32 protein-coding genes and 1 tRNA gene (1 of these 33 running past the window's edge) are annotated in these 41,452 nt (G+C 39.7%); 4 read left to right on the top strand and 29 right to left on the bottom strand.

Annotated elements, in window-relative coordinates; translation table 11 throughout:
* From AN393_RS06810 to AN393_RS06820, 3 genes are all read left to right on the top strand, one after another.
* On the top strand, positions 1-587 hold the final stretch of the coding sequence (locus AN393_RS06810; protein ID WP_055015987.1) for a citrate synthase. Its footprint begins 700 nt before the window's first position; 587 of the gene's 1,287 nt are visible here — the last part of the coding sequence; the start codon falls outside the window, past its left edge; it ends in the stop codon at positions 585-587.
* A 110-nt stretch (positions 588-697) separates the two neighbouring features.
* Complete coding sequence (locus AN393_RS06815) at positions 698-1,924, top strand: aminotransferase class V-fold PLP-dependent enzyme (protein ID WP_055017681.1); 1,227 nt, start codon at positions 698-700, stop codon at positions 1,922-1,924.
* A gap of 13 nt (positions 1,925-1,937) precedes the next feature.
* Positions 1,938-2,354 carry a SufE family protein gene (locus AN393_RS06820; RefSeq protein ID WP_055017682.1) on the top strand — a complete coding sequence of 139 codons (417 nt, stop codon included), beginning with the start codon at positions 1,938-1,940 and terminating at the stop codon, positions 2,352-2,354.
* A 1-nt stretch (position 2,355) separates the two neighbouring features.
* Here AN393_RS06820 and tcdA read toward each other — a convergent pair whose 3' ends face one another.
* From tcdA to AN393_RS06855, 7 genes are read right to left on the bottom strand one after another with little or no spacing between them, the layout of a single operon-like run.
* The gene (gene tcdA, locus AN393_RS06825; RefSeq protein WP_055017683.1) at positions 2,356-3,159 is read right to left on the bottom strand and encodes a tRNA cyclic N6-threonylcarbamoyladenosine(37) synthase TcdA; all 804 of its coding nucleotides are present in this window, start codon (positions 3,157-3,159) and stop codon (positions 2,356-2,358) included.
* The gene (locus AN393_RS06830; protein WP_055017684.1) at positions 3,160-3,831 is read right to left on the bottom strand and encodes a TIGR01621 family pseudouridine synthase; all 672 of its coding nucleotides are present in this window, start codon (positions 3,829-3,831) and stop codon (positions 3,160-3,162) included. It lies immediately after the preceding gene.
* Positions 3,832-3,833: 2 nt separating this feature from the next.
* Positions 3,834-4,595, bottom strand: coding sequence for a 3-deoxy-manno-octulosonate cytidylyltransferase (gene kdsB / locus AN393_RS06835; protein ID WP_055017685.1), 762 nt, complete (start codon positions 4,593-4,595; stop codon positions 3,834-3,836).
* The gene (locus AN393_RS06840) at positions 4,583-4,780 is read right to left on the bottom strand and encodes a Trm112 family protein (RefSeq protein ID WP_055015993.1); all 198 of its coding nucleotides are present in this window, start codon (positions 4,778-4,780) and stop codon (positions 4,583-4,585) included. Before AN393_RS06840 ends, kdsB begins: the two co-directional genes overlap by 13 nt.
* Positions 4,770-5,750, bottom strand: coding sequence for a tetraacyldisaccharide 4'-kinase (gene lpxK, locus AN393_RS06845; protein ID WP_055017686.1), 981 nt, complete (start codon positions 5,748-5,750; stop codon positions 4,770-4,772). The genes AN393_RS06840 and lpxK overlap by 11 nt, the downstream gene beginning before the upstream one ends.
* Positions 5,747-7,492 (bottom strand): lipid A export permease/ATP-binding protein MsbA, encoded by a 1,746-nt coding sequence (gene msbA, locus AN393_RS06850; protein WP_055017687.1) that lies wholly within the window; start codon positions 7,490-7,492, stop codon positions 5,747-5,749. The genes lpxK and msbA overlap by 4 nt, the downstream gene beginning before the upstream one ends.
* A gap of 60 nt (positions 7,493-7,552) precedes the next feature.
* A complete protein-coding gene (locus AN393_RS06855; RefSeq protein ID WP_055017688.1) occupies positions 7,553-9,817 on the bottom strand; it encodes a DNA internalization-related competence protein ComEC/Rec2 in 2,265 nt (754 codons plus the stop codon).
* On the opposite strand from AN393_RS06855, the gene AN393_RS06860 reads away from it, so the two are divergent.
* Entirely contained in the window at positions 9,797-10,303 is a 507-nt protein-coding gene (locus AN393_RS06860; protein ID WP_055016018.1) for a DUF2062 domain-containing protein, read from the top strand. The two genes, AN393_RS06855 and AN393_RS06860, sit on opposite strands and share 21 nt — an antisense overlap.
* 57 nt (positions 10,304-10,360) lie before the next feature.
* On the opposite strand, the gene AN393_RS06865 is transcribed toward AN393_RS06860, so the two are convergent.
* The 22 genes from AN393_RS06865 to AN393_RS06970 all read right to left on the bottom strand — a co-directional run bounded on the left by AN393_RS06865 (position 10,361) and on the right by AN393_RS06970 (position 41,312).
* On the bottom strand, positions 10,361-12,097 hold the full coding sequence (locus tag AN393_RS06865) for a DUF3466 family protein (protein WP_055015997.1): 1,737 nt from the start codon (positions 12,095-12,097) through the stop codon (positions 10,361-10,363).
* A gap of 11 nt (positions 12,098-12,108) precedes the next feature.
* The gene (locus AN393_RS06870) at positions 12,109-14,019 is read right to left on the bottom strand and encodes an ABC transporter ATP-binding protein (protein ID WP_055017689.1); all 1,911 of its coding nucleotides are present in this window, start codon (positions 14,017-14,019) and stop codon (positions 12,109-12,111) included.
* Positions 14,020-14,032: 13 nt separating this feature from the next.
* Positions 14,033-14,269, bottom strand: a complete 237-nt coding sequence (locus tag AN393_RS06875; protein WP_055015999.1) for a glutaredoxin family protein — start codon at positions 14,267-14,269, stop codon at positions 14,033-14,035.
* A complete protein-coding gene (rlmKL, locus tag AN393_RS06880; protein ID WP_055016000.1) occupies positions 14,262-16,379 on the bottom strand; it encodes a bifunctional 23S rRNA (guanine(2069)-N(7))-methyltransferase RlmK/23S rRNA (guanine(2445)-N(2))-methyltransferase RlmL in 2,118 nt (705 codons plus the stop codon). Before rlmKL ends, AN393_RS06875 begins: the two co-directional genes overlap by 8 nt.
* Positions 16,380-16,468: 89 nt before the next feature.
* Positions 16,469-16,999 carry a cell division protein ZapC gene (locus AN393_RS06885; protein ID WP_055016001.1) on the bottom strand — a complete coding sequence of 177 codons (531 nt, stop codon included), beginning with the start codon at positions 16,997-16,999 and terminating at the stop codon, positions 16,469-16,471.
* A gap of 130 nt (positions 17,000-17,129) precedes the next feature.
* Positions 17,130-18,140 (bottom strand): quinone-dependent dihydroorotate dehydrogenase, encoded by a 1,011-nt coding sequence (gene pyrD, locus AN393_RS06890; RefSeq protein ID WP_055017690.1) that lies wholly within the window; start codon positions 18,138-18,140, stop codon positions 17,130-17,132.
* 117 nt (positions 18,141-18,257) lie between these two features.
* Positions 18,258-23,099, bottom strand: a complete 4,842-nt coding sequence (locus tag AN393_RS06895; protein ID WP_055017691.1) for an NAD-glutamate dehydrogenase — start codon at positions 23,097-23,099, stop codon at positions 18,258-18,260.
* A 213-nt stretch (positions 23,100-23,312) separates the two neighbouring features.
* Positions 23,313-25,634 (bottom strand): RND family transporter, encoded by a 2,322-nt coding sequence (locus AN393_RS06900; RefSeq protein WP_055016004.1) that lies wholly within the window; start codon positions 25,632-25,634, stop codon positions 23,313-23,315.
* Complete coding sequence (locus AN393_RS06905; RefSeq protein WP_055017692.1) at positions 25,634-26,629, bottom strand: YCF48-related protein; 996 nt, start codon at positions 26,627-26,629, stop codon at positions 25,634-25,636. Before AN393_RS06905 ends, AN393_RS06900 begins: the two co-directional genes overlap by 1 nt.
* Before the next feature lie 127 nt (positions 26,630-26,756).
* Entirely contained in the window at positions 26,757-28,121 is a 1,365-nt protein-coding gene (locus tag AN393_RS06910; RefSeq protein WP_055016006.1) for a DUF1329 domain-containing protein, read from the bottom strand.
* Positions 28,122-28,134: 13 nt separating this feature from the next.
* Complete coding sequence (locus tag AN393_RS06915; protein ID WP_055017693.1) at positions 28,135-30,228, bottom strand: DUF1302 domain-containing protein; 2,094 nt, start codon at positions 30,226-30,228, stop codon at positions 28,135-28,137.
* 250 nt (positions 30,229-30,478) lie between these two features.
* A complete protein-coding gene (locus AN393_RS06920) occupies positions 30,479-30,700 on the bottom strand; it encodes a DUF2835 domain-containing protein (RefSeq protein ID WP_055017694.1) in 222 nt (73 codons plus the stop codon).
* Entirely contained in the window at positions 30,701-33,295 is a 2,595-nt protein-coding gene (gene pepN / locus AN393_RS06925) for an aminopeptidase N (protein ID WP_055017695.1), read from the bottom strand.
* Between the two features lie 43 nt (positions 33,296-33,338).
* The gene (nhaC, locus tag AN393_RS06930) at positions 33,339-34,799 is read right to left on the bottom strand and encodes a Na+/H+ antiporter NhaC (RefSeq protein WP_171037636.1); all 1,461 of its coding nucleotides are present in this window, start codon (positions 34,797-34,799) and stop codon (positions 33,339-33,341) included.
* A 183-nt stretch (positions 34,800-34,982) separates the two neighbouring features.
* Positions 34,983-37,007: a carboxy terminal-processing peptidase gene (gene prc, locus AN393_RS06935; RefSeq protein ID WP_055017696.1), complete on the bottom strand. Its 2,025-nt coding sequence runs from the start codon at positions 37,005-37,007 to the stop codon at positions 34,983-34,985.
* Positions 37,008-37,033: 26 nt separating this feature from the next.
* Complete coding sequence (gene proQ, locus AN393_RS06940; protein ID WP_055016012.1) at positions 37,034-37,672, bottom strand: RNA chaperone ProQ; 639 nt, start codon at positions 37,670-37,672, stop codon at positions 37,034-37,036.
* Between the two features lie 15 nt (positions 37,673-37,687).
* Positions 37,688-37,966: a hypothetical protein gene (locus AN393_RS06945; RefSeq protein ID WP_055017697.1), complete on the bottom strand. Its 279-nt coding sequence runs from the start codon at positions 37,964-37,966 to the stop codon at positions 37,688-37,690.
* On the bottom strand, positions 37,966-38,424 hold the full coding sequence (locus AN393_RS06950; RefSeq protein WP_055016014.1) for a GAF domain-containing protein: 459 nt from the start codon (positions 38,422-38,424) through the stop codon (positions 37,966-37,968). Before AN393_RS06950 ends, AN393_RS06945 begins: the two co-directional genes overlap by 1 nt.
* 128 nt (positions 38,425-38,552) lie before the next feature.
* Complete coding sequence (locus AN393_RS06955; RefSeq protein WP_055016015.1) at positions 38,553-38,933, bottom strand: hypothetical protein; 381 nt, start codon at positions 38,931-38,933, stop codon at positions 38,553-38,555.
* Positions 38,934-39,246: 313 nt separating this feature from the next.
* Complete coding sequence (locus AN393_RS06960) at positions 39,247-40,074, bottom strand: CPBP family intramembrane glutamic endopeptidase (RefSeq protein WP_055016016.1); 828 nt, start codon at positions 40,072-40,074, stop codon at positions 39,247-39,249.
* A 118-nt stretch (positions 40,075-40,192) separates the two neighbouring features.
* Positions 40,193-41,038, bottom strand: a complete 846-nt coding sequence (locus tag AN393_RS06965; RefSeq protein WP_055017698.1) for a LytTR family DNA-binding domain-containing protein — start codon at positions 41,036-41,038, stop codon at positions 40,193-40,195.
* Between the two features lie 183 nt (positions 41,039-41,221).
* Positions 41,222-41,312: transfer RNA gene (locus AN393_RS06970), tRNA-Ser, on the bottom strand.
* Positions 41,313-41,452: the final 140 nt, after the last annotated feature.

Genomic DNA, 41,452 nt, shown 5'->3' on the forward strand with positions numbered 1-41,452 from the left:
CTTCAACGTCAACAGTACGTTTAGCGGGTTCTTCAGGCGCTAACCCATATGCTTGTATTGCTGCTGGTATCGCGTCTCTTTGGGGTCCTGCTCACGGCGGTGCTAACGAAGCATGTTTAAACATGTTAGAAGAAATTGGCTCTGTTGATCGTATTGATGAGTACGTTGCAAAAGCAAAAGATAAGTCTGACCCGTTCCGTCTTATGGGCTTTGGCCACCGTGTTTACAAAAACTTCGACCCACGCGCTACGGTAATGCGTCAAACATGTCATGAAGTTTTAGCAGAGCTTAACATTCAAGATCCACTTCTTGATATCGCTATGAAGCTTGAACAAATTGCCCTTGAAGACCCATACTTTGTAGAGAAGAAACTTTACCCTAACGTTGACTTCTACTCAGGTATTATCTTAAAAGCGATTGGTATTCCAACAAGCATGTTCACTGTAATTTTTGCTATGGCACGTACAGTTGGTTGGATCACTCACTGGGATGAGATGCTATCTCAACCTGGCCATAAGATCAGCCGCCCTCGTCAAATGTATACTGGTTACACGCAACGTGACTTCGTATCAACTGACAAGCGCTAAACTTAGTTAGTTAAAAAAGGCCGCTTTTGCGGCCTTTTTTGTGCGCTTTGCTTGTCAATTTTATGAAACCGATTACAATTCCTGCCTAAATTTATAGATGTTGAATAGCCATGCCTTCTCAAGAGTTTGATATAACAAAAATCCGCAATGACTTCCCTACTTTAAACCAAACCCTTAATGGCAACCCTTTAGTTTATTTAGACTCTGGCGCAACGTCGCAAAAGCCACAAAGCGTGATTGATGCAACCACTCGTTTTTATAATTTAAGCAACGCAAACGTTCACAGAGGCCGTCACACCTTAAGCGAGCGCGCTACTGAGCAGTATGAAGCAGCAAGATTAAAAATAGCAGATTACTTTAACGTAAAGGCTAATGAAATAGTCTGGACAAAAGGTGCAACAGAGGCACTAAATTTACTTGCTCATGGCCTACAAAATCAAATTACTCACGAAGATACGGTATTAATTACGCCACTTGAGCACCATGCTAATATCGTTCCTTGGCAGGTATTAACGCAAAATACGGGGGCAACGCTATCTGTACTCCCCCTTGAGCAAAACGCGACGTTTAATATAGCGCGCTGCATAGACTTTATCACACACACTAAAGCAAAGGTGCTATGTATCAGCCAGGCCTCTAACACATTAGGTAATATTACCAATTTAGCTCCACTAATAGCTGCAGCGAAAGCAGTCGGCACGTTAGTTGTTGTCGATGGCGCACAAGGAGCTATGCATTTACGCCCTAATTTAAAACAGCTCGGGTGCGATTTTTATGTTTTCTCAGCGCATAAAATGCTTGGCCCTACGGGTGTTGGGGGCTTATATGGACGCTATGAATTACTCAATGCGCTTACCCCGTACCAAACGGGTGGTGAGATGATTGATACCGTTACCCTTGAAAAAAGCACCTATCGAGACGCTCCTGCAAAATTTGAGACTGGCACCCCAAACATAGCCGGAGTAATTGGCTTTAGTGCAGCAATTGATTATTTATCAGCCCTAAACATACAACAATTGCAGCGCTATGAGCAGACAATTTTTAATTATGCAGCGACACAGCTAAGCAAAATTGATGGGGTTACTATCTATAGTGACTTAAACAATAATATTGGTACCCTTAGTTTCAATTATAAAACTGAACACCCTTACGATTTGGCAACTTTGCTTGACGGATTTGGCGTTGCAGTGCGTAGCGGTCACCATTGTACGCAACCATTAATGCATCATTTAGGGGTAACAGGCACTGTTAGAGCAAGCTTAGCATTTTACAATACTCATCAAGATGTTGATAATTTCATCCATGCCTTGAAAGAATCGATTGATTTATTAGACTAATTTAGGATAACTCATGACAAATACGTTTAACAGCGTAATTAAAACTATACAACATGCGCAATCTTGGCAGCAAAAATATCGCGAAATAATGCTTTTGGGCAAAACACTTCCCGCTTTAGCGGATGTACTTAAAACCGATGACGCACTTGTTCCTGGGTGTGAGAGCAAAGTGTGGATGTTTATGGAGTTTGACGATAGCGAGAATCGTTTAGTGGTTATTGGCGATTCAGACACCCGCATTGTAAAAGGCTTATTAGCGATTATTTTAGCGCTTTATAATGGCTTAACACCTGAAGAAGTCGTGAATATTAATGCGTATGACGAATTTGAAAAGTTAGGCTTGATTAAACACCTTAGTGCATCTCGTGGGAACGGAATAAAAGCCATGGTAGAAGCAATTCAAAGCATGGCAGCAAACAAGCTCAATTAAACTATTGAGCTTGTTGTAAACGCTGTTTTTTATCTAAATATTTACGTACCGCTTTAGCCGCTACAAAAAAGCCAAAACTTCCTGTGATCATAGTGACCGAGCCAAACCCGTTATTACAATCCATATTCATTGTACCATCGGTATTTTGTTTAGCATGGCATACACTGCCATCACTGCCTGGGTAAACTAGTTGCTCAGTTGAGTACACACAATCAATATTAAATTTGCGTTTTGGGTTGTTACTAAAATTATATTGTTTGCGTAAAATATAACGCACTTTAGCAAGTAGCGGATCTTGCGTGGTTTTAGCCACATCGCCAAATGTTATTTGGCTAGGATCAGTTTGCCCGCCCGCGCCGCCTGTAGTAATAATAGGCATTTTATTACGCTTACAATGAGCAATAAGCGCTGCTTTTTCCTTAACTGCATCAATACAGTCAATAACGTAATCAAAACCTTGAATATGCTCACGAATATTTTCAAGAGTAATAAAGTCATCTATCACAGTTACTTTACACTCTGGGTTTATCAGTTCGCAGCGACTTTTCATTGCATCTACTTTGGCTTGGCCAATACTGCCGCTAAGCGCATGAATTTGCCTATTTACGTTCGTCGCGCAAATATCATCTAAGTCAATTAAAGTGATCTTACCCACGCCTGTACGTGCTAAAGCTTCGGCGGTCCAACTTCCTACACCGCCTATTCCCACTACACAAAAATGGGCTTGTTGTAGCCAATCAAATTGTTGGTTACCGTATAGGCGTTTAATTCCGCCAAAACGAATATCTGTTACTTGTTCGCTCATTTACCAATCCAGTTCCCACGGCGATTGCCATGCTTGAAATTCTTGCTGATTAATTAATTGCTGGTACTCATCACCCGTAGCAGGCAGCAAAGTGCAATTAATTTGCTCCCCATGCCATACAAAACTTAACGCATAGGCATGAAGATACGCTCTCTCAGCTGCGCTACCGCTATAGAGTGAATCGCCTAAAATTGGCGCCCCTAAACTTTTTAATGCCACTCTAAGTTGGTGAGTTTTACCCGAATATGGCTTTAATATATACGCCCTAAACCCCGGCTTATAACTAAAAGAATAAAAGCGGGTAATGGCTGGGTTTTGCATGGTCGGTAAAAGCTTAAACATGCCCCTACGAGACTTAGCCATATCACCTTTTATCCACCCTTGCTTTTTTTTAGGTTTAGTATTGCTTATTGCTAAATAAAACTTGTTTATTGCATGCTCAGTAAAAAGAGACGTAAATTTAGCAGCGGCTTCTTTATTGCGACTAAGAATAATAAGGCCAGAGGTCACTTTATCAAGGCGGTGAACAGCAAATAATTTTTCGCCCGTTTGCTGCTCAGCTAACACCACAAACCCTTTTTCACTTTCTGAGTGAAAATTAAGCCCCGCTGGTTTTTCAAATATGTAAAAATCAGCGTGGCTAAACACTATGGGTAATTCTCTTTTTACCATTATTAAGCTTGCTTAGCTTTTAGGTAGGCAATCACTTTTTCTAGATCCTCGGGCGTATCAACCCCAGCATGTGGCGTTACTTTAGCCTGCTCAATTTTGATAGCGTAACCATGGTATAACACCCTAAGTTGCTCTAGCGACTCAAGTACTTCAAGCGGCGATACACTTAGCTCAATATACTGCTTAATGAAGCCCGCGCGATAAGCATATATACCCACATGACGTTGAAAAGGCGTTATATCTAACACACTGTCGTTATTTAACATTGCGCTTCTGTCAAACGGAATACTGGCACGTGAAAAGTACAACGCATTTTTATTAATATCACTAACTACTTTCACTGCATTAGGATTAAATACTTCATCTTGTTCTTCAATGGCTACACTTAATGTTGCCATTGGCGCGCTCGAATTATTAAGTAAAGTGGCAACTTGAGATACGTTTTCGCTTGCAAGTAATGGCTCATCACCTTGTACATTTACCACCACGGTTTCAGCATCTAGCTTAAGTAAGTCAACCACCTCGGCCAAGCGTTCAGTACCCGATTGATGATCTTCTCTCGTCATGAGCACATCATTTGTGAACGATTTAACAGCATCAAACACTTTTTGATGATCGGTTGCAATAACCACTTTACTTGCACCTGACATACACGCTTTTTCATACACATGTTGAATCATAGGCTTACCGCAAATGTCGGCTAATGGTTTGCCAGGTAAACGGGTAGACGCGTAACGTGCAGGTATTACAACTACGAATTCCACTTATCAACCTCATCTTGAGATAGCTCACGTGCTTCATTTTCTAAAAGTACTGGTATATCGTCGCGTACAGGGTATGCAAGTTTGGCTGCGGTGCTGATAAGCTCTGCATTGTCTTTATCAAAACGAAGCTTTCCTTTACACACAGGGCAAGCAATTATTTCAAGTAATTTTGTATCAAAGGCCATTGAGGATCCCTTTTTGTTTTAATAATAAATCTAATTTATGTATAACAGCATCTGTAGGTTTTGCATTAACAGGTAGGTAGTACCAATTATCTTTTGCAAAGTCTCTACATTTTACCGCATCTTTTTCTGTCATTAATACGTTGTCGTCATTAAATTGAGTAAAATCAGCCAAGCTATAAGCATAGTGATCTCTAAAATGATGCGTTGAAAGCAGCTGAATATTTTGATCTTCTAGTGTATTTTCAAAACGCTTCGGGTTACCAATAGCACTAACCGCATGGCCTTGTTCAATTGTTTTGTTCACTGGAGTATTGTCAGCAACGTGCCTAAGCCCACTCGTTTTTAAAACGTAGCTATGTGGTGCGCCCCCACCATTTTCAATCACTAAATCAACGCTATTTAATCTGTGTTTTGTTTCACGTAATGGTCCTGCGGGCATAACAAAGCCATTGCCAAACTGCCTTTGGCTATCAACAATACAACACTCTATATCGCGCGCCATTTTATAATGTTGCATACCATCATCAGAAATAATGACATCCACACAAAATTGCTGCTCTAATAATGTAATATTGGCTTCTCTATCCGGCCCAACAACTAGAGGACACTTTAAACGATTAAATAAAAGTATTGGCTCATCACCGGCTTGCGCACTTGTTACACCGCGCTCTACCACCAGCGGGTAGCTTTTTACTTTACCGCCGTAGCCACGGCTAATAATACCCACTTTTAGGCCTTGCTCTGACAAGTATTCGTACAGCCATAATACAAATGGGGTTTTGCCATTTCCACCTACACTTATATTGCCCACCACAATCACTTTAGATTTAGCTTTAAAAGGTTTAGCAATACCACATTGATAAAACCCTTTTCTAATACTGGCAATTAACCAAAAAAGTGCAGCTAACGGCAATAAAAGTAGTGTTATAAAACCAAATGGTTTATACCAGCTTTGCTCGATTTTACTCACCCGTGTTCACCAAATTGCATTTTGCAAAGCGCAGAATACGTGCCGTCTTTGGCAAGTAAACTTTGGTGATCACCACTTTCAATCACCCGACCGCCGTCGATAACGTATATTTTGTCGCTGTTTTCAATTGTTGATAAACGATGCGCAATAACAATCGACGTTTTATCTTGCATTAACGTGTCTAGTGCGTGCTGAATGAGCTTTTCTGACTCGGTGTCTAGTGCTGATGTTGCTTCATCTAAAATTAAAATAGGCGCATCTTTTAATATAGCACGCGCAATTGCTATACGTTGACGTTGACCACCAGAGAGCATCACCCCGTTTTCACCAACCATGGTATTGAGCTGTTCAGGTAAATCTTTAACAAATTCCCATACGTGGGCTTGTTTGACCACCTCTTCTAACTGCTGCGGTGTTATTTTACGGGTTAGTCCATAACAAATATTGTTGGCTATTGTGTCATTAAATAACACCACTTGCTGAGATACCAAAGCAAACTGGCGGCGTAAATCTGCCAGTTTATATTTATCAAGCGCAACGCCGTCGAGTAAAATTTCACTGGGTGCTTCTAAGTCATAATAACGTGGTAATAAATTAGAAATAGTTGACTTACCCGAGCCTGAACGCCCTACAAGCGCGATGCTTTCACCGGCCTTTATACTTATTGATAGGTTATTTAAAACAGCTTCATCTTTAGTGGGGTATTTAAAGGTCACATTTTTAACCTCAATTTCACCCTTCACTTTATCTACGCTGTAAGTACCTTTATCTTTTTCTATTTCTTCATCTAAAACTAAAAAAATACTTTGCGCTGCAGAAATACCACGCTGCATATCACTGTTCACGTTTGCTAATTGTTTAAGCGGACGTAAAAGCATCATCATAGATGAAATAAGTACAACAAAATCGCCGGAGCTTATCGTATCTATCATTGAAGGCATAGAAACAACCCATAAAATAACAGCCATTGCACTGGCCGCTAGTACTTGAATGACCGACACGCTTAACGCTTTAGTGGCATCCATTTTTATACGTTGCTGGCGATTATGATTATTGATTTTTGAAAACTGGTCGATTTCCTGTTGTTGGCCACCAAACCCATGTATAACCTTATGGCCACTTAACATTTGCTCAGAGCTTCGGGTAACCTGGCCCATGGCCGACTGTATGTTCTTCGAAATATGGCGAAAACGTTTAGATACAAACGTAACAATAATTGCCACTAAAGGAATGATCACTAAAAATATCAGTGAAAGCTTCCAGCTGGTATAAAACATAACGCCAAGTAAAAAAACCACAAAAGCGCCTTCACGTACTACAATTAGTAATGCTTTAGTAATTGCTTGCTGAACTTGTTCTGTGTCAAAGGTGATTTTTGAAATTAAATCACCTGTAGAGTTTTTATCATGAAACGACACAGGCAAATGTAATATGTGTTCAAATAACTGCTGGCGTAAAGCGCGTACTACTTGCGAGCCTACATAGCTTAAGCAATAAGAAGACATAAAATTAAACAGGCCACGCCCTATAACTAACGCAATAACTACAAAAGGAGCATAAGCTAACACTTCGTTATTTCGTTGATTTAAGCCTTCATCAATAAAAGGTTTCATTAATTGAATAAATAAAGCATCCATACCTGAGTAGCCGATCATTCCAATAATAGCAACGAAGGCAACGCTTTTATAATCACCGACGTAAGAAATCAACCGCTTATAGATTTGTGTAGTACTTTGACTCATATTACTCTCGTTATACAATTTCAGCCCTTATTGTATCCTTCAAACAGCCAAAACTAAACGTCAATCTTCTATAAACCAATAACTTTCGTGTTTGCGAGCCGTTGTCACTTCAAAGCCATCTTTATATATACTCACAGTAATTTGCCCATCACGTGCAGTCACATATTGTTTAGCATTTATTGCTTTGTAGCGTGAAACTACACTTTCACTGGGAAATTGCCACTGTCCTTCAAAGGCTGTTGAATGAATAACGGTGTGCGGATTAACATGGTCGATAAATTCCATGCTAGAAGACGTATCACTACCGTGATGAGGGCTTAAAACCACATCGGCTTGCAATGAATGAGTTTTAATAAGACTCAGCTCACGCGCTTTAGAAATGTCACCTGTTAATAGCATCGTAAGTTGTGGCGATTTAACTAATAACACACAGGAGTTATCGTTTTCATTATCATATTTATCACTCGAAAAACTACTGATATGCAAGTCATTAAAGTTATAGTCCAAAGAGTTACATCGCGTGGTAATGCCATGTGGATGAAACCGTTTAAAGCTATCACCAAACCCTGCTTTAATAAAATGAGCAGCCCCTCCTGCATGGTCATTATCTTGATGGCTTATTATGGAATCACTAACAGTTAAATTGTGGGCTTTTAAATACGGAATTAACACACTGTATGTACGGCTAAATCGGTTGAAGTAGCTAGGCCCAAAGTCATAAACCAATGCTTGATTATCTTTTTCTAGTAATGTCATTAGCCCGTGCCCCACATCAAACACATGTAACTGCCAAAGCGGTTTAGGTAAAAACATGTAATCAACCAATGCGACACACAAGGGAATAATTGCCAAGCGTTTAAACGGGCTAAACCACGCTATTAAAATAAATATATAAGCCGCAATTAAATACAGCGTGCGTGGTTTCGCTATATCTAACCACCTGTATTGCCAAGGTATAGCATCCATATAATCAAGTAAAATGCGCAGCATATTATCGAACAACACTATAACCGGCGTTATATCTACCACCGTGCTAATAATCGTAATTAGCAGCAAACATGGCATAATTACTACGCTCAATAATGGAATGGCTACTAGGTTAATAATAAGCCCTACAATACTCACACCACTAAAATAAATAAGGGTAATAGGCATAAGCGCAATAAACAAAGCAACCTGAATAATACACAGCGCCAATAGTACGCTAAGCCAATTATATTTCGTTTTAGGAAGTCGTTTTATAACTAGATAAATAATTGCAACAGCAATAAAAGAAAAATATAACCCGGGGTTTAAAACATTAAAGGGGTTAATAAGTAATACCGCGACTAGGGCATATAATATGCTTCGCCATCTTAATGGCTGTTTAGCCACAAAGTACAGCACCCAAGCGCATGTTAACATTATAAAAGCGCGAGTGGCTGAGAGTAAAAAATCACTTAAATACACATAAATAAATGCAGCTAACCAACCGGTAAAACTATAAAAAAATGTTAAGTTGATGGACTGTGCTACTCTAACTTTCAAAATGTATACTGTGTACTTACATAATAAATAAAAACAGCTGAATATAAGCCCTATATGTAACCCTGAAATTGCTAATAAATGGCTCAAGCCTAAGCTTTGCATCGTTTGCTTATTTTCAAAGGACATAAGAGACTTGTCACCACTTAATAGCGCATAATAAAGCCAATTAAGTGATGTTTTTTGAAATGTGCGTTTTAAAAATTCTCTATACTTAATAATTATTGAAGGAGAAGCCCCATGCAAAATACTGAGTTGTTTATTCAGTACCTTCCCTTTGAATAGTATGCGTTTTTTAAATGCATGCACGTTGTTATCAAACACGTTGATATTTTTTATTGTTCTAAATTCTTTCAACGCTATTGCTGCATCAAAGGTATCACCGTGCTTAATAAGTTGCTCAGAATCGACACTTAACATCGCTTTTGGCGCTTTAAATTTATGTATTTCATCCCCATTAAGCTTTAATAACGTTGCTTTTATATACTGGGGTTGCTTTGCTGAGATGACTTCATCGACATAGATTGTGGCTGGATAAGCGTAGTTATTTTCAACATTTGGCAACTTATAGCTATAAAACAGGTAAAAGTGCACAACAATGCAGCAAATAGCTAAAATAAACCCTAACAAAACATTTAAAAACGGCTTAAAATAGGCGCTCGCAATAAGGACAGATATTGTGATGACTGTAAACTCAAGGGTTTGATAATAAAATACGGTTGAAATACAGCCAATTACAAATCCAAGACTAATCCACACTGAAGTAAATGGTTGCTTGAAATGCCTAAGAAAACGATTCAACGATTTTTACCTGATCCTAATAAAATTAGGCATCATAAAACACTTAGAATATTCGGCCGCCTATTACAAGACGCCAATCTATGGCATTTGAACAGACGCTCTGCAAGAGGCGCATTTGCAGTAGGTTTATTTTTTGCGTTCATCCCTGTTCCTTTTCAGATGGTTTTAGCAGCCGCAGCAGCCATTGTTTTTAGAGTAAACTTACCTATTTCTGTTGCATTAGTATGGCTTACCAATCCACTAACAATGCCGCCAATTTTTTATGGCTCATACCTTGTAGGTACGCTCGTTTTAAACCAACCAGAGCAGCATTTTGCATTTGAAGCCAGTTGGGCATGGTTTTTAGAAAGTCTTTCTACCATAGGCCCTGCATTTTTAATTGGCTCATTGGTTTGCGCTTCTATCGCTTCTGTTATTGCTTATTTTAGTATTGATATTATTTGGCGCCGCTCTGTGCGAAAAGCATGGCTTGCGCGTAATCAGTAAATTATAGACGAAAAAAAACCAACTTTTATAAGTTGGTTTTTTATCAACAGACTTAAGCTAAAATCTAAATACTCTTCGCAAGCCAACAAGCGGTAACAACAGTAGTGTATACCACGGGAAGCTTGCAGAGCTTCTTTCATAAAGCTCTTTTTCAATAGCGGCACAGTCTTCTACTTCGCCATCAATAGGTGTAAGTTTTACTGCAACAGCAACACTCTCGTACTCAATATTACCTTCAATATCGGTTTCTACATTACCAAAGGTATCGCGCTTTTCAACGGTTTTAGTAGCTACACCAAAGATTTCATTATCTTCATTAATAACCTTGGCTTCTGCCATCGTGTAGGCGTAGTCTGTTTCACCATCTGCTTCGTAACAAGGGAGCAAATCGTTTAGGTTGGTAATTTTATCGTCACCAATTTTATAGATAAACGCTTCTTTACGGCGGCTGTTTTCAGATGTACCCACTTCGCCTTCACCAACAACATATCCTTGGTTATTAATGTCATTGCCATAAGCACTTGAGCTATTAAAGTAACCAGTAGGGAAAACGGTATTGCCCGTACTTATATCATGATAGAAAAACTGATCACGAAGTGTGGTTTCAATACGCTTTGAAGCATAACCAACAATTATATCGTTGTCGTTTACTGCAAGTGCTTTACCCGAAAGCCAATCGTCTTCTTGGTCTATAAAATTAAACACGTCACCATTTTTAAAATACACAGGCATTGTTAAAATCGTGTCGTCGTTTTTATAGTAGCGAGCGTTAGACGAGCCTACAATTGTGCCATTGTTATTAAGTGCAAGCGCAGTGCTTGTAAAGGCAAAATCGTCATCATCTTCTGGTGTTAAGGCCAAGCCCAGTATTTCAGTAGAAGTGATATTAAATGCTTCATCAAGCTCCCACTTTACCGCACGCTCATCAAATACGCCTGTAGTAACACTCGAATTTAATAATTGTACACATGTAGAGGTTGGTTCGTCTTCGTTATCACAGTTATCTTCAATATTATCAAGACGATCTTCAGGAATACCTGTAGAAACATAGCCAACTACCGTATAGCCGTCGTTTGTTTTTATAATATCGTTAGCGCGGCTAGTACCGCCGTAATCGTCAAAATCAGGAACTAGCTCAACCTTTTGCGTGCCATCTTCAGAAATAACAATACCGCGTTCTATAAAGTCATGAGTAAACCATGTTTCTTCTTCATCTTCACCATCTGGGGTAAATGAAACTTTATCGTATGGTGCTGCACTCCAGCCAACACTCACGCCATCTTCGCTTACCGCGTTATAAAAGTTACTAATAGAACGTGTTAAACCATCGTAATCAACCGACTCTTCGTCAAATAAAACTTGCTCAGTAACATTGCCATCGTCAAATTTAATACCCACTACCGCACTTAGTTTTTGGTATTCAAAATCAGTGGGTCTGCCAGCTAAAAAGCTGACCATAAATGAATGTGCATCGGCGTTATTAAAAACAGCATCGTTATTTTCTATATCATCAAGTGTAAACGTGATTTCTTTATCACTTAATTCAAAATTGTACTCTTCACTGTCGTATGCATTTTCAATCACGCTTTCGGTAAAGTCGATATAGCTTATATCGATTGGTAAATTATACAATCCGTTGGCAGTACCAATAATGTGCCCGCTTTCGCTTACGTCAGTTACGTAAGAATGTTTAGCGCCGTCAAGAGTACCTAGTTCTGTTAATTCATAGGTTGCACTTAATGCAGATGTACTCAATGTCGCTAAAATACTGGCAGCGAGTAATTTATATTTCATTTTAATCCTTACTACTGATTCTGTAATTCTTCAAGTTCTTCCCAGCGCTCAAACGCGGCTTCAAGGTCAGACTCAAGTTTTGCTAAATGGTTCAATGCATTAGTGGTAACGTCACTATCTTGTTTGAAAAAGTCAGGATCGCTCACTACAGCTTGCTGCGCTTCTACAGCGGCTTCAAGTTGTTCCATTTTATTGGGTAGCTGCTCTAATTCAAGTTTTAATTTGTAAGAAAGCTTAGTACTTTTGTTTTCAGGTTTTTTAACAGAAACAGGCGCAGGTTTTACGTCTTTTTTTGGTGCTTGATGCTGTTTTTCTTGCTCGGCTAAATAACTTAAATAAGCTTGGTAATCGGTATACCCCCCCACCATATCAGTTATTTTACCATCCCCTTCAAACGCCCATACACTGCTACATGTATTATCAATAAACTCACGGTCATGGCTTACTATAAGCACAGTTCCTTGATACTGATTAATAATTTCTTCGAGTAACTCTAATGTTTCAATATCCAAATCATTGGTTGGCTCATCGAGTACTAAAATATTGGATGGTTTTAAAAATAATTTCGCGAGTAAAAGCCTATTTTTTTCACCACCAGAGAGTGCTTTTACAGGTGTACGCGCACGTGCCGGGGGAAATAAAAAGTCTTGCAAGTAACCAAGTACATGACGAGAGCGCCCGCCCATCATTACCTCTTGTTTACCCTCGGCAACGTTATCTTGAACAGTAGCCTCTTCATCAAGCTTTTGTCTGTATTGGTCAAAGTAAGCAAATTCAAGGTTCACCCCTTGCTTAACATGCCCACTATCAGCTTCTAACTCACCAAACAGCAGCTTGAGTAGTGTTGTTTTACCAATACCATTTGGGCCCACTAAACCAATGCGATCTCCCCGCATAACAAGGGTAGAGAAATCATCAGCAATCACTTTATCTTTAAATGCATGATTCAAGTGCTTTGCTTCAAATACTAACTTGCCTGATCTGTCTGCCGTTTCAATATTAAAATCAGTTTTACCTACTTGCTCTACACGGGCTTTGCGTTCAACACGTAGCTGTTTTAGTTCACGTACACGGCCTTCGTTGCGTGTACGACGCGCTTTAACCCCTTGACGGATCCATGCTTCTTCTTCAGCTAAACGCTTATCAAAAAGCGCATTTTGTGTTTCTTCTACTTTTAAATCGTGCGCTTTTTGTTCAAGGTAGGTTGCATAATCACCAGGGTAAGATATAAGTTTACCGCGGTCTAAATCTAAAATACGCGTTGCAACAGCACGAATGAACGCACGGTCATGGGATATAAATACAATACCGCCTTTAAACTCTTTTAAAAACTGCTCTAACCATTTAACGCTGTCTACATCTAAATGGTTAGTTGGCTCATCGAGCAACAGTAAATCAGGCTCGCTGACTAATGCCCGAGCTAAAGCAACTTTACGCAACCACCCACCCGATAATGATTCTAACTTAGCATCTGGGCTAAGCTCTAAACGCGTTAATACTAGTTGAATTCGCGAATCAAAGCGCCAACCGTCACACGCTTCTAATTCGTTAGATAATCGCTCAAGTTTATTTAGTAATTTGTCGGTACAATCAGTTTGTAGTTGCGTGCTCACATGATGATAATCAATTAATAAATTGGCTATATCAGGCATGCCTTGCGCTACGTAATCAAATACTGAGCCGTTTGCCCCTTTAGGTGGATCTTGCTCTAAACGAGAGATTTTAATGCCACCTAATTGGTTAATTTCGCCATCATCTAAAATTACTTGGCCATCAAGTACTTTTAAAAGTGTTGATTTACCTGCGCCGTTTCGCCCTACAATACAGACGCGCTCGCCACTTTCAATAACCGCATCGGCATTATCTAATAATGGGTGGGTGCCATAAGCTAACTGCGCTTTTTGTATTCTTATTAAATCCATAAATACTGCTCTTTTATTCTTGCGCTAAAAATTCATGCACTGTTTGTGCATCAAACGGCCAATACAAAAGTTGGCCAGTTTTGCTTTCAAATACAGGAATACTTAACTGAAAACGCGCTAATAATTGCTCATCAGTCATAATATCGGTTAATTGAAGTGTGTTTTTATTACCTAAAACTGATAATAAAACCTGCTCCGCTTGCTCACATAAGTGACAGCCATCAGTGTGGTACAAAACAAAACTAGCCATGGGTAATCAACCAGCTGTTGTGTATTTTTTTATTCCGTTTGAAGTCAGGTGATAACGTTTTGTCTGAAATATTTTCAGCTTTTAACCCCAAGCCCATTAAACCTACTTCATCCATTACAAAACCACGTTTGTTATTAGAAAAAATTAATGTACCCGACGGGCTCAAGATTTTTTTAACCCAAGTAAGTAATTTAATATGATCGGTTTGCACATCAAACGCATCTTTCATTCGTTTAGAATTAGAAAACGTTGGAGGATCTAAAAATATTAAATCGTATTGGCCTTGAGCGTATTCTAGCCATTTTAAACAATCAGCCTGCTCAAAACGGTAACGGGTATTGCTAATATCATTTAACGCAAAGTTATCTTGGGCCCACTTGAGGTAGGTTTTTGATAAATCAACAGTGGTAATTGCTTTTGCACCACCGAGTGCCGCGTGCACAGAGGCTGTACCTGTGTAGGCGAATAAGTTTAAAAAGCGTTTGTCTTTTGCATTTTGCTGAATATAACGACGCGCTAAACGATGGTCTAAAAATAGCCCTGTATCGAGGTAATCAAACAAGTTTACTTTAAACTTAGCGCCAAACTCTTCCACCACCATAGTACGGTTTTGTTTAGCCATTGGGGTATACTGCTCTTCCCCTTTTTGTTTTTTACGCACTTTAACGGCTATGTTTTCAGGCGCAATGTTTAGCTGCTGTGCAGTTAAGCTAATCACATCTTGAAGACGCTTTTCTGATGTTTTTTCATCAATTTCTTTCGGCGCTGCGTATTCAAAAATAACAGCAGAGTCGCCATAAATATCAACCGCTACGTTGTACTCAGGAATATCAGCATCATAAACGCGATAAGCTTGTACTTCGTTTTGTTTAAGCCAATTTTTGAGGCTCTGCTTATTCTTTTTTAGACGATTAGCAAACGACATTGAGCCTTCAAAATTAAGCGCCGGTTTGTCGTCACTTGTCAGGCTTACTTGTTTATCATCTAACTGATATAAATTTAGTTCTACATCTAATGGGCCATTTTTAAATTTATAACGCTTTTGTTTAACCAGTTTTAACAGCTTAAATAGGCTTTCATCCATGCCTAGTAACGCAAGCTTCCAATGATTAAAGTGCTTTTTAAAACCCACTCCCATGCTGCGGTGTAAATTTACCAGCTCGGCCATAGAACCAATACGCTCACCGTACGGTAAGTTAGAAATTACCACGCCAGGTAATTTAGCGACAGAGGTAAGCTTAGTCGCATCACTTTGCTTAAACTTAATAACATTACCCAGCTCTGCTCGCTCAGCATTGGCAATGGCTTTATCAAGAACTTGCGCATCGTAATCATGGCCAATTAACCACAATTTAGGATCGGTAATTTGTGCAATTAATTCCTCACGCAGTTGTTTAAATTTAGCCGCTCTAAAACTGGGTAGACGCTCAAACGCAAACCCTTCTCTAAATAAACCAGGTGCTTCGTTACGCGCCATGCCCGCCGCTTCTATTAAAATAGTGCCGGCACCACAACATGGATCAAATAAAGGTTGATTTACATTTTCAAGCCAACCACTGCGTTTAATAATCGCTGCCGCTAAATGCTCTTTAATTGGGGCTTTACCTTGGCCTTGGCGATAACCACGCTCAGATAAACGAGGACCCGAGTAATCAATATACAGAGCAACACCATGACGGTTTAAACGCGCAACAACACGCACGTTGGCATCTTGCTTATCCACATTTGGGCGCTGTTCGTATAAATCATTAAAATAGTCAACAATTGCATCTTTAATTACCAAGCCTGAGAACTGGGTATTTTTTAAAGCGTCGTTGGTACCAGTAAAATCAACAGCAAATGTTTGTGTTGGTCCAAACCATTCTTGCCATGGCTGAAATCGAGCAAATTTATACAGGCTATCTTTATCATTAACGCCTTCTTTTTCTTCAATAAGCATCAGCACACGTGTTGCATAACGAGTTGATAGACAAACCTTTTGCGCCAATGTTGAATCTGCCTCAAAGCGAACAGAACCCACAGTTTGTTTAGACACGGCAGCGCCTAGTTCTGTTAGTTCATCAACAAGTAAATTTTCGATTCCGATAGAAGTAAGTGCGATAAATTGCAAAGTAATAACCCTTAATAGCTAATTGCGCAGGATTATAACATAGGTTGGCTGACAAACACTTGATAAACGCAGCTCGATTTATAAATTTGCTAAGCTGATTTACTCTGGTATTGCTCAAGTAATAGAGGGTGAACGCGGTTGTTTAAAACGCGGATAACTTCAAATTGCTCAAGAGACAAATTATCATCAAGTTTGAATGTTTCATTAAGGTTTAGGCAAATTGACGCATCAGGGCAATGTTCAACAATTAAAAACTCACCAGTTTGTGCTTTTGAGGTAAGTTTAACGATGGCTTCTGTACTTGGCTGGGTGCCAGTGTACTCTTCAAAAAACCAACTTTTAGCCAGTACCGGTTTTAAGTGAAATTTTACAGCAGTGGCATTGAGCGCAATTTGGCAAATTTGTGCAGGCTTATACAGCTCAAAACCATCTAAGTAATTGTATACTTGCTCATAAAAAGCAGCATCTTCTAAGCTAAAACGCGGGTTTTCAAATACACAGTCGGTGAGCTGTCTTAATTTATACGGTGTGCATAATTGCATATCGTCATTTAAATCAAGTAGTAAGCGGTTTTTATTTGCACATGCAATCCACTGCCATTGTTTTGTTGCTTGTAACATTTGCCTCCTCCTTGTTTAAAAATTTATTTTTAATTAAGACATTAATATTAGATTATAACGGCTTTTGACCATTTTTAAAACATTTGTTTAGAACATTTATTGAACGATCAAAAGCTTACATAACTGATCCTTATAAGGAATCAACGATCGATTTTACCAATTGTGGCCCTTTGTAGATGAACCCAGTATAAACCTGCACTAAATTTGCCCCAGCATTTAACTTTTCTTGAGCGGATTGCGCATCATCAATACCGCCTACACCAATGATGGGTAATTTACCTTGTGTTAAACGTTTCAGTTCGCTAATTACCTGCGTAGAGCGCGCTCTTACAGGGCTGCCAGATAAACCACCGGCCTCATCGGCGTATTGCTGACCCATTACTGCACTGCGTTCAAGCGTAGTATTTGTGGCAATAACACCATCAATTTTATTATTTAAAAGTGACTCGCTTACCTGCTCAATTTGTATTTCATCAAGATCTGGCGCTATTTTAACCAGCATAGGTACTTGCTTATTATGTTTGGCAATTAAATCGAGCTGCTCATTTTTTAAACTTTGCAATAGATCATCAAGTGCAGCGCCATATTGTAAATCACGCAGACCTGGCGTATTAGGAGAGGATATATTGACAGTAATATACGAAGCATGCTCAAACACTTTACGCATACAATGAATGTAGTCGTCTTTGCCTTGCTCATTTGGAGTATCTTTATTTTTACCAATATTAATACCTAAAATACCGGTGTATTTGGCATTTTTTACGTTATTAACTAAATTATCAACCCCTTTGTTATTAAAGCCCATTCGGTTAATAATGGCATTTGACTGAGGTAACCTAAAAATACGCGGCTTATCATTGCCTGCTTGCGGGCGCGGGGTAACTGTGCCGACTTCTACAAAACCAAAACCCATTTGGCTAAAGGCATCAATACATTCAGCGTTTTTATCTAAACCTGCAGCTAAACCTACAGGGTTTTTAAACTCAAGGCCTAAAAAGTTGACTGGTTTATCTTGTAATTGTTGAGACCAAGCTGCGTTTAAAGGGGTGTGAGCAAAACGGCGTAAGTTATTAAGTGCAAACTCATGTGCCCATTCAGCATCTCGGGTGAACATAAAACGGCGGGCTAGATCGTAAAACATGAATTGTTCCTCTTAAAATTACAGACAAAAAAATACCTCAGACTAGGCTGAGGTATTGTATAACAATTTTAACAATTAACTGATTATTTACTGAATAAATAACCCATTAAAGCTAAATTATTTTCCTGAAGTATCACAGTTGTGGCTTAACAACATCAATTCGCGCAGTGCAACTGAGAACTTAGCAAAGTCATGGCTTTGTGACGTTTTAAACTCAGCTAACATTTGCTTCCAACGCTGTAACAATAGATCTTGGCTTGCCATCCACTGGTCAATTTGATTATCAACATCGTTTTCGTCACCTTCAAAGCTGTTTAGCACAACATGAGAAAGTGTACGTTGTTGCCAATCAAGCTCTTCACGGTACGACGCTCGAGCTAGTGCTTGCCAATGGTTAGAGACAGGCTGATTAGTAATTTGGTCTAAGAACCAGTGTAAGCCCATACGCGAGCCAAGTTTAAAGTAGGTATTAGATACCATCGCCACGCTGCGGCCAGAATTATGCGCTATTTCAGCAATATCCATAACAGAAAACAGGCTAGAAAGGTCAATAATACGCTTAGCGATTTGCTTAGGCACACCTTTCTCTGCTAGCTCGTTAGCCTTACCCGCAAGGCATTCATGCTCTTTATCTTGCATGTACGTATTTAAGTTTTCGCTTAAATCTTTAAACGTGGGTGCAAAGAACTCGATTGCTTGTTCAATTGTTTGTGATTTATTACGATGACGTAAGAACCAGCGTGTTGCACGGCGAACAGTACGACGTAGTTGGTACAACATTTCTGTTTGAACTGCAGCTGGGATTTTATTATCTAGCGCGCTGATTGATGACCAGGTTTCACGCATTTCAAAAATCTCACTCGCAATTGAATAACACATTGCGATTTCCGCTTCGTTAGCACCGGTCTCTTCGTTCATGCGTACCATGAAGTTTAAGCCCATATCATTAACGATATTGTTCGCCAGTTTTGTCGCAATGATTTCTTTACGCAGTGGGTGATTATCCATCGCGTCGTTAAATTTTTCACGCAGTGGACGCGGGAAAGACTTAACTAGTAGCTGACGGTAATAAGGGTTTTCAGTAATTTCATCTGTTACTAACGACTCTTTAAGCACCATTTTTGCGTACGAAACTAATACTGAAAGCTCTGGACGTGTTAGATCTTTTCCTGCTGCCGCGCGCTCTGCCAGCTCTTCATCAGTTGGTAAAAACTCAATGGCACGGTTTAGGTTACCTTCTTTTTCAAGGGCATGAATAAAGCGGATCTTTTCTTTAAGCGTTGATGCACCTTTAGACTGTGTAATCGACAATGTATGTGTTTGACGGTAACAATCTTTAAGTACAAGCTCAGACACTTCGTCGGTCATAGAGTAAAGTAATTCATCACGTTGTTTACGTGTTAAATCACCTTCTGAAACTAAGCCGTTAAGTAAAATTTTAATATTTACTTCGTTATCTGAACACGCAACACCGCCTACGTTATCAATAAAGTCGGTATTTACACGCCCGCCTTTGGCTGCAAACTCGATACGCCCTAATTGGGTTGCACCTAAGTTACCACCCTCACCTAAAATTTTAGCGCCAAGGTCTTTACCGTTTATGCGCAGCGCATCGTTTGCCCGATCGCCTACATCAGCGTCTGTTTCGTGGCTATTTTTAATGTAAGTACCAATACCACCGTTCCACAGTAAATCAAATTCCATCATTAATGAGGCTTTGATTAACTCGTTCGGTGTCATGCTTGCTTTTTTAGTGCCCAACATTTTTTTCATTTCTGGGCTTAAAGAAATCGACTTAGCTGCGCGCGAGAAAATCCCACCACCCGCTGAAATCAGATCTTTATTGTAATCTTCCCACGATGAACGAGGCAGGTTAAACAAGCGCTCACGTTCTGGGTAAGACGTTGCTGCATCTGGTGTTGGGTCTACAAATATATGCATGTGGTTAAACGCAACTTGCAAGCGAATGTGCTTAGACAATAGCATGCCGTTACCAAATACATCGCCGGCCATATCACCAATCGCAACCACAGTGAAGTCAGTAGTTTGACAGTCAATATCCATTTCACGGAAGTGACGTTTAACAGACTCCCATGCACCTTTTGCTGTTATGCCCATTTTCTTGTGGTCATAACCTACTGAACCACCTGATGCAAACGCATCACCTAGCCAGAAGTTGTATTCGTTAGCAATACCATTAGCAATATCAGAGAAGGTAGCTGTGCCTTTATCGGCTGCAACTACTAGGTATGGGTCGTCTTCATCGTGACGAGTTACATTAGCTGGCGGTACAATTTCACCTCGCTCAATGTTATCGGTAATGTCTAATAAACCACGGATGAAAATTTTGTAACACTCTTGACCTTCTTTAATAAAAGCTTCGCGCTCACTTGGTAGTTGCTTACATACAAAGCCACCTTTAGAACCTACAGGAACAATTACAGTGTTCTTAACTTGTTGCGCTTTTACTAAGCCCAGTACCTCAGTACGGAAATCTTCACGACGGTCTGACCAACGAAGACCACCACGCGCAACTTTACCACCACGTAAATGCACCCCTTCTACACGCGGAGAGTATACAAAAATCTCAAATGCTGGCAGCGGAAGCGGCATATCAGGAATTAAGCTAGGCTGTACTTTAAACGACACGTAAGATTTAAACTGACCTGTTTCATCTTTTTGGAAGTAGTTTGTACGCAGTGTTGCCACAATCATATCTACATATAAACGTATAATACGGTCATCATCAAGGTTCGCTACGTTTTCAAGCTCTAAGTAAATTTGTGCACTTAATTTCTCAAGTGTTTTAGGGCTTGCAGGGCTTTTAACCGAGAATTTTTTAGCAAATAAGTTAACTATTTGCGCAGCAATATGCGGGTAGTTTGCAAACGTGCTCTCAATATAAGTTTGCGAGAAGGTAACCCCAATTTGGCGCATGTATTTTGCGTAGGCACGTAATATAGAGGCTTCACGACCTGTTAACCCCCCCATTAATACTAATCGGTTAAAGCCGTCGTTTTCAAGGCGGTTGCCCCATACATTAGTTAATGCAGCGCGAAAACGAGCGGAAATTTTATCAAAGTCGGCCATTCCTTTGCTGTCAATCAGCATAGAGAAGTCCATGATCCAATTGATACGACCATCACTTGTTTTAACAGAATATGGCGTTTCACCAACAACACGTAAACCAAAGTTTTCTAGCATTGGCATAACATCAGATAAGTGAATTGGCTCATCTTTATGGAACAAGCTTAGGCGTACGATATTGCTGTTAGCTTCTTCTTGCGGACGATAAAACAGCATTTCGAGCTTATTCTCGTCAGTTAGCAACTCTAGCTTTTCAATATCAACTACCGCAGCACTAGGAAGCACTTCATCTTTGTAAGAGCGTGCAAAGGCGTTGCAATATTTACGATTTAGATCATTACCGCGGGCTTCCCCTGCTGACTCTAACAGTGCAGATTGTAATTTATCTTCCCATGTACGAGCAGCTTCTACTAGGTTGTTTTCGATGTCTTTCACGTTATATTCGATATTGTTATCGGTCACACGAACGGTGTAATGGGTACGCGCCAGTGTTGACTCAGAGAAATAGGTAGTAAATTCGACTTTTTCGTCGGAATTAAAGGCGTTAGCTAAAATGTCTTGTGTTTCTCGGCGCAGCGCTGTGTTATATCGCTCACGCGGGACATACACCATGCAAGAGAAGAAGCGTCCGTAGGCATCTTTGCGAACAAATAAGCGACACATGTCACGTTCTTGTATTTGTAAAACACCCATTGCAACTTCAAGTAACTCGCTCTCGCGAGCTTGAACTAATTCATCACGTGGGTAAGTTTCTAAAATATTAAGTACCGCTTTGTATGCATGGGTGCCTTTAGCAAAGTCACACATATCCATAATGCGGTTAATTTTAGTTTTTAGAACGGGCACATCAGCTGCACTGTTGTTATAAAAGCTTGATGAGAATAAACCGATAAACCGGTCTTCACCAACCACATTACCTTCATCATCAAAGCGTTTAATACCTACGTAATCTATGTACGCTGGGCGATGAACGCGCGATACTGAGTTCGTTTTTGTTAATACTAGTAAGTTGCTACTAAGGGCCTCTTGGCGCGCAAATTCAGGTAATTCAGATAATAAACGCGTATGCTCATCAGTTGAGTTTTTCATCAAACCAAGGCTTGTGTCCATTTTACCTTTTAACTGGTAATCACCTTGTACAGGGGTAAGCTCGTACTCGCGATAGCCCATTAACGTAAAGTTATCTTTAGCCAGCCAATCTAAAAACTCTACGGCTTCAGATACTTCGTTTTTGTTTTTATTATGCTTACGTTTTGGTACTTCTTTAGTAACAGAGACTAGTTTTTCGCGAATTGGCTGCCAATCATCTACTGCAATAGAAACATCAACCAATACAGATTCGAGTTCTTTTTTAAAAGAGGCAATAACAGATGCATCAGTTTGGCGGTCAATCTCTATAAAGAATACTGTTTTAGTCGAGGTTGATTCTTGCTCTGCTTTTAAATTCGATAAGCCAGAGATTTGCGCGTTATCACCGCGCTGAATTTTTAGTGGGCAGTGAAGTAATAAGTGAGAAGCTATATTTTCACGAGTCATAGCCATACGAACAGAATCTACTAAAAATGGCATATCTTTAGCAATAATTTCTACAATTGTATGTGATGACTGCCAGCCATCTTTTGCTACTTCAGGATTGAAAACGCGAATTACTGCGTCGTCCGTGGTGTTTTTTTCTAGTGCATTCCAAAGGCTGAGTGCAGCACCGTATAGGTCACTATCATTGCGATTTGCCAAATCCTCTTTAGACATGTTGCTGTACAAGGCTTTGGCGAATTTCTCAACGAGTAACACATTATCAGCGTGAACTTTTTTCTGGATAAGCTTACAGACATTATCTAGGATAACCGAGGCTTGGCCTTCATTTCGTGTCATTGTATGTTCCTTAATCTATTACTGCTTTTAGTTAAGCAGAATATTTGTACAGCCATTTATTAGCGTGGAGTCAGTTAAATTCTAACCCTTTTAGCGCTAATAAACAGCCTTTTCGATGAAAACATTTTAAGCATTTCAGCTATTTGGTCATCTATTCACAAAATATAGATATAAATGACCATTACTGGTCATTTAGGAGCACAATTATTCACTTTATTTTTTCTGGTCGGTCCACAGTAAACTACCAATTGCAGGCAATAACAGCACTGCACCTAGCATATTTACTAAAAACATGAAGGTAAGTAGTATTCCCATGTCAACCTGAAACTTAAGATCAGAGAATATCCACGTACTAACACCTATCGCCAGAGTAATACCCGTAAACAAAACAGCGCTGCCACGCTCAACAAGTGCATTACGGTACGCCACACTCAGCGGCACGTTTTGCTTGAGTTGGCCCATCATTGACGAAAGTATATAGATACCGTAGTCAACACCAATACCCACACCCAGAGCTATAACAGGTAAAGTAGATACCGTTAAGCCAATTTCTAATTGCACCATAAGCGCTTGTGCTAGCGTTGATACGATATAAAGTGGTAATACCACTGCTATAGTCGCTTTTACGCTCTTAAAGCTTAACAAACACAAAATGATAACCGCGCCATAAACGTATAGCATCATCGGAATTTGCGCCGCAGAAACAGACTCGTTTGTTGCCGCCATTACTCCAACAGGACCCGAGGCTAATTTAAAGGCTAACTTATCTGTGCCTTCTTCTTGCGCAAATTGCTTAACACGTTGAATAACGGTATCGATTGTATTTGCTTTGTGATCATCTAAAAATATAATCACTGGCATAACTGAACAATCGCCATTAAGTAAGCCTGTGCTTGTTTCTACACGGGCAGTTGATTGTACTAAGCTGGCTGAATTACGCGGTAAGCTTTGCCATTTTAAGTTACCTTCGTTGTAACCTGCGTTAACCGATTGCGCCACAGAGCTTAAGCTCACAGCCGATTGCACGCCAGGCACATTTTCTACCTTGTACTGAAAACGGCTAATACGCGCCATCACATCGTGCTCTGTACACGCTGCAGGGTAAGCCTCAACTATCACTTTTAATATATCTGATGAAATAGTGTATTTGTCCGATATTAAAAAAGTATCCTGATTGTAGCGAGCATCTTGGTGCAGTGAAGGCGCACCTGCATGTAAATCACCTATACGCATTTTATCGGCTTGCCAGTAACCTATTGCAAATAACACTAGCGTAAACCCGATAATAATTTTTGCGGTTTTAGGGTTTGTGGCTTTTACCAGTAAATCGCGTATCGCATCTAGCATATTAGGCTTTTGCGAATCGCCAGATTGAATATGCACAGTATTGGCAAAATTCATATACGAAGCCCACACAGGCAATAAAATCAGATTAGTAAATATAATTACTGCTACACCTAAACTAGCTGTTATAGCAAGTTCACGAATAATACCAATATCAATAGTAAGTAGGGTTAAAAAACCCACCGTGTCAGAAAGTAGCGCAATACCACCGGGTACAAGTAATGCTCTAAAGCTTGACTGACAGCAAATACGGGTACTTTTGCCCTCGCCTACTTTTTTACCAATGGCGTTTATCATCTGCACGCCGTGGCTTACACCAATCGCAAATACTAAAAACGGTACTAATATAGACATAGGATCGAGCCCAAAACCTAAACTCGACAACAAACCCATTTGCCAAATTACGGCAATAATTGAACACGCTATAGGTAAAATGGTGAGCTTTAAACTGCCACAAAATAGCCATACCATAATAAAGGTAAAACCAATGGCAATAGCAAAAAACAGTACAACCCCTTTTGCACCTTGAGCGATATCGCCGGCCATTTTGGCAAATCCAATAATATGAATACTGACTTTATCTGTACTTAAAGGCTCTCTAACTTGCGTTTCTAACTTTTCTGCAAATGCAAGAGTATCTAGTTTTTGCTGAGTTTGAGGGTCTGTTTCAAGTAGTTGAGCGGTCACCATTGCACACGAGTAATCGCTGGCAATCATTCGCCCTACTACTTTTGCTTTTTCAATGTTTTCTTTTACAACCGCTAAGCCTTTTTGATCAGCTTTAAAGTTTGCAGGAATAATGGGGCCGCCAGCAAAGCCATCTTCAACCACTTCGACAAAACGCGCACTAGGCGCAAAAATAGAGTTAACTAATGGACGGTTTACACCAGGAATAAAATACAGTTGATCGTGTACTGCTTTTAATTGGGTGAAAAATTCGGGATTAAAAATGTTGCCACTGTCATCACACACCGAAATTAAAATGCTATTTGCGCCGCCAAATTGTTTTTCATGCTTTGTGTACACTTTCATGTATTCGTGATTTAGCGGTATATTTTTGTTAAACGAGGCGTCTAATTCAATGTGAGTGGCTTTATAGCCTAAAAAACATGTTATTAGCGCAAAAGCGATTAACATGATAGCACGGTGTCTAAACACCGCTTTTTCTAAAAAGTCTAAAAACGTATGCATTAAGGGTTCAACTCCTTCACTTTAATGCCATCTTCTGTTGCCATGACCAATTTATTATTAATTATTACCCCATCAAGAATAGCTTTCCCATCGGGGCGTTGCTCATGTGTAAGTAAGCCGTCTTTTAAATGAAAGATCACACCACTATTAGCCAATAATAACCAATGCGCGTTATTGTAATTTATGATGTTATTAACCGTGGCCGTTTTAACATTTTCAAAATGCTGCCATCGCTGTTCATTTTTATTTTTGGCAAATACATTTCCTCGAAGCCCTGCGACTATTTCTTGATCAGAGTCTGAGGCTACCGCAAAAAAAGAACCAGGGTAAATTTCATCGAGGCGTTGCCATGTTTGACCATTATCAGTGCTTTTGGCCATTAACCCCATTTCACCCACTAACATTAAACCACTGTCTGTTTTTTCAATTCGGTTAAAGTGAGGGAGTATAGATGCTGTTTCGGCTTCGTAGCCTTCGGGGTCATGTTCTTTTAAATCATTCAAATACTCTCTATCTTCACTAAAAAGTAAAGAGTCTAAAAAGCGTTTTTGCCAGTGCTTGCCACCATCACTGGTTTGATAAAACATGCCATAAGCGCCCACAGCAAACCCCTTTGAGTCATCCTCAAAGTAAATATCTAAACACGGCTTATCAAGCTCTGGCTTTGCTTGTTGTAGTTGCCAGTTTAACCCACCATCAGTGGTGTTAATTATTGTGGCATCGTGCCCACACGCCCAGCCATGGGTTTCATTAGAAAAGTCGACAGCCGTTAATAAAACTTGCGTAGGTACAGTTTGCGCTTGCTGCCATTGCTCAGCATTTTTACTTGTAATTACTGTACCGTGCTTGCCAACAGCTACTAAACTAGCACCTGTATGGGTAATATCAGTTAGTAAGGTTTTATTTGCGTTTATTGCGCTAATAGCATAGTGAGGTGCATCTTGTGCAACACTCGCACCGCTTATTATCAGGCTGGCATATACCAAATACTTCATAAATTTTAATCGCCTTGAACTGAAGGATTGTTTGTCTGTTTGCTGAGGAAAACCCTGCGTGTCGTATAGACAAACGCGATGAGAAAGAAAAAAGCAGCTAACGGGTTGTTAGCTGCATATTAGGATGTTACCTACCTTCACGGCGTAGTGCGCTTGAAGTAAACTCATTATCGTTAAACGACTCTGAAAAGTCGTACATTTTTTCTTGGTTATCTAAACCAATAGCTAAGTAACGACGCGAATTTAGATCATGATACACTTCTAAAGTACTCCACTGCGTAGGTACTTCGTAGTAGTTTAAGCCATATGCCATTGCTACGCGGTAAAGTTGGTCGCGATTATCATAAATATCGGTCACTTGTACTTGCCAGCTATCTTCGTCAATGTAAAACACCCGTTTTTTATAAATATGACGGGTATCATCTTTTAAGTTAGCTTCAACAACCCATACACGGTGCTTTTCATAACGCGTATGTTCTGGGTTAATGTGCCCTGGTTTTAATATATCATCGTACTCTAATTTATCACTGTGTAACTTGTAGCTATTGTACGGAATATATAGCTCTTGCTTACCTTTTAACGTCCAGTTATAACGGTTAGGTGAGCCATTAAACATATCAAAATCATCGGTAGTACGTAAGCTATCTGCCGCTGTACCTGGTGCGTCATATGCAACATTTGGTGCACGACGAACACGACGCTGACCTGAATTATAAGTCCACGCTTGGCGAGGCGTTAAAATTTGATCCATGGTTTCGTGTACAAGTAGCGCTGTACCGGCAAGGCGTGCAGGCTCTGTCACCTTTTGTTTAAATTTAAACAAAATGTTTGAGTCTTGAAGCTCTGCAGGCGTCGCTTTAGGATCTGAATATTTAACCAATAGTTGTTCATCAAAGCCCACATAATTGTACGAACCCGATGCGGTGGGTGCAGCTTGTCCACCAAAACGCTCTATTGATTGTCCACGATAGCGTAATAAGTGATTCCAAATAGCCTCTAAGCCTGATTTAGGAATAGGAAATGGAATACCAATTGCGGTATTTTTTATTCCGTTGCCACCTTCAATAAGCTCAGCCGTTGCAGCAAACTCTTTTGTTGCATCGTATACAAACTGTGGATAAGAGGCAGAGCGGCGCGTTTCATAAACAGGCATTTTAAACGTATCTGGGTATGCTTCAAATAAAGCAATTTGACCAGGGCTTAAGTTAGCTTTGTATTTATCAAGGTTTGTTTTATCAATAGTAAACAACACTTTGTCCGCTGAGTAAGGGTCAATGTGGTGCATACCAGGCTCGTAACCTTCTGGTGCAGTTGTAATACCGCCATTCCACGCTGGAATAGACCCATCAGCATTGGCTGCTTTTTCTGCGCCAAACGGCGTTAAGTCTTGTCCTAAACGTGCAACTTCTTCAGCGCTCATTTTTGCCATAGCCGCTGAACTTAAAAACATGCTACACAAAGCGGTAGCGATGAGGGTAGGTTTTTTAATCATACTAATATTACCCCTAAATAGAATATTTTAAATTGAAAGAAACGTAGTCACGATCTGAGAAAGTATTGATATCGCCACCACCCCAAAATGAGTTGTAGCTCACATCAAGTGACCATGCATTTTGGTAATTAAAGTTCATCGTTACACCCAGCGATTTACGGTCTTCAATAAACAAGAACATAGGATCAGGTGTGTTACCGTTTACATCATGAGAAAATACAAATCGTGGAGAGAAGTTAATACCGTTGTAAAGGTTAAAGTAATCACCTTTAGCAATTAGACGGTAACCCCAAGACGAGGCCGTAGCAAACGACTTTTCTTCTGGGCCATTAGAAAGGCCTAGTTGTAATGTTGTGTAGTCAGTAGTGCCTGGGCCTGTGATCACACCGCTTCGCCCTGTACCCGACACATTCAAACGCATTTCGTCGTAATCAGGCATATCATGAATTTTAACAGCGCCGACTTCGCCTACTACAGCCCAACTATCAGCACCTAATGACGGGCCAAATAAATGTGTTGCAGTAAATTGAATTTGTGATGTGTCGCGTTCAATATAACCTTGCGCAACTTCACCTGCAGCCACTGAGCTAACTGCATCCCCAAAACTCATTTGCGAAATACCCGCAAAGTCTGGGCGAATGCCAGCCAGTGCTAATTGTTCAGGCATGGCGGTGTAAAGTAGCTCTACATCGTCTATTTGTAATGGCTCGTCTTGACGGTAGGCAAACTCACCCGCAAATGCGGTCTCACCAATACTCGTATTAAAGCTTAAACCGTAAAGTTTAATATCTTCTGGGTATTCATTTTCGGCTTTAGAAAACGCGAGGAGATCTGCTACGTTGTCATCAGTAATTTCGGTTGTTGCAATCATTGCTAAATCTTGTGCAATTGCAGCTTGTGAAAAGTTCGATACACGACCAGAAATAAGCGGACGACGACTGTGATAATTAACATGATATAAAGCGACCTCTGTGTCGTTCCACTCAGGTAAAAATACACCTAAACGTAAACCATATTGACCGCCGTCATCTGGCTCTGTTTTACCGTTATCGCCTTTACCTTTAAGCGCCACTTTAGTGGGATGCGCTAGATACATATTTGCTAGTAGAGCTTGACCTTCAGCACTTGTAGGATCAATGCCCTGTGCAGCCGCTACCTGTGCAAAGTTAGAGTACAGGTTGTTAAGGCTATCAGTTAAAAATGCCATATCAATATCAGGATTTGAGGTAAAGCCTAACTGTACATTTTGTTGATAGCCGTTTTCTGCCGCAAAGTCATTGGTAGAAAAATAAGTACCTGCAGCTGGCAGGCGTGTTTCATGCCATTGATACTGGTAAAAACCTTCTAGGGTAATATTTTCAGTAATACCTAATGACGCCCAGAGCATACCCACTGGGATAAATGCTTCTTTAAGCTCAGCACCCGGTGCTTTTAAGCGGTCAATGTCAACTGGGTTTACGTTAATACCATGAGAGATAAGCGTACTTTCACCCCAGTTAACGACTTGTTGGCCTAAACGAATTGAAAGTGGATTATTGCCATCATTTAAATCAAAGTTAGCCCAAACGTAAGCGTCTAATAAACGAATGTCGGCACAACTTTGCTCTTTTGTGTCGTCGTCATCACATGGATCTACGCCTTGTCCTGAGGTTGGGTTAACGTAGGCTCTATCACCATCCATTAACTCAAAATCGTAAAAGTACATAAAACGCGTGAATAAGCCGTAGTTATCTTTATTAATTGAAAGGTCGTGTGTGCCTTTCAACAATTTTGAAAACGAATCACCGCTATCAAAATTAAGATTACCTGCATCGCCATTATTAGAGTATGAGCCCGGTTGAGCCCAAACATCTTGAGAAGAATAAATTGTATTTAATGAAGGATTATACCCAGTCCAATCAAATGCAGGATTATTGCTTTTGCCAATAATGTCGAAATCTCTGTCTTCAACACGGACGCTTTGACCATAGGAAAAAGTTGAGTCGAAGGTGATATCAAAGCCCCCTACCTCAAAATTTGCTGCATTCGCTGCTGCTGATAAACCTAAGCTTGCGGCTGCTAAACCTATAGCTATTTTGTTTTTAACAAAAAGCGATCTTCTTATCATTGTGTATCCCCCCTGTCGTGGGTAATTATGTGTGATCAAGTTATTGTTTTTAGTGTAATCTTAACGATAGAAGCGATTATAAAAAATTACAAATGGTCGCGTTCAATCAATTATTATATTTTTTGAGCTGACGTTTACGTATTGGTAAGACGTCATACCAGATATTTTATACACGTAAATTAACAATAGAACAAATTGAAATTAACAAAAAGATAATATTTTTATGTATCTATAACATAAAAACAGTAGGTTAGGCGATACGTTCGAGACGAATAAATTTATTCTCAGAGGTTAGTAAAAGTCTAAAGCGCCCTCTAATTCCAATAGATGAAATATAAGGGCGTAGGTGTGACGCGGCAAAACGTATCGTTTTGCCATTGTCCTCAACCACTTGTACAGAGCTATAACGGCCATGATAGTAATCCATGCATTTGTTATAGCTCAAGTTTAGGTAAAAGTAATACTCAATCATTTAATTAAGTGCTTTTTCAACCTTCTCATATAAGTCAGCACTCAGTCCTTCAAGGCTTGCTAAGCGTTGCAATTGCGCTTTCATTGCTTGAGCACGTGTTGGATCAAATCGTTTCCACGACATGAAAGGCGTTAACATTCTAGAGGCATTTTGCGGATTAATCGCGTTTAGCTTAATGAGTAAGTCCCCTAATAATGCGTAACCTTCACCATCTTTTCGGTGAAATTGCGCGGTGTTAAAATGACTAAAGCTGCCTACTAATGCACGGACTCTATTTGGGTTTGAAAAGTCAAAACTAGGATGCTCATAGAGCGCTTTAATATTCTCAATAGTATCAGCACCAGACTGCATAGCTTGTAGTGCAAACCATTTATCCATTACTAAAACGTCATGACGCCACTGGCTATCAAAATGATCTAACAACGCATTTCTTAATGGGTGCGATGATTTTACTACCGCACTCAGTGAGGCTAAAACGTTGGTCATATTCGAAGAGCCTGCGGCTTCTTTGATAACGTGGTCGACTTGCTCAGATGGTATTTTAGCTAAATAATGTAAACACACGCCTTTGAGTGCTCTTATAGCGACCGCGTCTGGATTAATACTGCCATCATCAACTAACGAACTGTAACATGCCAAAAGCTCATCAAATAATTGCTCAGCAATTTGCTGTTCAAACAGTTTTGTAACAGTGATAATTTCATCCACAGGGATCGTGTCAAACTCAGCTGCAAACGTGTCAAAGCTTGGGAGTTTAATCAGTTCAGCAATTAATGCTAAATCACCATTTTTCTCGCTAATTAAAACACGTAATGCATTGATAACGTTATCACTAAGTGCGGCATGTTCAGGTGCATTAACGCCCTGCTTAACTGCCTTAATAAATAACTGTTGCTGTGCGTCCCAACGCGAAAAGTCGCTGCGTGCAAAACGCATTATGTGCAGTAAGTCATGCTCTGAATTTTGCTGACTTAAAATACACGGCGCAGAAAAATCTTCAAGTAAAACGGCCACTGGGCGAGTCGGGATCTGATCAAAGTAAAATGTTTGCGTTGATGCCGTAACGTTAAGCACATGGCCGCGCTTTTCTCCTTGATAAGTAAGCGCAATACTTTGCCCGTTTTCATCTAATAATTCGATAGCAAACGGGATATGTAAACTCTTGTTATCGGGCTGATTTAGCGGGGCTAATTGCTCAATTGTTAGGGTATAAAGTTGTTTATCGTGATCATAGTGCTGTGTGGCATTTAAACGAGGTGTACCTGATTGGCTATACCAGCGTTTAAATTGCATCAAGTCTATGCCTGAAGCATCACTCATTGCTGCAACAAAGTCATCACAGGTAACCGCTTGGCCATCATGACGCTCAAAGTAAAGCTGCATCCCTTTTTGAAAGTTAACTTCACCTAACAGGGTATGCATCATTCGGATAACTTCAGCCCCTTTATCGTATACCGTTACGGTATAAAAGTTATTCATTTCGATAACTTTTTCAGGGCGAATTGGGTGCGCCATTGGCCCCGCATCTTCACTAAATTGATGAGTACGCATTACTTTAACGGCATCAATGCGATTAAGTGCACGTGAGCCTAAATCGCTACTAAATTCTTGGTCTCTAAATACAGTAAGCCCTTCTTTTAGCGATAATTGAAACCAGTCTCTGCAGGTAACGCGGTTGCCTGTCCAGTTATGAAAATACTCATGCCCAACAATCGACTCTATAGTATGGTAATCTTTATCCGTTGCGGTTTCTTGGTTAGCCAATACACATTTACTATTAAATACATTTAGCCCTTTGTTTTCCATTGCGCCCATATTGAAAAAATCCACGGCTACAATCATATATATGTCTAAATCGTATTCTAGGTTAAAGCGCTCTTCATCCCATTGCATTGCTTTTTTTAATGAGCTAATTGCATGCGGCGTTTTAGATAAATTGCCTTTATCAACAAATAACGCAAGTTCAATTTCGCGTCCGCTTTTTGTAGTGTAGGTGTCTTTTAGTACATCAAAATCGCCCGCTACTAATGCAAATAAGTAACTTGGTTTTTTAAATGGGTCTTGCCATTTAGCGAAATGGCGGCCATCAGCTGTTTCGCCGCTGTCAATTTGGTTACCATTTGATAGTAAATGCCTAAAGTTTTTATCTGCAATAATTGTTACATCATAGGTACTTAGCACGTCAGGGCGATCTAAAAAGTAGGTTATTTTTCTAAAACCTTGCGCTTCACATTGGGTGCAATACGCCCCACCAGATAAATACAAGCCTTCCAAAGAGGTATTGGTTTCAGGAGAAATTACTGTAACTATTTTAAGCTGGCATGTGTGAGGTAAATCATTAATGATTAAGTGCTCACCTTCAATCTTATAATTTGTGTAAGCAATATTGTCTACGTGTAGTTCCAGTAATTGTAAGTCTATACCGTCTAAAACAAGTGCAGAGTTTTCATTAGTTGTTCTTTTAAGCGTAAGTAGCGCAGTCACTTTTGTATTAAGGGGTTGTAAGTCAAAAGTGAGTTCTGTGTGTTCTATTGAAAAATTAGGCGCCGTGTAATCTTTTAGATATTGCGCTTTTGGCTTTGCCGAAACAGTCATAGTTACTCCCACGAAAGCCCCTTAAAAAAGGGGCTATTAAGATTTAAGCAGGTTGCTTAGGTTCAATGCGTAAAATTTTAATACCTACGTACGCATAAATAATAGCTAAGAAAGGGTTAATTAAATTAAAGAAAGCATACAAAGCATAGTCAAATGGATTTATTAATAAAACGCTTTGCATGTACGCACCACACGTATTCCAAGGAATTAACGGGCTTGTTATTGTTCCGCCATCTTCTAAAGTACGCGATAAATTAACCGGTTTTAATCCTCGATTTTTATATTCTTCTTTAAACATACGACCAGGGACTACAATAGCGATGTATTGATCCGCTGCAATTAAGTTTGTACCCACACAAGTTGCGATGGTTGATGTAATAAGCGAACCTGTGCTTTTAGCTATTTTTAAAATACTCTTAACAAAAATATCCAGTAAGCCGGTTTTCTCCATTATGGCGCCAAACATAAGTGCCGTCATGATCAACCAAGTTGTGGTTAACATACCTGCCATACCACCACCACTGAGCAATGAATCCATTTTTTCATCGCCCGTATCGATACTAAATCCATCGAAAAAAGTCGTCCAAATAATTTTAAAATAACCAACCAGCTCACCTTGAGACAGGTCAATTTGTGTCGCGATTAAATCTGACTGAAACAGCATTGCCCACACAGCACCAATTACAGCGCCAATCGAAATAGCTGGAAACGCCGGCATTTTTTTAATAGCTAAAACTAGGAGCACAATTAATGGAATTAACATCTCAAAGCCAATATTAAAGCTTTGCTCTAAAATTACCGTAATTTCGTCAATTCTGCCGGCTTCGTTAGAAGCTGTTGCATTAAAGCCCATAAAAATAAAAATGATCAGTGCAATGACAAAGCTAGGAACAGTCGTCCATAGCATATGGTGAATATGTTCGAATAAATCAGCGCCTACAACAGCCGGCGCTAAATTAGTCGTTTCAGAAAGTGGGCTTAGTTTGTCTCCAAAGTAAGCTCCCGAAATAACCGCCCCTGCCGTCACCGTTTGGTCTAATCCAAGGCCTGTAGCAACACCTAAAAGTGCAACACCTATGGTGGCAGCTGTAGTCCAAGAGCTGCCAATACTCATTGCAACAATGCCACAGATTAAACAGCTGGCAGCATAAAACCAACTAGGGTTAATAACCTGTAAGCCATAATAAATGAGAGTTGGCACGGTGCCCGACAACAGCCAAGTACCAATTAAAGCACCCACCATCAATAAAATTAAAATTGCCCCCAATGATAAAGTAATACCTTCAATCATGGCTTCTTCAAGCTTTTTCCACGTATAGCCATTTTTAAGTCCTATTAGTGCCGCCGCAAAAGTGGCAAATAATAACGCTATTTGGTTGGGACCTGACGACGAGTTATCGCCAAATAAATAGACCGCTGCGCCTAATAGGCAGATAAGAACAGAGATAGGAATAAGTGCATCAAAAAACGAGGCGGGTTTAATTGGTTTTTCTAAAGGCTTCAAAATAGTGACTCCTGCACACCACATACAAGGGCGTGTTTATTTATTATTTTTAGCGTATCAGTGCTTTTTTTAAGCCACAGTAATGTAACTCAATTAAGTGATTCGCGATTATAGCAATTTAGCAAAATTTAGGTAACAAAAAAGGCGCAAAAAGCGCCTTTTTAAAAGAGGTATACACGTATTTTATTTCTTAGCGATACGGCCAAAGTTAATATAGTCTTGCGTAATGAGTGCTGCCTCTTCTAAGAAAGGGTCTAACTCTTCAATTACCTCTGGTACATCATCTAGGTTTTCAATCGGATCTTTACCTAAACGCTTTAAACGCTCATTAGTGCGCGCTAAAGTACGTGCTTCATTTTCATCTTTTTCTTTAATACGGTCTGCTTCAACTAAAGAAATAGTTTTACGGTCTTTTTCTTCATTGTAACGAGCAATATCATCAAATACATAACCAAATTCGGGCTCTGTTTTAATACGTAGTTCGTGTTGTTTCTCTAGATAACTAATCACAGGGGTTAAATTACCCTGCTTTTTGTACTTAGCTCGCACTATGCTATCCCAAGGTAATGCATTATCCTGCTTGCTCTCACCCCATTCTGCTGGGTCTATCGCCGAAGGGAAAGAAATATCAGGAATAACCCCTTTGTGCTGAGTACTGCCACCATTTATACGGTAAAATTTAGCAATAGTGTACTGTACACTCCCTAAATCGTTGTCGTATAAATCATACGCACGGCCTAAGCCTTTGTGTTGTTGAACCGTTCCCTTACCAAAGGTTTGCTCGCCAATAATCACTGCACGGCCATAATCTTGCATTGCGGCAGCAAAAATTTCAGAGGCTGAAGCACTGTAGCGGTCAACTAAAACAGTTAGTGGGCCATCGTAATAGGTAATGCCATCACGATCTTTTTGCTCTTCAATACGGTTATTTAACGTATGAATTTGTACTACCGGACCTTGATCAAAAAAGAGGCCTGATAGTTGCGTAGCTTCATATAGTGATCCACCGCCATTTTGGCGCAAGTCAATAATAATACCGTCTACATTTTCTTCTTTGAGTTTAGCTAATTCAACTTTAACGTCTTTCGAAAGGTTGTTATAAAAACCAGGGATCTCAATAACACCGATTTTTGACGTTAAATTTGAATAACTGGCCTCAAATACTTCAGATTTAGCCGCTCTGTCTTCTAAGCGAATTTTATCACGGGTGATCTCAACAACTTTTGGCGTGCCATGCGCATCAGAGCCTTTAAGATACTGTAAACGTACCTTGGTTCCTTTCGGGCCTTTGATTAGATCAACGACATCATCTAAACGCCAACCAATAACATCAACAAACTCTTTTTGATCTTGAGCAACACCAATAATTTTGTCGTCAGCTTTTAGCTGCTCTGTTTTATCGGCGGGACCACCTGGTACTAAGCTGCGAATAACGGTGTAATCTTCATCCGGACTTAAAACGGCTCCAATGCCTTCAAGCTCTAAGTCCATATCCATTTTAAATTGTTCTGCGCGGCGCGGCGATAAGTACGACGTATGTGCCTCGATACTGCGCGCTAGCGAGTTCATTACAATTTGAAATGCATCTTCTGAATTTGTTTGCACTAAACGTTTTTGTGCATTTTTGTAACGCTTGGTAAGAACGTCCTTAATACCTTCCCAATCTTTACCTGTCATTTTTAAACGAAGGGCATCGTATTTAACACGTTCACGCCAGATTTCATCAAGCTCTGCTTGCGATGCTGGCCATGCCGCATCTTCACGATCGAAAAAGTATTCATCGTCTTTATCAAACGTCATTTCTTTATCTAGTAACGATAAAGAGTAATCATAGCGTTCAAAACGGCGTTTTAAACTTAAGTTAAAAATATCAAACGTAAACCCAAGTTTTCCCGTGGTAATCGCATTATCAAAATCGTCGCGGTATTTTTCAAACGTTGCAATGTCACTTGCTAAAAACACGCTTTTGTTGAAATCAAGGGATTCGATATAACGATCATACACTTTACTGGAAAGCGCATCGTTAAATCGAACCGGTGTATAGTGTGAACGAGCAAATAAGTTAGCCACTCGTTTGCTGGCAGTGCCATGTTGACTTTCTTGTTTAAGTACAGGCAAGTCTTCAAGTTTTGCCGCTTCAACTGAAGCGAATAAAGAACCCGAAAACAGGGCAGCCACTAACGGAATGAGCGTAAACTTTTTACTCATACACAACTCCTTAATTTATTTACAACTTAAATAATGTATAAGCTGTCAGCTTTGGTTTTAACTTGCATGCCTGTTACTAATTCAACATGAACTTCGTCTTTGTTTACTTCAGTAATTACTGCATTAACAAGTGCTTGGCCAAGTTTTACCTTAACCTTGTTATTAACCTTGACCTCACTTGCAGGTAAAGGTTCAACTTTTCCTGAACGTTTAGCAGGGGCTGCTTTAGCTGGTTTGTTAGCTGGAGCATTGTTTTTGCTAGCGTGGGCTGGCTTTTTCTTGAAAGATTTAGAGTCTGAATCTTGGCGTGGACGCTGTTGTTTTTTGCGTTTAGCCATTTTAGCACGGCTTTCTTCTAGTGCTTTTTGAGCGTGGTCAATGTGCTCTTGCTCAACTTTTTCACCTTGATTACCATCAAGGTCAATACGAAACTCTGACTTGGTTACAGCTTCTAAATAACGCCAATTAGACGTGTATTTTCTAAGTGCTTGGCGTACTTGTGTCTTACTTACTTTTTCAGACCCTTCGATACGCTCGGCAATATCTTTAAAAATACCGACTTTAAGCGGTTTAATACCGTCTTTTTGTTTAAAACATTGTGGAAATTCTTGATAAAGAAATTCCAACACTTCATTAATATCTTTTAGCTTGTTTGTGGTTTCCATTTTAGAACCTATTTTTCACATCTTTTCGTCAAGGGAGGAATCAACATAGTGTATTACCCAGTCAATTAACTCTTCGAAGTCAGCTTCTAGTACTGCCAAGTCACCTCGAAGGTGTTCCCAAATACCATTTATTATTTCATCGATTGATTCACAGTCTAAATCATTTGGGATTTTATCCCAGGCTATGTGAATCAAATCATTGAGCGTTTCCGCTACATGTTCTTCATCCCCTTCCCAATCGCCTACATCTTGTACTGCGAATAGGTAGTCTTGAACATTTAGCAAATCTTTCATTACAAGCTTGCCTCTAAGCATTTAACTAATGCTTCTAAACCAGCTTGGTCATCAGTATCAAAGCGACCAATAGTTGGGCTATCAATATCAAGAACAGCAACTATCTTATCATTTTTCATGATAGGTACAACAATCTCAGAATTAGACGCTGCGTCACAGGCTATATGACCTTCAAACGCATGCACATCTTCAATTAACTGTGTTTCTAGGGTTGCTGCAGCCGTACCACACACTCCTTTACCAACAGGAATACGAATACATGCAGGGTTGCCTTGAAAAGGCCCAAGCACTAATTCACTCGGCGAATCCATAAAGTAAAAGCCCGCCCAATTTACATCTTCTAAAGAGGTAAATAATAGCGCACTTACGTTAGCCATATTAGCAATGACATTAGATTCACCAGCGATTAGTGATTCAGTTTGCTTAACTAATGACTGGTAAAAATCGTGCTTTTGCATACCAAACTACTTCTTATTGAACATACAGTAGCTAAAGGTACTCTTTGTCGTGAAAAATTGAAACCTTTTACAAGTAAAAAAACAGAAATAGCGCCGTTTTTCAGCACGCTTGGTCAATATTTCTGCAATTATTTTTTTGCTGATTTACGCAGTCCAAATAAAAATAGTCCCGCAGCAAAAGCAGCCATTATACTATTAATTAAAAATACCTCGCCTGATGTCGCACTTAGTAAGTAACTAAAAATTGCGCCGCCCAGCAGCCCAAGGGTTAGTACCCCTGAATAATTGACTTTTGCATACTTAAACATAAGCAAATAACCAGGCACTACAAAAGCAGCCATCGTAAGACCAACAATATGTGCGTTCGCAATTGCGCTCATTAATAGTTGCAGAAAAATGGTAGTGGTATCACCATTAACAGTAAGTCCATAATAAAGACCTAGTGTACTACCAACTATAACGGGGGATAATAAAGAAAGCGCGACACTTTTGGCTAGTTGATGTTTCATATAAGTTCCTAAATACACACTACAAACATTATCTTAAGCATGCACCAAGTTCTTAAGGTTAGAAACAGAGACTATGGTCGTAATTTATGATGGGAAAACAAGCACTCTTTAAACGTCTGTTACTAGACATTTTAACAAATAGTTTTGCTAACTAAAAACAGACACCTATTTTGTTGGCAGCTCACGCTTACTTTTAGCTGTTTATTCGCCCATAACGTAAAGCTCACTACCTTACAGGCGCTAACCTCAATAAAAACATAGCCTTAAGGTTGCAATATAAATGCGTTCTTAAATGAACGGCTAATTTGTGCATTTAGGCTTCGGCAGTCATCTGCGGTTTGAACGGGGGATTAAGCGTAGATGCTGATGTATTAATAAATAATGAGGCCATAGTGACTTCACGTTTTTTCCCTCGGCGGATCAGTGCTTCAACATACACGATACTTAATACAATAGCAGTGGCTTTATAAACGTTGCCGTGCAAATCCCCCACGGCACCACCCGACATACTAAAGATGCCATAAGCTGCATTCATAAAAATATGCATCCACATAGGAAACCAAATTTTATAACCACACTCACAATAAAGCCACGCAAACCAAGTGCCTGCAACAGTGGTTACTGCTACCGCCATTAGTGCAGAAATGGCATCGCCACCTTGGTACATGTGCCCTACTCCAAATACTACCGAGCTTGTCAACGCTGCGGGAATGAACCCCCAGCGGCAAAACCTGTATAAAGCACCAAATAAAGCCGCCCTAAATATTAGCTCTTCAAAAAAACCAGCATAGATTGAGCCTGTTATTAGTCCAGACAAAGATAAATTTAAATTACTACTCAAGTATGCATAGCCAAGTGTCATAGGTATACAGCAGAGCAAAGCTGCAAAGGTATAGTTATTAAAGCCTTCGGTGTTAAGGCCAATTGCGTCAAGCATGTTATCTCTTTTAAATAGCAATGTGGTTATCACTAATAAAGGAGCATATAAAAATAAGTATTTAGCGGGGATAAATAAAACCCCAGTAGACGCATCGGCCTGGGTTAATATTTTCGTCCATTCGCTACCCCAAAAGCTTTTCATTATGTAATGGCAAAAAACAAACGTGGCTATCACTAACAGTGATTTTAAAATAGTGTTCATAGTAACCTTCTTAAGTTGTATTTTTAGTTCAACTTAAGCATGCCTACTCCAGCGTAAAACTACGAACTGTTAGGGATTAACAACATTTTTAGGTATCAAATACAAGTATTTGGGCTGACTAACAAGCACTTGGGGTGAGTAACAAAGCGGTTTTTATATTGTCTACGTAGCTTCGCGATACCGGAACAGGCATGGGTGTGTTTTTAAGCGTTAATTGCAAGCCGCCAGCGTTGCCACTATACGAGTGAATAAAGGCAACATTAACTGCATAAGAGCGATGGCATCTAATAATTGCAGTATTAATAGAGAGCTGTTTAAGTAAGCGAGTTAAAGAAATGCGCAGTAGAGTTTGCTGTATTGCGTGTCCGTCATAAACACTAATTTCGCAATAATTATCAGCCGCTTTTATAAACAAAACACGCTCTAAAACTATGCTGATTGCATCATTTTTATTATCGCCAACTAACGTAATTTGCTCGAGTTTTAAAGGAAGGGCTTCACATTGCTTGATTTGTTGCCGCTGTGGTGTTTGATCAATATTAAGCTGACTAACATGGCGATTTAACATATACATAAAAATTAGCGGAAATACGCCAATAGCAAATATATAGCCAATAAACAGCATCTGATTTTGCCAATGCCACTGTCCTAAAAATGCCACAACAAAATAAGCGTGGTTAAATAAAGCACAAATTAAAATATAAAAGCCGCTTATAAGCATAATACGAAGTGGCTTATAAAAATCATAACGTAACAGCGCTATTTCGATAAAGCCCGATAATAGTAACGCAACAAAAGTGACTAAACCATAACCTGAAAGCCTGAGTATTTTATATGACGATGTATCGTTAATTGTACCAAAAGGTTGGAATACGAATAAAACAAACAACGTTACCAACGAGAACATCATTGCACGATAAACAATAAGTTTTCTTGAATGTAAATCACCCTTGAGCCACAACATACTATTTTAATTACCAATTTTAAAATCTAAAAGTAGCATATTAATATGTTAATAATCTATTAATGATCTATTAATAATCGCTAATAGCAAACCGAAACGGGGAAATAAGCGAGAAAACCTAAAGGTGAGCTGATAATAAAGCGTAGATACAAAAAAGCCCGCTTTAAGCGGGCTTTAATATAATGGTGGAGAGATAGGGATTTGAACCCTAGATGGGCTACAAACCCATGCCGGTTTTCAAGACCGGTGCATTCGACCACTCTGCCATCTCTCCGAAAGTGCTATAAACTACAAGTAAGAGTGTACTCATAGTTATTGTAATTAGGTGGTGGAGAGATAGGGATTTGAACCCTAGATAGGCTACAAACCTATGCCGGTTTTCAAGACCGGTGCATTCGACCACTCTGCCATCTC

Source organism: Pseudoalteromonas sp. P1-25 (assembly GCF_001401805.1).
In the GTDB taxonomy this organism is placed as follows: domain Bacteria; phylum Pseudomonadota; class Gammaproteobacteria; order Enterobacterales; family Alteromonadaceae; genus Pseudoalteromonas.

Coding starts and splice junctions, on each gene's coding strand:
- AN393_RS06915 (WP_055017693.1), bottom strand. CDS start 30,228: ATGATAAGAAGATCGCTTTTTGTTAAAAACAAAATAGCTATAGGTTTA.
- AN393_RS06885 (WP_055016001.1), bottom strand. CDS start 16,999: ATGTTACAAGCAACAAAACAATGGCAGTGGATTGCATGTGCAAATAAA.
- AN393_RS06815 (WP_055017681.1), top strand. CDS start 698: ATGCCTTCTCAAGAGTTTGATATAACAAAAATCCGCAATGACTTCCCT.
- pyrD (WP_055017690.1), bottom strand. CDS start 18,140: ATGTTTTACGATCTAGCCCGCCGTTTTATGTTCACCCGAGATGCTGAA.
- AN393_RS06870 (WP_055017689.1), bottom strand. CDS start 14,019: ATGGATTTAATAAGAATACAAAAAGCGCAGTTAGCTTATGGCACCCAC.
- AN393_RS06860 (WP_055016018.1), top strand. CDS start 9,797: ATGCCTAAGAAAACGATTCAACGATTTTTACCTGATCCTAATAAAATT.
- AN393_RS06865 (WP_055015997.1), bottom strand. CDS start 12,097: ATGAAATATAAATTACTCGCTGCCAGTATTTTAGCGACATTGAGTACA.
- AN393_RS06945 (WP_055017697.1), bottom strand. CDS start 37,966: ATGAAAGATTTGCTAAATGTTCAAGACTACCTATTCGCAGTACAAGAT.
- tcdA (WP_055017683.1), bottom strand. CDS start 3,159: ATGAGCGAACAAGTAACAGATATTCGTTTTGGCGGAATTAAACGCCTA.
- AN393_RS06905 (WP_055017692.1), bottom strand. CDS start 26,629: ATGAAGTATTTGGTATATGCCAGCCTGATAATAAGCGGTGCGAGTGTT.
- AN393_RS06955 (WP_055016015.1), bottom strand. CDS start 38,933: ATGAAACATCAACTAGCCAAAAGTGTCGCGCTTTCTTTATTATCCCCC.
- msbA (WP_055017687.1), bottom strand. CDS start 7,492: ATGAGTCAAAGTACTACACAAATCTATAAGCGGTTGATTTCTTACGTC.
- AN393_RS06840 (WP_055015993.1), bottom strand. CDS start 4,780: ATGGCCTTTGATACAAAATTACTTGAAATAATTGCTTGCCCTGTGTGT.
- AN393_RS06920 (WP_055017694.1), bottom strand. CDS start 30,700: ATGATTGAGTATTACTTTTACCTAAACTTGAGCTATAACAAATGCATG.
- AN393_RS06965 (WP_055017698.1), bottom strand. CDS start 41,038: ATGTTGTGGCTCAAGGGTGATTTACATTCAAGAAAACTTATTGTTTAT.
- pepN (WP_055017695.1), bottom strand. CDS start 33,295: ATGACTGTTTCGGCAAAGCCAAAAGCGCAATATCTAAAAGATTACACG.
- AN393_RS06910 (WP_055016006.1), bottom strand. CDS start 28,121: ATGATTAAAAAACCTACCCTCATCGCTACCGCTTTGTGTAGCATGTTT.
- AN393_RS06830 (WP_055017684.1), bottom strand. CDS start 3,831: ATGGTAAAAAGAGAATTACCCATAGTGTTTAGCCACGCTGATTTTTAC.
- AN393_RS06895 (WP_055017691.1), bottom strand. CDS start 23,099: ATGACACGAAATGAAGGCCAAGCCTCGGTTATCCTAGATAATGTCTGT.
- AN393_RS06960 (WP_055016016.1), bottom strand. CDS start 40,074: ATGAACACTATTTTAAAATCACTGTTAGTGATAGCCACGTTTGTTTTT.
- AN393_RS06875 (WP_055015999.1), bottom strand. CDS start 14,269: ATGGCTAGTTTTGTTTTGTACCACACTGATGGCTGTCACTTATGTGAG.
- prc (WP_055017696.1), bottom strand. CDS start 37,007: ATGAGTAAAAAGTTTACGCTCATTCCGTTAGTGGCTGCCCTGTTTTCG.
- AN393_RS06900 (WP_055016004.1), bottom strand. CDS start 25,634: ATGCATACGTTTTTAGACTTTTTAGAAAAAGCGGTGTTTAGACACCGT.
- AN393_RS06820 (WP_055017682.1), top strand. CDS start 1,938: ATGACAAATACGTTTAACAGCGTAATTAAAACTATACAACATGCGCAA.
- proQ (WP_055016012.1), bottom strand. CDS start 37,672: ATGGAAACCACAAACAAGCTAAAAGATATTAATGAAGTGTTGGAATTT.
- AN393_RS06950 (WP_055016014.1), bottom strand. CDS start 38,424: ATGCAAAAGCACGATTTTTACCAGTCATTAGTTAAGCAAACTGAATCA.